Annotated in this window: 52 protein-coding genes and 2 pseudogenes (1 of these 54 running past the window's edge); 26 read left to right on the top strand and 28 right to left on the bottom strand. The window is 69.2% G+C overall.

Annotated elements, in window-relative coordinates; genetic code table 11:
* Positions 1–127, bottom strand: the beginning of a protein-coding gene (gene ybaK, locus KPB06_RS11175) for a Cys-tRNA(Pro) deacylase (protein WP_012329097.1). Its footprint begins 365 nt before the window's first position; the window shows 127 of its 492 coding nt (coding positions 1–127); its start codon is at positions 125–127; the stop codon falls past the left edge of the window.
* A gap of 235 nt (positions 128–362) precedes the next feature.
* Here ybaK and KPB06_RS11170 point away from each other — a divergent pair, with 235 nt between their 5' ends.
* Positions 363–1,925 (top strand): class I adenylate-forming enzyme family protein, encoded by a 1,563-nt coding sequence (locus KPB06_RS11170; RefSeq protein ID WP_275905587.1) that lies wholly within the window; start codon positions 363–365, stop codon positions 1,923–1,925.
* A 68-nt stretch (positions 1,926–1,993) separates the two neighbouring features.
* On the opposite strand, the gene xerD is transcribed toward KPB06_RS11170, so the two are convergent.
* The 3 genes from xerD to queG all read right to left on the bottom strand — a co-directional run bounded on the left by xerD (position 1,994) and on the right by queG (position 4,700).
* Entirely contained in the window at positions 1,994–2,944 is a 951-nt protein-coding gene (gene xerD, locus KPB06_RS11165; RefSeq protein ID WP_059644840.1) for a site-specific tyrosine recombinase XerD, read from the bottom strand.
* Positions 2,941–3,411 carry a methylated-DNA--[protein]-cysteine S-methyltransferase gene (locus KPB06_RS11160; protein ID WP_059578402.1) on the bottom strand — a complete coding sequence of 157 codons (471 nt, stop codon included), beginning with the start codon at positions 3,409–3,411 and terminating at the stop codon, positions 2,941–2,943. Before KPB06_RS11160 ends, xerD begins: the two co-directional genes overlap by 4 nt.
* A 65-nt stretch (positions 3,412–3,476) precedes the next feature.
* Positions 3,477–4,700 carry a tRNA epoxyqueuosine(34) reductase QueG gene (gene queG / locus KPB06_RS11155; protein WP_275905586.1) on the bottom strand — a complete coding sequence of 408 codons (1,224 nt, stop codon included), beginning with the start codon at positions 4,698–4,700 and terminating at the stop codon, positions 3,477–3,479.
* A 17-nt stretch (positions 4,701–4,717) separates the two neighbouring features.
* On the opposite strand from queG, the gene tsaE reads away from it, so the two are divergent.
* Entirely contained in the window at positions 4,718–5,269 is a 552-nt protein-coding gene (gene tsaE / locus KPB06_RS11150; RefSeq protein ID WP_059578407.1) for a tRNA (adenosine(37)-N6)-threonylcarbamoyltransferase complex ATPase subunit type 1 TsaE, read from the top strand.
* A complete protein-coding gene (locus tag KPB06_RS11145) occupies positions 5,251–6,777 on the top strand; it encodes an N-acetylmuramoyl-L-alanine amidase (protein ID WP_099316757.1) in 1,527 nt (508 codons plus the stop codon). Before tsaE ends, KPB06_RS11145 begins: the two co-directional genes overlap by 19 nt.
* 45 nt (positions 6,778–6,822) lie before the next feature.
* Here KPB06_RS11145 and KPB06_RS11140 read toward each other — a convergent pair whose 3' ends face one another.
* Positions 6,823–7,704 (bottom strand): EamA family transporter, encoded by an 882-nt coding sequence (locus KPB06_RS11140; RefSeq protein ID WP_275905620.1) that lies wholly within the window; start codon positions 7,702–7,704, stop codon positions 6,823–6,825.
* A gap of 43 nt (positions 7,705–7,747) precedes the next feature.
* Positions 7,748–7,963 carry a hypothetical protein gene (locus KPB06_RS11135; RefSeq protein ID WP_060313693.1) on the bottom strand — a complete coding sequence of 72 codons (216 nt, stop codon included), beginning with the start codon at positions 7,961–7,963 and terminating at the stop codon, positions 7,748–7,750.
* Here KPB06_RS11135 and KPB06_RS11130 point away from each other — a divergent pair.
* Complete coding sequence (locus KPB06_RS11130; protein ID WP_059578417.1) at positions 7,962–8,843, top strand: pirin family protein; 882 nt, start codon at positions 7,962–7,964, stop codon at positions 8,841–8,843. The two genes, KPB06_RS11135 and KPB06_RS11130, sit on opposite strands and share 2 nt — an antisense overlap.
* A gap of 52 nt (positions 8,844–8,895) precedes the next feature.
* On the top strand, positions 8,896–9,744 hold the full coding sequence (trxA, locus tag KPB06_RS11125) for a thioredoxin (protein ID WP_059578420.1): 849 nt from the start codon (positions 8,896–8,898) through the stop codon (positions 9,742–9,744).
* A gap of 108 nt (positions 9,745–9,852) precedes the next feature.
* Here the strand turns inward: trxA and KPB06_RS11120 are convergent, their stop codons facing one another.
* Positions 9,853–10,710 (bottom strand): tRNA threonylcarbamoyladenosine dehydratase, encoded by an 858-nt coding sequence (locus KPB06_RS11120; protein ID WP_059578424.1) that lies wholly within the window; start codon positions 10,708–10,710, stop codon positions 9,853–9,855.
* Positions 10,711–10,838: 128 nt separating this feature from the next.
* On the opposite strand from KPB06_RS11120, the gene pdxH reads away from it, so the two are divergent.
* The 3 genes from pdxH (at position 10,839) to KPB06_RS11105 (ending at position 14,147) form a co-directional block, all read left to right on the top strand.
* Positions 10,839–11,483, top strand: coding sequence for a pyridoxamine 5'-phosphate oxidase (gene pdxH, locus KPB06_RS11115; protein WP_059644820.1), 645 nt, complete (start codon positions 10,839–10,841; stop codon positions 11,481–11,483).
* A gap of 121 nt (positions 11,484–11,604) precedes the next feature.
* Positions 11,605–12,825 carry an SAM-dependent methyltransferase gene (locus KPB06_RS11110; RefSeq protein ID WP_124659056.1) on the top strand — a complete coding sequence of 407 codons (1,221 nt, stop codon included), beginning with the start codon at positions 11,605–11,607 and terminating at the stop codon, positions 12,823–12,825.
* 23 nt (positions 12,826–12,848) lie between these two features.
* Entirely contained in the window at positions 12,849–14,147 is a 1,299-nt protein-coding gene (locus tag KPB06_RS11105) for a DUF72 domain-containing protein (RefSeq protein ID WP_059578434.1), read from the top strand.
* A 22-nt stretch (positions 14,148–14,169) separates the two neighbouring features.
* On the opposite strand, the gene msrA is transcribed toward KPB06_RS11105, so the two are convergent.
* Together msrA and KPB06_RS11095 are read right to left on the bottom strand one after the other, a co-directional pair.
* Positions 14,170–14,730 (bottom strand): peptide-methionine (S)-S-oxide reductase MsrA, encoded by a 561-nt coding sequence (msrA, locus tag KPB06_RS11100; protein ID WP_059578436.1) that lies wholly within the window; start codon positions 14,728–14,730, stop codon positions 14,170–14,172.
* A 216-nt stretch (positions 14,731–14,946) separates the two neighbouring features.
* The gene (locus tag KPB06_RS11095) at positions 14,947–15,180 is read right to left on the bottom strand and encodes a hypothetical protein (protein WP_226094298.1); all 234 of its coding nucleotides are present in this window, start codon (positions 15,178–15,180) and stop codon (positions 14,947–14,949) included.
* A 112-nt stretch (positions 15,181–15,292) separates the two neighbouring features.
* Here KPB06_RS11095 and KPB06_RS11090 point away from each other — a divergent pair, with 112 nt between their 5' ends.
* The 3 genes from KPB06_RS11090 (at position 15,293) to KPB06_RS11080 (ending at position 18,160) form a co-directional block, all read left to right on the top strand.
* A complete protein-coding gene (locus tag KPB06_RS11090) occupies positions 15,293–16,699 on the top strand; it encodes a selenium-binding protein SBP56-related protein (protein WP_059578438.1) in 1,407 nt (468 codons plus the stop codon).
* Entirely contained in the window at positions 16,696–17,361 is a 666-nt protein-coding gene (locus KPB06_RS11085) for a hypothetical protein (protein WP_059578441.1), read from the top strand. Before KPB06_RS11090 ends, KPB06_RS11085 begins: the two co-directional genes overlap by 4 nt.
* 289 nt (positions 17,362–17,650) lie before the next feature.
* Positions 17,651–18,160, top strand: a complete 510-nt coding sequence (locus tag KPB06_RS11080) for a flavin reductase family protein (RefSeq protein WP_059578443.1) — start codon at positions 17,651–17,653, stop codon at positions 18,158–18,160.
* Here KPB06_RS11080 and KPB06_RS11075 read toward each other — a convergent pair.
* Positions 18,147–18,647, bottom strand: coding sequence for an Lrp/AsnC family transcriptional regulator (locus KPB06_RS11075; RefSeq protein WP_006477992.1), 501 nt, complete (start codon positions 18,645–18,647; stop codon positions 18,147–18,149). The two genes, KPB06_RS11080 and KPB06_RS11075, sit on opposite strands and share 14 nt — an antisense overlap.
* A gap of 129 nt (positions 18,648–18,776) precedes the next feature.
* Here KPB06_RS11075 and kynB point away from each other — a divergent pair, with 129 nt between their 5' ends.
* The 3 genes from kynB to kynA all read left to right on the top strand — a co-directional run bounded on the left by kynB (position 18,777) and on the right by kynA (position 21,726).
* Entirely contained in the window at positions 18,777–19,418 is a 642-nt protein-coding gene (kynB, locus tag KPB06_RS11070) for an arylformamidase (RefSeq protein WP_059578446.1), read from the top strand.
* Between the two features lie 28 nt (positions 19,419–19,446).
* On the top strand, positions 19,447–20,700 hold the full coding sequence (gene kynU, locus KPB06_RS11065; RefSeq protein ID WP_264160269.1) for a kynureninase: 1,254 nt from the start codon (positions 19,447–19,449) through the stop codon (positions 20,698–20,700).
* 90 nt (positions 20,701–20,790) lie between these two features.
* Entirely contained in the window at positions 20,791–21,726 is a 936-nt protein-coding gene (gene kynA, locus KPB06_RS11060; RefSeq protein WP_059578451.1) for a tryptophan 2,3-dioxygenase, read from the top strand.
* Positions 21,727–21,746: 20 nt separating this feature from the next.
* Here the strand turns inward: kynA and KPB06_RS11055 are convergent, their stop codons facing one another.
* The 4 genes from KPB06_RS11055 to mdlC form a co-directional block, all read right to left on the bottom strand.
* Complete coding sequence (locus KPB06_RS11055) at positions 21,747–23,219, bottom strand: MFS transporter (protein WP_181035376.1); 1,473 nt, start codon at positions 23,217–23,219, stop codon at positions 21,747–21,749.
* A gap of 194 nt (positions 23,220–23,413) precedes the next feature.
* Positions 23,414–24,358, bottom strand: coding sequence for a ketopantoate reductase family protein (locus tag KPB06_RS11050; RefSeq protein ID WP_060012036.1), 945 nt, complete (start codon positions 24,356–24,358; stop codon positions 23,414–23,416).
* 14 nt (positions 24,359–24,372) lie between these two features.
* Complete coding sequence (locus KPB06_RS11045) at positions 24,373–25,824, bottom strand: aldehyde dehydrogenase (protein WP_059578459.1); 1,452 nt, start codon at positions 25,822–25,824, stop codon at positions 24,373–24,375.
* 29 nt (positions 25,825–25,853) lie between these two features.
* Complete coding sequence (gene mdlC / locus KPB06_RS11040; protein WP_059578461.1) at positions 25,854–27,461, bottom strand: benzoylformate decarboxylase; 1,608 nt, start codon at positions 27,459–27,461, stop codon at positions 25,854–25,856.
* A 99-nt stretch (positions 27,462–27,560) separates the two neighbouring features.
* On the opposite strand from mdlC, the gene KPB06_RS11035 reads away from it, so the two are divergent.
* The 4 genes from KPB06_RS11035 (at position 27,561) to KPB06_RS11020 (ending at position 32,701) form a co-directional block, all read left to right on the top strand.
* Positions 27,561–28,472 (top strand): LysR family transcriptional regulator, encoded by a 912-nt coding sequence (locus tag KPB06_RS11035; RefSeq protein ID WP_059578464.1) that lies wholly within the window; start codon positions 27,561–27,563, stop codon positions 28,470–28,472.
* Positions 28,473–28,641: 169 nt separating this feature from the next.
* Positions 28,642–30,036, top strand: a complete 1,395-nt coding sequence (dalD, locus tag KPB06_RS11030; protein WP_059578466.1) for a D-arabinitol 4-dehydrogenase — start codon at positions 28,642–28,644, stop codon at positions 30,034–30,036.
* A 105-nt stretch (positions 30,037–30,141) separates the two neighbouring features.
* Positions 30,142–31,623, top strand: coding sequence for a xylulokinase (gene xylB, locus KPB06_RS11025; protein WP_059578469.1), 1,482 nt, complete (start codon positions 30,142–30,144; stop codon positions 31,621–31,623).
* Between the two features lie 121 nt (positions 31,624–31,744).
* Complete coding sequence (locus KPB06_RS11020; RefSeq protein WP_059578472.1) at positions 31,745–32,701, top strand: sugar-binding transcriptional regulator; 957 nt, start codon at positions 31,745–31,747, stop codon at positions 32,699–32,701.
* 28 nt (positions 32,702–32,729) lie between these two features.
* On the opposite strand, the pseudogene KPB06_RS11015 reads toward KPB06_RS11020, so the two are convergent.
* Positions 32,730–33,017: pseudogene (locus KPB06_RS11015) on the bottom strand (MFS transporter); the annotation flags it as partial.
* A gap of 142 nt (positions 33,018–33,159) precedes the next feature.
* On the bottom strand, positions 33,160–33,981 hold the full coding sequence (locus KPB06_RS11010) for an IclR family transcriptional regulator domain-containing protein (protein ID WP_089465100.1): 822 nt from the start codon (positions 33,979–33,981) through the stop codon (positions 33,160–33,162).
* A gap of 105 nt (positions 33,982–34,086) precedes the next feature.
* Between KPB06_RS11010 and KPB06_RS11005 the strand changes: the two genes are divergently transcribed.
* The 3 genes from KPB06_RS11005 (at position 34,087) to KPB06_RS10995 (ending at position 37,761) form a co-directional block, all read left to right on the top strand.
* Positions 34,087–35,046, top strand: a complete 960-nt coding sequence (locus KPB06_RS11005) for an NAD-dependent epimerase/dehydratase family protein (RefSeq protein WP_099316767.1) — start codon at positions 34,087–34,089, stop codon at positions 35,044–35,046.
* Between the two features lie 65 nt (positions 35,047–35,111).
* Entirely contained in the window at positions 35,112–36,395 is a 1,284-nt protein-coding gene (locus KPB06_RS11000; RefSeq protein ID WP_059578481.1) for an MFS transporter, read from the top strand.
* A 49-nt stretch (positions 36,396–36,444) separates the two neighbouring features.
* Complete coding sequence (locus KPB06_RS10995; RefSeq protein ID WP_338027092.1) at positions 36,445–37,761, top strand: D-amino acid dehydrogenase; 1,317 nt, start codon at positions 36,445–36,447, stop codon at positions 37,759–37,761.
* 47 nt (positions 37,762–37,808) lie between these two features.
* Here KPB06_RS10995 and KPB06_RS10990 read toward each other — a convergent pair whose 3' ends face one another.
* The 8 genes from KPB06_RS10990 to KPB06_RS10955 form a co-directional block, all read right to left on the bottom strand.
* Positions 37,809–38,918, bottom strand: coding sequence for an ABC transporter ATP-binding protein (locus KPB06_RS10990; RefSeq protein ID WP_275905583.1), 1,110 nt, complete (start codon positions 38,916–38,918; stop codon positions 37,809–37,811).
* A 56-nt stretch (positions 38,919–38,974) separates the two neighbouring features.
* A complete protein-coding gene (locus KPB06_RS10985; RefSeq protein WP_099316961.1) occupies positions 38,975–39,652 on the bottom strand; it encodes an HAD family hydrolase in 678 nt (225 codons plus the stop codon).
* Between the two features lie 32 nt (positions 39,653–39,684).
* Positions 39,685–40,536, bottom strand: a complete 852-nt coding sequence (locus KPB06_RS10980) for a carbohydrate ABC transporter permease (protein WP_059578484.1) — start codon at positions 40,534–40,536, stop codon at positions 39,685–39,687.
* Positions 40,533–41,486, bottom strand: coding sequence for a carbohydrate ABC transporter permease (locus tag KPB06_RS10975; RefSeq protein ID WP_099316769.1), 954 nt, complete (start codon positions 41,484–41,486; stop codon positions 40,533–40,535). The genes KPB06_RS10980 and KPB06_RS10975 overlap by 4 nt, the downstream gene beginning before the upstream one ends.
* Before the next feature lie 114 nt (positions 41,487–41,600).
* The gene (locus KPB06_RS10970; protein ID WP_059578487.1) at positions 41,601–42,926 is read right to left on the bottom strand and encodes an ABC transporter substrate-binding protein; all 1,326 of its coding nucleotides are present in this window, start codon (positions 42,924–42,926) and stop codon (positions 41,601–41,603) included.
* Between the two features lie 61 nt (positions 42,927–42,987).
* Positions 42,988–44,352, bottom strand: coding sequence for a D-tagatose-bisphosphate aldolase, class II, non-catalytic subunit (locus KPB06_RS10965; RefSeq protein WP_275905582.1), 1,365 nt, complete (start codon positions 44,350–44,352; stop codon positions 42,988–42,990).
* Entirely contained in the window at positions 44,340–45,296 is a 957-nt protein-coding gene (locus KPB06_RS10960) for a sugar kinase (RefSeq protein ID WP_275905581.1), read from the bottom strand. The genes KPB06_RS10965 and KPB06_RS10960 overlap by 13 nt, the downstream gene beginning before the upstream one ends.
* 97 nt (positions 45,297–45,393) lie before the next feature.
* The gene (locus KPB06_RS10955; RefSeq protein ID WP_060313629.1) at positions 45,394–46,170 is read right to left on the bottom strand and encodes an L-iditol 2-dehydrogenase; all 777 of its coding nucleotides are present in this window, start codon (positions 46,168–46,170) and stop codon (positions 45,394–45,396) included.
* 328 nt (positions 46,171–46,498) lie between these two features.
* Between KPB06_RS10955 and KPB06_RS10950 the strand changes: the two genes are divergently transcribed.
* From KPB06_RS10950 to KPB06_RS10935, 4 genes are read left to right on the top strand one after another with little or no spacing between them, the layout of a single operon-like run.
* Positions 46,499–46,960 carry a Fur family transcriptional regulator gene (locus KPB06_RS10950; protein ID WP_011546084.1) on the top strand — a complete coding sequence of 154 codons (462 nt, stop codon included), beginning with the start codon at positions 46,499–46,501 and terminating at the stop codon, positions 46,958–46,960.
* 46 nt (positions 46,961–47,006) lie between these two features.
* Positions 47,007–47,918 (top strand): metal ABC transporter solute-binding protein, encoded by a 912-nt coding sequence (locus KPB06_RS10945; protein WP_059578497.1) that lies wholly within the window; start codon positions 47,007–47,009, stop codon positions 47,916–47,918.
* Positions 47,919–47,935: 17 nt separating this feature from the next.
* Complete coding sequence (locus KPB06_RS10940; protein WP_059578500.1) at positions 47,936–48,820, top strand: ABC transporter ATP-binding protein; 885 nt, start codon at positions 47,936–47,938, stop codon at positions 48,818–48,820.
* Positions 48,813–49,595: a metal ABC transporter permease gene (locus KPB06_RS10935; RefSeq protein ID WP_012329133.1), complete on the top strand. Its 783-nt coding sequence runs from the start codon at positions 48,813–48,815 to the stop codon at positions 49,593–49,595. Before KPB06_RS10940 ends, KPB06_RS10935 begins: the two co-directional genes overlap by 8 nt.
* 107 nt (positions 49,596–49,702) lie before the next feature.
* On the opposite strand, the gene fghA is transcribed toward KPB06_RS10935, so the two are convergent.
* The 3 genes from fghA to KPB06_RS10920 all read right to left on the bottom strand — a co-directional run bounded on the left by fghA (position 49,703) and on the right by KPB06_RS10920 (position 53,340).
* Complete coding sequence (gene fghA, locus KPB06_RS10930) at positions 49,703–50,551, bottom strand: S-formylglutathione hydrolase (RefSeq protein WP_275905580.1); 849 nt, start codon at positions 50,549–50,551, stop codon at positions 49,703–49,705.
* Between the two features lie 16 nt (positions 50,552–50,567).
* Positions 50,568–51,674: an S-(hydroxymethyl)glutathione dehydrogenase/class III alcohol dehydrogenase gene (locus tag KPB06_RS10925; RefSeq protein WP_006483756.1), complete on the bottom strand. Its 1,107-nt coding sequence runs from the start codon at positions 51,672–51,674 to the stop codon at positions 50,568–50,570.
* A gap of 214 nt (positions 51,675–51,888) precedes the next feature.
* The gene (locus KPB06_RS10920) at positions 51,889–53,340 is read right to left on the bottom strand and encodes a xylulokinase (protein ID WP_275905579.1); all 1,452 of its coding nucleotides are present in this window, start codon (positions 53,338–53,340) and stop codon (positions 51,889–51,891) included.
* A 438-nt stretch (positions 53,341–53,778) separates the two neighbouring features.
* Between KPB06_RS10920 and KPB06_RS10915 the strand changes: the two genes are divergently transcribed.
* The gene (locus KPB06_RS10915; RefSeq protein ID WP_275905578.1) at positions 53,779–55,155 is read left to right on the top strand and encodes a nucleobase:cation symporter-2 family protein; all 1,377 of its coding nucleotides are present in this window, start codon (positions 53,779–53,781) and stop codon (positions 55,153–55,155) included.
* Between the two features lie 360 nt (positions 55,156–55,515).
* On the opposite strand, the pseudogene KPB06_RS10910 reads toward KPB06_RS10915, so the two are convergent.
* Positions 55,516–55,724 (bottom strand): annotated as a pseudogene (locus KPB06_RS10910) (multidrug transporter); the annotation flags it as partial.

Here is a 55,724-nt window from a genome sequence, read left to right as displayed (position 1 = left end):
GCTGGCGCGCCGATTCGCCGGTGCCGCCGTGCTCGACGTATTCGTACGGATGCTCGCCGAATGCGACGCCATGACGGCGCAGCAGCTGGGTCGCGGGGGTTTCGGACACGTGTCTGGATTTGCTCATGGCGGCATTTTAATGGCGAACGATCGGCGGGCGCGCAATGGCGTGCCCGCGCCGACGGTATACTCGCGGCCCGTTTTCCGCCGGCCCGCCGCATCGCCGTCGCGATCGCGCCCATCATCGTTGCGAACTTCGTGAAGCGCTATTGTCCGATTGGCCGATTGTCGCGCACGCGCCGCCATGGCACGATCGTTCGCAAATATCGTCGGCCGTCGCCGGCCCATCATCTGGAGACGCCATGTCCTCGCCCCTCCGTTCATCCGAATCGCTCGACGTCGATGCGCTGCTCGCCGCGCTGCCGCGTCGGATTGCCGACGTGCCGGCGCACCGGGCCGCCCAGTCGCCCGCGCATCCGGCGCTGATCGAGGATGCGCGCCGGCTGTCGTACGGCGAGCTGGCGCAGGCCGTCGACGCGGCGGCCGCGCGGCTGGCGGGCCTCGGCGTGCAAGGCGGCGACCGCGTGATGATCGTCGCGGAAAACTGCGTCGCGCAGATCGTGCTGCTGTTCGCGGCCGCGCGCATCGACGCCTGGGCGCTCGTGTCGAACGCGCGGCTGTCGGCCGCCGAGCTCGATGCTATCGCCGCGCACGCGCGGCCGAAGCTGATCGCGTTCACGAGCGACGCGTCGGCCGATGCGCACGCCCATGCCGAGCGGCTCGGCGCCACGCCCGCCGGCGCGTTGCCGGTCGACATCGGCGCGTGGTCGTATCGCGTCGATGCGGGCGCGCCCGCCGAACCGGTGGCCGCCGACGGCGCCGAGCAATGCGCGGCGCTGATCTACACGACCGGCACGACCGGTACGCCGAAAGGCGTGATGCTGTCGCACCGCAACCTGCTGTTCATCGCGGCGACGTCGAGCATGCTGCGCCGCGTGTCGCCCGACGACGTCGTCTACACGGTGCTGCCCGTGTCGCACGTGTACGGGCTCGCGTCGGTGTGCCTGGGCAGCCTCTACGCAGGCGCGACGCTGCGGCTCGCGCCGCGCTTCTCGCCGGAAGCCGTGCGCATCGCGCTCGCCGACGAAGGCGTCACGATCTTCCAGGGCGTGCCGGCGATGCACGCGAAGCTGCTCGAACACGTGCACACGCACGGCCATGCCTGGCGCGCGCCGCGGCTGCGCTTCGCGTATTCGGGCGGCTCACCGCTCGATGCGAATCTGAAGGCGCGCGTCGAGCGCCTGTACGGCGTGCCGCTGCACAACGGCTACGGGATGACCGAAAGCAGCCCGACGATCACGCAGACGCCGCTCGACGCGCCGCGCACGGACAGCTCGGTCGGCGTACCGATTCCGGGTGTCGACATGCGGATCGTCGCGCCGGACGGCACCGACGTGCCGCCGGGCGAAGTCGGCGAGATTCGCGTGCGCGGGCCGAACGTGATGCTCGGCTACTACCGCAACGCGGACGCGACGCGCGCGGCCGTGTCGCCGGACGGCTGGCTGAGCACCGGCGATCTCGCGCGGCAGGGCGCGGACGGCGCGGTGACGATCGTGGGCCGCAGCAAGGAGCTGATCATCCGCTCGGGCTTCAACGTGTATCCGGTCGAGGTCGAGCAGGTGCTGAACGCGCATCCGGACGTCGTGCAGGCGGCCGTGATCGGCCGGGCGATCGACGGCAACGAGGAAGTGCTCGCGTTCGTCGAGCTGGTGCCGGGCGCGGCGGCGGACGAGGCGGCATTGCATGCGTGGTGCGCGGAGCGGCTCACGGCTTACAAACGCCCCGCGCACATCCGCGTGCTCGATGCGCTGCCGGCCGCATCGACCGGCAAGGTGCTCAAGCACCGGCTGCGCGAGCTGGTCTGACGCAGCAGCCGCGCGCATCGCGGGTTCGGGTCGCAGCCCGCGCCGCGCGAATGCACGCGCGCCGCGCGTCACCCGCGCGGGTGGTGCTCCGCATGCAGCGTCTTCAGCCGCTCGCGCGCGACGTGCGTATAGATCTGCGTGGTCGAGATGTCGCTGTGGCCGAGCAGCAATTGCACGACGCGCAGGTCGGCGCCGTGATTCAGCAGGTGCGTCGCGAACGCGTGCCGCAGCGTGTGCGGCGACAGGTGCGCGCGCACGTCGGCCTGCTGCGCGTGACGCTTGATGATGTTCCAGAACTGCTGGCGCGTCATCCCGTCGCCGCGCGCGGTCACGAACAGCGCGTCGGCCGCGCGCGCGCCGAGCAATGCCGGCCGCGCGTCGCGCAGGTAGCGTTCGATCCAGCCGTGCGCGACTTCGCCGAACGGCACGAGCCGCTCCTTCGAGCCCTTGCCCATCACCCGCACGACGCCTTCGTTGAGGCCGACCTCGACCGTCTTCAGCGTCACGAGTTCGCTCACGCGCAGCCCGCTCGCGTACATCAGCTCGAGCATCGTGCGATCGCGCAGGCCGAGCGGCGTGCCGATGTCGGGCGCGCCGAGCAGCGCCTCGACCTGCGCCTCCGACAACGTCGACGGGAACCGCGCGCCCTGTTTCGCGGACGTGATCCGCAGCGTCGGGTCGGCGCTCGCGCGATGCTCGCGCACGGCCCAGCCGTAATAGCGACGAAATACGGACAGCCGCCGGTTCGACGACGTCGCCTTGCCGTCGCTGCGTGCGGCGATGTAGCCCGTCACCATCGCCTCGTCGGCCGCGTCGAGCGGCGCGTCGTGCGTCGCGGCCAGCCACTGGGAAAACAGCACCAGATCGCGCCGGTACGCGTCGAGCGTATTGCGCGCGAGCCCGTGTTCGAGCCACAGCGCATCGCAGAACACGTCGATCGACGCGCGGCTCGCGAGCAGCGCGGGCGATGCCGCGACGGCATCGTCGTCGGCCGCGGGGGAAATCATCGGTTCGCTCATCGGTATGGCACGCCCTCGTGCGCGAGCAGCCAGCGCTTCACTCGCTGGTAATAGCCGTTGTCGTCGTGGTTCGCGAACCCGCCGAGGCCGCCCGCCGCGACGACGCGATGGCACGGAATCACGAGCGGGAAGTAGTTCGCGCCGCACGCCTGGCCGACCGCGCGCGGCGCGCTGCCGATCCGCTTCGCGACCTGGCCGTAGGTCAGCACCGTCCCGGGCGGGATGTCGCTGATCACGTCCCACACGCGATGCTGGAATGCGCTGCCGACGTCGGCGAGCGGCAGGTCGAAGCGCGCGGACGCGCGCTCGAAATAACGTTCGATTTGCTGGACCGCGCGCTTCGCGAGCGCCGAATCCGGTTCGACCGCCTTCATCGACTCGGGCAGATAGACGATCTCGCGCACCACCGCGGCATCCGTGCGGATGCCGACCTTGCCGAACGGCGCGTCGATCACTGCGTTGAACATTGCCTTCTCCTGACCGGGGGATGCGCGCGGCCCTGCCCGCGCGCCGACGACACTTTACGCCGCCTTCACGCGGCTCGCAGCGCCCATTCGACATGCTCGCGCACGACCGGCGACGGATCGTCGGCGCGGGCGCGCAGCGCGGCGACGATCGCGTCGCGCGCGGGCGGCGCGAGCCGGTCCGCGCCAGCCCGCAGCGCATTGCCGAGCCCGACCGCGAGATTGCGCAGCCAGCTTTCGTAGCCGATGCGCCGGATCGCGCTGCCCTGCATCCGCGTATCGAACGTGTCCGCGTCCCACGCGAACAGCTCGACGAGCGTCGCACGGTCGAGGCCGTGCCGCACGTCGAAATCGGCGACGGGTGCGGCCTGCGCGAACTTGTTCCACGGACACACGAGCTGGCAGTCGTCGCAGCCGTACACGCGATTGCCGATCATCGGCCGCAGCGGCTCGGGAATGCTGCCTTTCAGTTCGATCGTCAGGTACGAGATGCAGCGGCGCGCATCGACGCGGTACGGCTCGACGATCGCGCCGGTCGGGCACGCGTCGATACAGCGCGTGCAACTGCCGCAGTGCGCGCCGGGCGTCTCGGGCGCGGTGTCGGGCGACGTGCGCGCGTCGGTCGGCAGCGGCAGGTCGACGTAGATCTCGCCGAGAAAGAACAGCGAGCCGGCATCGCGCTGCAGCAGCAGCGTGTGCTTGCCGCGCCAGCCGACCCCGGCCTTCTGCGCGAGTTCGACTTCGAGCACGGGCGCCGAATCGGTGAACACGCGATAGCCGAACCCGCCGATCTCGTGCTCGATGCGCTCCGCGAGCGTCTGCAGCCGGTTGCGCAGCACCTTGTGATAATCGCGGCCGCGCGCATAGATCGACACGACGGCCGCCTGCGGATCGTCGAGCCGTGCGCGTTCGCGCGCGCGCCAATCGTGCGGCACGAGCGCGCCGGGCTCGTCGTCAGCGAGCGTTTGGGCCGGTAAATAGGCGAGCCGCACGGAGATCACGCGTCGCGTACCGGCCACAAGTTCGGCCGGCCGCGCGCGTTTCATCCCATGTTTCGCCATATAATCCATTTCGCCGTGGTAACCGGCTTCCAGCCAGGCGGCGAGGCCTGCTTCGGCATCCGAGAGATCGGTGTCGCTGATGCCGATCGCCCCGAAACCCAATTCGCGCCCCCACGCCCTGATGCGAGCGGCGAGCGCAGTCAACGCCGCATCGTCGAGCGCGCACGGCGCCGCGCCTTCGGCACGAGTCGAAGGCCTGTCGGATGCGGCGCGTTCCGGTAGTCGGTTCATCGCACTATTTTACGAGAATGCCAGCCACGCCCAGCCAACCGCCTCACGCCATGCTGCCCGCCCCGCTCGCGGAGCGCGTGATCGCGCTCGCCGACGAAGCGGCAACCGAGGCCTTCGGCACCCGCTTCGCGCACGCGCTCGACGCCGCGCGCATCGCGCTCGACCGCGCCCACGCGTTCGACGGGCTGCAGATCCAGCTGGTCGGCGATCTCGGCGCGGGCAAGACGACCCTCGTGCGCGCGATCCTGCGCGGCCTCGGCCACCAGGGGCGCGTGCGCAGCCCGACCTATACGCTCGTCGAGCCGTACGCGCTCGAACGCAGCGACGGGGAACTCGAGGTCTATCACTTCGATCTGTATCGATTCAACGATCCGGCCGAATGGTCGGACGCAGGCTTTCGCGAATATTTCAATTCCAGCGCGATCTGCCTCGTCGAATGGCCGCAACAGGCGGGCGCCCTGCTCGGCGTGCCCGATCTGGTTTTCTCGCTCGACGTGGACGGCGACGGCCGCGTCCTCACCGTCCGGGCGTACAGCGCTTCAGGAAACGCATGTCTCGAAAGATGTTGATCAAACCGTTCCGCTCGATCGAATCGGCGGCCACCGCGACGCACAACTGGCGGCGCCGTCAGATCCTGCGCGCGGGGGCGTCGACGCTGGTGCTCGGTCTCGTCGCGCCGCGGCTCGCGCACGCGTCGTCGGTGCTCGGCGTGCGCGTGTGGCCCGCACGCGATTACACGCGCGTCACGATCGAATCCGACCAGCCGCTGCAGAATAGCCAACAACTGCTGCAGGGCCCCGACCGTCTCGTCGTCGACCTGAACGGCCTCGACCTCGACCAGGCGCTGCGCGACCTCGTCTCGAAGATCGCGCCGAACGATCCTCAGATCCAGTCGGTGCGCGTCGGCCAGTATCAGCCGCACGTCGTGCGGATGGTGTTCGACCTGAAAGGCTCGGTGAAGCCGCAGGTGTTCACGCTGCCGCCCGTCGGCACGTACAAGTACCGGCTCGTGTTCGACCTGTACCCGGCCGTCGCGCCCGATCCGCTGTCCGACCTGATCGCACAGACGGAACGCAAGGAACAGGCGCTCAACGACACCGCGCGCGCGCAGCAGATGCAGCCGCCGTCCACGCTGGCCGGCCCGGGCACCCCGCCGCCCGCCGCGGGCGACAACAGCGACGCATTCTTCCAGCGTTTCGCGCAGAACACGCCGGCCGCGCCGCACACGCCGCCGGCCGCCGGCACGCCGTCGACGCCCGCGAAGCCGGCCGTCAAGCCGCCGCCCGTCATCGCGCGCCGCGACGACAGCGACGACGACGGCGACACCTACAAGTTCACCGCGCCGAAATCGGGCAAGGGCGGCACCGTGCGCCTGCTGACGGTCGCGATCGACCCGGGCCACGGCGGCGAGGATCCGGGCGCGATCGGCGGCAACGGCACGTACGAGAAGCACATCGCGCTCGACATCGCGAAGAAGCTGCGCGCGAAGATCGACGCCGCCCCGAACATGCGCGCGATGATGACGCGCGACGCCGATTTCTTCGTGCCGCTGAACGTGCGCGTGCAGAAGGCGCGCCGCGTCGGCGCGGATCTGTTCGTGTCGATCCACGCGGACGCGTTCACGACGCCGTCCGCGCGCGGCTCGTCGGTGTTCGCGCTGTCCGACCACGGCGCATCGAGCGCCGCGGCGCGCTGGCTCGCGAACAAGGAAAACTCGTCCGACCTGATCGGCGGCATCAACATCAAGACCCAGGACGCGGCAGTCAGCCGCGCGCTGTTCGACATGTCGACGACCGCGCAGATCCGCGATTCGCTGCGCTACGGCAACTACGTGCTGAAGGAAGTGGGCGGCATCAACAAGCTGCACAAGGGCTCGGTCGAGCAGGCCGGGTTCGCGGTGCTGAAGGCGCCCGACATCCCGTCGATCCTCGTCGAGACCGCGTTCATCAGCAACCCGGACGAAGAGCGCCGGCTCAACGACGACAGCTATCGCGACGAGATGGCCGACGCGATCTTCCGCGGCATCAAGCGCTACTTCGCCGCGAATCCGCCGCTCGCGAAGAGCCGGATGGCCTGAGCGCCATCCGTTCCCTGCCGCCGGCACGCAGCGCGTGCCGGCGCGTCACGACGATGCCGCGAAGCGGCTCAGCAGTTTCCCGCCGAACACGTTCACCGCGAGCCCGCCCATCACGAGCGCGGCGCCGATCAGCTGCGCTTGCGTCAGATGCTCGTCGAGCAGCAGCGCCGACGACGCGAGCCCGACGATCGGCACCAGCAGCGAGAACTGCGCGACCTGCGCGGCCGGATAGCGCGACAGCAGGCGGCTCCACAGCCCGTAGCCGAGCAGCGTCGCGACGAACGCCAGATAGACGACCGCGAAGATCGACGCGCCGTCGAGCCCGGCGAGCGCGGTCGCGATCCGCCGCGGCCCCTCGAACCACAACGACAGCAGGAAGAACGGCACGGGCGGCACGAGGCTCGCCCACACGACGAGCGACACGAGGTTCGCCTTCCCGACCTTCTTCGTGACGATATTGCCGAAGGCCCACATCGCGGCCGAGCAGATCGTCAGCAGGAAGCCCGCGAGCGTCATCGCGCGGCCGCCCTGCGCGGCGATCACGACGAGCCCGCCCGCGGCGATCGCGAGCCCGACCAGGTTCTGCACGCGCAGCCGCTCGCCGAGGAACAGCATCGCGAACACCAGCGTGAAGAACGCCTGCGACTGCAGCACGAGCGACGCGAGGCCGGCCGGCATGCCGACGTACATGCCGGTGAACAGGAACACGAACTGGCCAAGCTGGATCGTCGCACCGTACAGCACCAGCAGCCGCCACGAAATCTGCGGCCGGCGCACGAAGAAGACCGCCGGCACGGCCGCGAGCGTGAAGCGCAGCGCGCCGAGCAGCATCGGCGGCATGCCATGCAGGCCGACCTTGATCACGACGAAGTTCACGCCCCACGCCAGAATCACGACCAGCGCGAGCAGCAGATCCTTCGGGGCCATCATCGGCGTCTCCTCGATTGTCGAATCGTCGTTGTGAAGCCGGTCAGTCTACCGGGTTTCGCCGCCGCGCCGGATACCCGCGCGGCGCGCATGGAATCGGCAGCGGGCGCAGCGGCTCGCGCGACGCGGTGGACACCGCACGATGCGTGCCCGCCACGGCCGCATCGCGCCGCGCGCGTTTCGCGCTGCCCGTCACGCGCGCCGCCGTGCCGCCAGTACAATGACCGGCAATCCAGCCGTTCCCCACGAGGCCCGCCATGACCGACTCGATCAAAGCCTTGCTGAAGCCGCACGTGCGCGACATCGGCAACCTGCAGGTGCGCCGCACACTGCCCGCGCTCGCCGCACGCCTCGTCGGCCCGTTCATCTTCTTCGATCACATGGGGCCCGCCATGCTGCCGGCCGGCACGGGGCTCGACGTGCGCCCGCATCCGCACATCGGGCTCGCGACGGTCACCTATCTGTTCGACGGCGCGATCCTGCACCGCGACAGCCTCGGCTCGCGGCAGGAAATCGTGCCGGGCGACGTGAACTGGATGACGGCCGGCCGCGGGATCGTCCACTCGGAGCGCACGCCCGACGCGCAGCGCGCGAGCGGCCACACTGTGCACGGGATCCAGACCTGGGTCGCGCTGCCGAAAGCGCACGAGACGACCGAGCCGTCGTTCGAGCACCACGCGGCCGACACGCTGCCCAAGCGCGACGAAGACGGCGTGGCGCTGACGGTGATCGCCGGCGACGCATTCGGGCTGCGCTCGCCCGTGACGACGTTCTCGCGCACGCTGTACGTCGCGGCCGAATTCGCGGCCGGCGGCCGGCTCGAACTCGATGCGTCGCACGAGGAGCGCGCGGTGTACGTGGTCGACGGCGAGCTCGCGATCGACGGCGCGCCGGTGCCGGCCGAGCGGATGGCCGTGCTCGCGCCGGGCGCGAGCGTCACGCTGACGAGCGGCAGCGGCGCGCGCGCGATGCTGCTCGGCGGCGACCGGATGGACGGCGAACGCTTCATCGAGTGGAATTTCGTCGCGAGCAGCCGCGACGCGATCGAACGCGCGAAAGCGGCGTGGACGCGCCAGGAGATGGGCAAGGTGCCCGGCGAGACCGAATGGATTGCGCTGCCCGAAGCGAAGCCGCGTTGAAAAAGCGGCGCACCGCCCCCACCCTGACGATATTCGAACGGAAGAGAACGCCATGGACACCACGCTTGCCACATTCGAGAAAGACGTCATCGAGGCGTCGCTGGACACGCCCGTGCTGGTCGACTTCTGGGCGCCGTGGTGCGGCCCCTGCAAGACGCTCGGCCCGCTGCTGGAAAAGCTCGAAGCCGACTACGCAGGCCGCTGGAAGCTCGTGAAGGTCAACGTCGACGAGAACCAGGAGCTCGCCGCGCACTTCCAGACGCGCAGCATCCCGCACGTGATCGCGTTCGCCGACGGGCGGCCGGTCGACCAGTTCGTCGGCGTGCTGCCCGAAGGGCAGTTGCGCGCGTTCCTCGACCGCCTGCTGCCGGCCCCCGAGGAAGCCGAACGCCGCGCCGCGCAGTACGCGATGGCCGAACAGCGCTTCGACGATGCGCGCGCGCACCTCGAAGCGGCGCTCGCGCTGAACCCCGGCTACGACGACGCGCGCCTCGACCTGATCGAGCTGCTGCTCGCGCGCAACGAAGTCGATGCCGCACGCGCGGAGACCGAGCGCCTGTCGCCGCAAACCGTGCAGAACGGCGACCCGCGCTACCAGGCGATCAAGACCCGTTTCGACGCGCTCGACGCCACGGCCGACCTGCCGCCGACCGACGCGCTCGAGGCGCGCATCGCGGCGAACCCGGCCGATCTCGACGCGCGCTTCGACCTCGCGCAGAGCCTGATCGCGCGGCGCGCGTACGAAGGGGCGCTGGAACAGTTGCTGGAAATCGTGACGCGCGATCGCGCGTACGGCGACGATCTCGGCCGCCGCACGATGATCTCCGTGTTCGAACTGGCCGGCGATCGCCCCGACCTCGTCGCCGCGTGGCGACGCAAGCTGAGCATGGCGCTCAACTGACCCGACGCACGACCGGCCGGGCCGCCACGGCCCGGCTGCATCGGCCTATCGCTCGCGGCACGTCACCCGCGCCGCGGCATCGTCGTTGCGTGCCCGCGCGCCGCGCGTTCAGCCGGCCGCCCGTGCCGCGATCGCCCGCAGCGCATGCGCGGCCGCCGCGAAACCGAAGCTCGCGGTCACGCACACGCTCGAACCGAAGCCCGCACAGTTGAGCCCCGCGACGTGCGCGGCGGCGGACGGCTCGGCGCCGTCCTCGATGTCGCAGGCCGCCGCTTCCGGATAGATCAGCGGCTCGTCCGAATACACGGCGCTGACCTTGAAGCGCGCCTTCGGCCCGCGCGGAAAGCCGTGCTGCTTGCGCAACTGCGCGCGGACCTTCGACAGCAGCGGATCCTGAATCGTCAGCGCGAGATCGTCGATGCGAATGCGCGTCGGGTCGAGCTGCCCGCCCGCGCCGCCGACGACGATCAACGGCTGCCGTTTCGCGACGCACCACGCGATCAGCGCGACCTTCGTGCGCACGCTGTCGATCGCATCGATCACGTAGTCGAAGCCGCCGCCGAGCAGCGCGTCGAAATTGTCGGGCTCGACGAAATCCTCGACGCGGTTCACGCGGCATGCGGGATCGATCAGCGCGATGCGCTCGGCCATCGCGTCGACCTTCGGCTTGCCGTAATTGCCGTCGAGCGCATGGATCTGCCGGTTCGTGTTGCTTTCCGCGACGTTGTCGAGATCGATCAGCGTCAACGTGCCGACCGCGTTGCGCGCGAGCGCCTCGGCCACCCACGACCCGACGCCGCCGATCCCGATCACCGCGACGTGCGCCCGCTCGAACGCGGCGGCCGCCGGCGCGCCGTACAGGCGCGCGACGCCGCCGAAACGCCGCGCGCGATCCACGTCAAGCTGGATTTCCGGGGTCGGGGTAAGATCGGAAGAACTGGGCGGGGCGGCGTCGGCGGCGGACATGGCAGCAAGGAAAACGTAAGTCGTGCAGCCCTCTATTCTGCCTGAACTCCCCGCTCGCACGCGCTACCGTGCACGCACGATTCTCGCGCGTTCGCTATACTGGCCCCAGATTGAAGCGTTTGCATAACATGACGACTCTCGCCGATCTTCGGATCAACTATTCGCGCGCTTCGCTCGACGAAGCCGATGCCGCCCCCGACCCCTTCGCCCAGTTCGATCGCTGGTTCAAGGAGGCGCTCGCCGCCAAGCTGCCCGAGCCGAACACGATGACGCTCGCGACCGTCGGCGCCGACGGCCGGCCGTCGGCCCGGATCGTGCTCATCAAGGGCGTCGACGAACGCGGGTTCGTCTTCTTCACCAATTACGAAAGCCGCAAGGGGCACGATCTGGCCGTGCATCCGCACGCCGCGCTGCTGTTCTACTGGATCGAGCTCGAGCGCCAGGTACGCATCGAAGGCCGGATCGAGAAAACCAGCGCGGAAGAAAGCGACCGCTATTTCGCGTCGCGCCCGCTCGGCTCGCGCATCGGCGCGTGGGCGTCGGACCAGAGCACCGTGATCGACAGCCGCGCGACGCTCGAAGCGCGCGAAAAGGCCGTCGGCGAACGCTATGGCGACAACCCGCCGCGCCCGCCGCACTGGGGCGGCTACCGCCTCGTGCCCGACGCGATCGAGTTCTGGCAGGGGCGCCCGTCGCGGCTGCACGACCGCCTGCTCTATACGCGCGACACCGCGGCGGCGTCGGGCTGGACGATCTCGCGCCTGTCGCCGTAAGCGCGGCGCCGGCGCATGCCGGTCGTGTTCCGGGTTGCATCCGGGCGCCCGCGCCGCACGCGGCGGGCGCCGGTCAAGATACTTGGCTGTATTCGATTCAACGAACAAACGGAGAATCCAAATGTTCTGGGAAAAGAAGCTGGCACAGTGGGCGGACGAAGTACGGGCGAAAGCGAACATACCGGCGCGCCTCGTGCTGTGGAACGGCGATCAACTCGATTTCGGCACCTTCAGCGCGCCGCAGGTCACGCTGAAGGTGAACAGCGCGTCGGCGCTGCCGCTGCTGCTCGAACCGAGCCTCGACAACCTCGGCGAGGCATACGTGAAGGGCAAGATCGACATCGAAGGCAAGCTGTCGGACATCATCAACATCGGCTACTCGCTCGCGCGCAGCACCGTGACGAGCGCGAGCAAGCTCGCACGCGTGAAGCGCTACTTCAATCACACGAAGAGCACCGACAAGAAAGCGATCCAGTACCACTACGACGTCTCGAACGAGTTCTACAAGCTGTGGCTCGACGAGAACATGGTGTACTCGTGCGCGTACTTCGAGAACGGCGACGAGGATCTCGCCACCGCGCAGATCAAGAAGATCGACCACATCCTGACGAAGATCCAGCTGCAGCCCGGCCAGCGCCTGCTCGACATCGGCTGCGGCTGGGGCGCGCTCGTGCTGCGCGCCGCGCAGAAGTTCGGCGCGACGTGTCTCGGCGTGACGCTGTCGCAGAACCAGTTCGACCTCGCGACCGCGCGCGTGAAGGCGGCGGGGCTGGAAGACAGGATCGAGATTCGTCTGCAGGATTACCGCGAGATCGAAGGCCAGTTCGACCGCATCACGAGCGTCGGGATGTTCGAGCACGTCGGGCGCAAGAACCTGCCGCTCTATTTCTCGCGCGTCCGCGAGCTGCTGACCGACGACGGCATCGCGATGAACCACGGGATCACGTCGACCGACGCGGAAAGCGGCGAAACCGCGCTCGGCGGCGGCGAATTCATCGACCGCTACGTGTTCCCCGACGGCGAGCTCCCGCACATCAGCCTCGCGCTCGAAGCGGCGCAGCGCGGCGGGCTCGAGGCGGTTGACGTCGAAAGCCTGCGCCGGCACTATGCGCGCACGCTCGACATCTGGACGGAAAACTTCGAGGCGAAAGCCGAGGAAGCGCGAAAGCTCGTCGACGACGAAAAATTCCGCATCTGGCGCGTGTATCTCGCCGGCTGCGCGTATGCGTTCGAGCACGACGACGTGTCGATCTTCCAGATCGTGTGCCGCAAGGCCGGGCGCAGCGCGAAAACGCTGCCGTGGTCGCGGCGCTATATGTACGAACACGCGCTGCCGCGCTAGGCGGCGCATCACGCTGGGCATGCATGGGTGACGGCAGGACGCGGCGCAAGGCGCCGCCACAACGACAGCGGCACGACGACACCGACGAGTCGCACGCCGACGGGCAGTTCGACCTGTTCGGCGTGCCGACGGACACTGCACGCACGTCGCCAGCGGACGGTGACCGCTCCGCCAGCCCCGATGAGCCCGTGACGCCGGACGCAGCGAAGGACCCGCGACCGGCGCCGCCCGCCCGTACGATCTCCCGCCCCGCCGCCGAAGACGCACCCGCCCCGTCGTCCGGCCTGCTGTGGGACGAACCGCCGTCGGCGGCCGCCCCGCCGAAGAAAGGCCGCCGCAAGCGCGGCGTGCTGCCCGCGCCGATCTCGGCGGACGTCGCCGAAGTCGCGGCCGGCCTGCCGCCGAACGTGCGGCTCGGCACGTCGTCGTGGTATTTCCCCGGCTGGAACGGCATCGTCTACGACGGCGACTTCGCGCAGACGAAGCTGTCGCGCGAAGGGCTCGAAGCGTATGGCGCGCATCCGCTGCTGAAAAGCGTGAGCCTCGACCGGTCGTTCTACGGCCCGCTGTCGGTGGCCGACTACCTGCGCTACGCGCAGCAGGTGCCCGACGATTTCCGCTTCGTCGTGAAGGCGCCGGCCGCGGTGACCGACGCGGTGATCCGCGGCCGGCGCGGCGAGCCGTCCGGGCCGAACCCGACGTTTCTCGATGCGCCGCTCGCGACCCGCGAATTCGTCCAGCCGTGCCTCGACGGGCTCGGCCGGAAAGCCGGCGTGCTCGTGTTCCAGTTCTCGCCGCTGCCCGATCAACTGCTCGCGCAGCCGGCCGCGCTGATCGACCGGCTCGCCGCGTTCTTCGCGGCGCTGCCGCCGTTGCCGCCGGACGCCGACGGCACGCGCTATGCGATCGAGATCCGCGACGCGAGCCTGCTCACGCCGCGCTTCATCCGCGCACTGGCCGCGCTCGGCGTGCGCTACTGCGTCGGCCTGCACGCGCGGATGCCCGACCCGCTGCGCCAGGCCGCCGCGCTCGCGCTGCTCGACGGCGACGCGCCGGGCCCGCTGATCGTGCGCTGGAGCCTGCACGGCGGCTTCAAGTACGAGCAGGCGAAAGCGAAATACGAGCCGTTCGACAAGCTCGTCGACGAGGATCCGGCCACGCGTTCGGCGCTCGCCGAACTGGCCGCGCGCTACGCGCTGGCCGGCCAGCCGGTGATCATCACGATCAACAACAAGGCGGAAGGCTCGGCGCCGCTGTCGTGCCTTGCACTCGCACGCGAAATCGCCGCCGCGTGCGCGCAGTGGCGCAACGAGGCGGCGTGACGCCGGTTGCCGCGGCCGACGCTCAGGCGCCGCGCAGCGACTTCAGCCGGTGCGAGAACTTCTGCCGGAATTTCGCGAGCTTCGGCCCGATCACGACCGAGCAATAGCCCTGCCCCGGGTTGCGCGCGTAATAGTTCTGATGATAGTCCTCGGCCGGCCAGTAGTTGCCGTCGAGCGGCACGACCTGCGTGACGATCGGCTGGCCGAACACCTGTTCGCGCTCGAGCTCGCGGATCACGTCGAGCGCCGTATCGCGTTGCGCATCCGAGTGCGTGAACACGACCGACCGGTATTGCGTGCCGACGTCGTTGCCCTGCCGGTTCAACTGGGTCGGATCGTGCGTCGCGAAGAAAATCTCGAGGATCTCGCGATAACCGATGCGCGCCGGGTCGAACGTCACGTTGACGACTTCCGCGTGGCCCGTGTCGCCTTCGCAGATGTCGCGATAGCCCGGATTGCGCGTATGACCGCCCGCGTAACCCGACTGGACGGCCGTCACGCCGTCGACGTCGAGAAACACGGCCTCCGTGCACCAGAAACACCCGCCTCCGAGCGTCGCGGTTTCAAGCATTTCGTTCCCCATGAAATCAGCCTCTCGTGGATGATGGCAGCCGGCACACGCGTGCCGGCTGCCACGGTTTCGCATCGCCGCTGCCGGCCCGCGGTGCGGGACGCGGCGGCACTCCGGCAAGTATCTCACTCGCGCGCGAAACTGGCAGATCGGCCAGGCGTCGCACGCGACCGGCAGCGTATTTCTCGTCTACACTAGGCACGCGCACGCGGCGGTCACCCCGCCGCGTCAACCCAGCGTCCGATGCATGCCCGACCCCGATGCCAACACCATCTGCCGGAACATCGATATGCACGCCTTAACAGACATCGCCTGCGTCGCGGCCCCGCTCGCCGCTACGTCAATCGCACCGTCGCGGTGGCGCGTGCCCGTTTCACGGAGCGCGCCGCGTGGCAACCCGTCGCCTTTTCCCGCTTTCACGACCTGATGCACGGCATCGCGCGCATCGCCGACGCGTTGCATTCGCCTGCCGCTCGCTCCGCCGGCATGATGCGCGCCGCGCGGCCACCGCAGTCCGCACGTCCGCAACGAACGGCCGTGCGTCCACGATCCGACACCTTCGAGAGACACCACCATGAGCATGCGGCCTGACCCGACGTTTCACGCTTCGCCCGAGCTTGCGATGCAGGCGCCGGCGGAAGAGTTTGCCTATACGTTGTTGCTGAGCCCCGATTTTTCCAGACCCGACGCGCTCGCCGTGATCGACGTGAAGCCCGGTTCGTCGACGTACGGCAAGATCGTGCATACGGTGACGATGCCGAACACCGGCGACGAGTTTCACCATTTCGGCTGGAATGCGTGCTCGTCGTCGCTGTCGCCGCTCACCGGCCATGCGTTCCTCGAGCGCCGCTTCCTGATCATCCCCGGCCTGCGCTCGTCGCGCATCTACGTGATCGACACGAAGCCGCATCCGACGCAGGCGCGCATCCACAAGATCATCGAGCCCGACGAGATCTTCGCGAAAACCGGCTATTCGCGGCCGCACACCGTGCATTGCGGCCCCGAGGGCATCTACGTGAGCACGCTCGGAGGGGCGGGCAAGGACGGCACCGACGGCGCGCCCGGCATCTTCATCATGGATTGCGAAACCTTCGACGTGCTCGGCCGTTGGGAAATCGACCGCGGCCCGCAGGACAAGCACTACGACTTCTGGTGGAACCTGCCGCGCGACTACATGGTGTCGAGCGAATGGGCGCTGCCGCCGCAATTCGAGAACGGGATCGTCCCCGAGGATCTGCTCGCGAACAAGTACGGGCACCGGCTGCATTTCTGGGATCTGCGCGCGCGACGCAACGTGCAGACGATCGATCTCGGCGCGCAGCACCAGATGGCGCTCGAGGTGCGGCCCGCGCACGACCCGGTGCGCGAGTACGGATTCGTCGGCGTCGTGGTCGATACGACCAATCTCGAAGGTTCGATCTGGACCTGGTGGCGCGAAGGCGGCAAGTTCCATGTGAAGAAGACCGCGACGATCCCCGCCGAGCCGGCGCCGGCCGACGAGTTGCCGCCGCTGCTGCAAGGATTCGGCGCGGTGCCGCCGCTCGTGACCGACATCGACCTGTCGCTCGACGACCGCTTCCTGTACGTGTCGTGCTGGGGCACCGGCGAGATGCGCCAGTACGACGTGTCGGACCCGCACCACCCGGTGCTCGCCGGGTCGGTGCGCATCGGCGGCATCGCGCGCCGTGCGCCGCACTCGAACGGCCGCACGTTCGCGGGCGGCCCGCAGATGGTCGAGATCAGCCGCGACGGCCGGCGCGTGTACTGGACCAACTCGCTCTATTCGACGTGGGACGACCAGTTCTATCCGGACGGCGTGCCGGCCGCGCAGGTGCTCGCGCACGCGGGGCCGGACGGCGGGCTGACGCTCGCCGACGACTACTGGGTCGAATTCCCCGACGGCTATCGCGCGCACCAGATCCGGCTCGAAGGCGGCGACTGCTCGACCGACTCGTTCTGCTATCCGTCGGTCAAGCGTTGAGCGCCGGGCTTCATGCGCCGTTCGCGCTGTGGGCGGCCGTGCTCGCGAGCGGCGTCTATCACGGGCTCAACCCGGCGATGGGCTGGCCGCTCGCGGTGTCGAACGCGCTGATGACGCGCCGCGGCGGCGCGCTCGTCGCGGCGCTCGGCTATCTCGCGCTCGGTCATGCGCTCGCCGTCTTCACGGTGATGCTGCCGTTCGGGCTGCTCGCCGCGCTGCTCGCGTGGCAGACGGCGATCCGCGTCGGCGCGAGCGCGCTCGTGATCGGCTTCGGCGCGGTGCTGCTGATCCGGCGCCGGCATCCGCGGGCGCTCGCGCGGATTCCGCCGGCGCGGCTCGGCCTGTGGTCGTTCGCGGTCGCGCTCGCGCACGGCGCGGGGCTGATGCTCGTGCCGATCTACCTCGGCCTCTGCGGGCTCGACCGCGATGCCGGCCACCGCGCGGCGGCGATGCTCGTCGATGCGCATCTCGGGATGGCGCTCGTCGTCGCGGCCGTGCACGCGGCCGCGATGATCGCCGCCGGCGGCGGGCTCGCATGGCTCGTGTACCGCTATCTCGGGCTGAAGTTCGTGTCGCGGAGCTGGTTCAATCTCGACACGGTGTGGGCGTCGAGCCTGATCGTGACGGGGGCGCTGTCGCTCGGGCTGGCGGCGGCGCGATAGCGCGGGTCGCGCTGCGATGCAATGCCCTGCAGCGCAATCCGGCGTCGGGACGAACGGCCGCACCGTCAAAAAGCGTGACGGAACCGCGATGCCGGCCGCGCGCCGCACTGTTCGCTACGTCACCCTGCCGTCACGACGCGCCGCCCGACCGGGCCCGGCGGCCCCGATTCCGCTAAAATCGGGCCATGCGCACCCCTTCCTCATCGACCGCCTTGTCGTCTTTCGTCCGCCGCGCCCGTCGCACCCGCGCCGTGCCGCGCCCGCCCGTCCCGTTCCGGATGGCTGCCCGATGAGCCACGCCAATCCGCCGGATTTCGACTCGGCCGCCTTCCGGCAGGCGCTCGGCCAGTTCGCGACGGGCGTGACGGTGATCACGACGCAGGCGCCGTCCGGCCAGTTGATCGGCATCACCGCCAGCTCGTTCAATTCGGTTTCGCTCGATCCGCCGCTCGTGCTGTGGAGCCTCGCGCACAAATCGGCGTCGACGCCGGTGTTCCGCGGCAACAGCCATTACGTGGTGAACGTGCTCGCGGCGTCGCAGCTCGACCTGTGCAAGCGCTTTTCCACCTACAAGGGCGACCGCTTCGAAGGGATCGCGCACGCGGCCGGCAACTCGGGGATGCCCGTGCTCGACGGCGCGCTCGCGTGGTTCGAATGCCACAACCGCAGCCGCTACGACGAAGGCGACCACGTGATCTTCGTCGGCGAAGTGGAGCGCTGCGGCGTGCGCGCCGTATCGGACGCCGCCCCGCCGCTCGTGTTCCACGGCGGCGGCTTCCACGGCCTCACACCGCTTTGATCGCCCCCGTGCGCGCGAGGCCGACCGGCGCGCCGGCTTCGTCCTTCAGCGTCTGCAGCACGATGTTCGAACGGATGTCCATCACGCCCGGCGCCTTGTACAGGCGGTTCAGCACGAAATCCGAATAGTGCTTGAGGTTGTGCGCGAGCACGCGCAGCAGATAGTGGCTCTCGCCCGTCACGACGAACGCGCCGACCACCTCCGGCCATTCGCGCAGCGCTTCCGCGAAGCGCTCGTGCCATTGATTCTCTTCGTTGCGCATCGACACCTGCACGAACGCCTCGAGCTCGAAGCCGAGCTTCTCGCGGCTCAGGCACGCGCGATAGTGCTCGATCACGCCCTGCTCCTCGAGCAGGCGCATGCGGCGCAGGCAGGCGGATGGCGAAAGCGAAATGCGTTCGGCCAGGTCGAGATTGCTGATTCTGCCCTCCTCCTGCAATACCGCCAGAATCCGGCAGTCGGTGGCATCGAGCGTGATCGCGTGCATTTTTGGTCCCCGTTTTCCCTCTGAGTCGAATTATCTGCCAATCCGGCGGATTGTCCATGTTTATTTCGCAAGCACTTTCTGCGAGCGTCCACCTATCATTCGATGCATCGATTCACGATTCGTCATGCCATGGACACACTCTGGGACATCTCGCCGCCCGTCAGCCCCGCCACCCCCGTGTGGCCGGGCGATACGCCGGTTTCCGTCGAGCGCGTGTGGCGGATGGAGGCCGGTTCGCCGGTCAACGTCGCGCGCCTGACGCTGTCGCCGCACACGGGCGCGCACTGCGACGCGCCGCTGCACTACGACGCCGACGGCGCGCCGATCGGCGCGGTGCCGCTCGACACCTATCTCGGCCCGTGCCGCGTGATCCATTGCATCGGCGCGGCGCCCGTCGTGCGGCCGGCCGATATCGCGGCCGCGCTCGACGGCGTGCCGCCGCGCGTGCTGCTGCGCACGTATGCGCGCGCCGCGGTCGAACGATGGGACAGCCATTTCTGCGCGGTCGCGCCCGACACCGTCGATCTGCTCGCCGCGCATGGCGTCAAGCTGATCGGCATCGACACGCCGTCGCTCGACCCGCAGGAATCGAAGACGATGGATGCGCACCATCGCGTGCGCGCGCACCGGATGGCGATCCTCGAAGGCATCGTGCTCGACGACGTGCCGCCCGGCGACTACGAATTGATCGCGCTGCCGCTGAAATTCGCGACGCTCGACGCGAGCCCCGTGCGCGCGGTGCTGCGCGCGCTGCCCGCACGCGCCGCCTGACTACCCCGACCCACGACCCCACATCATGATGATCAAGACCCGTGAAGACGCGCTCGCGCTCGACCGCGACGACCCGCTGGCGCCGCTGCGCGACCAGTTCTCGCTGCCCGACGGCGTGATCTACCTCGACGGCAATTCGCTCGGCGCGCAGCCGCGCGCGTCGGCCGCCCGCGCGCAGCAGGTGATCGGCGCCGAATGGGGCGAAGGCCTGATCCGCAGCTGGAACACGGCCGGCTGGTTCGCGCTGCCGCGCCGCCTCGGCGACAAGCTCGCGACGCTGATCGGCGGCGCGCCCGGCGAAACGGTCGTGACCGACACCATCTCGATCAACCTGTTCAAGCTGCTGTCGGCGATGCTGCGCCACCAGGCCGAGCGCGCGCCCGAGCGCCGCGTGATCGTGTCGGAGCGCTCGAACTTCCCGACCGATCTGTATATCGCGCAGGGGCTGATCGAACAGCTCGGCGGCGGCTACGAGCTGCGCCTGATCGACGATCCGGCCGACCTGCCCGGCGCGCTCGGCGCGGACACGGCCGTCGCGATGATCACGCACGTGAACTACCGCACCGGCTACATGCACGACATGCCGGCCGTCACGCAGCTCGTGCACGACGCGGGCGCGCTGATGCTGTGGGATCTCGCGCACTCGGCCGGCGCGGTGCCGGTCGACCTGAACGGCGCACGCGCGGACGGCGCGGTCGGCTGCACGTACAAGTACCTGAACGGCGGCCCCGGCTCACCCGCGTTCGTGTGGGTGCCGCAGCGTCACCTCGCGCATTTCTCGCAGCCGCTGTCGGGCTGGTGGGGCCATCGCGCGCCGTTCGCGATGCAGCCGGGCTTCGCGCCGGATCCGGGCATCGCGCGCTTCCTGTGCGGCACGCAGCCGATCGTGTCGATGTCGATGGTCGAATGCGGGCTCGACGTGTTCCTGCAGACCGACATGGATGCGATCCGCCGCAAGTCGCTCGCGCTGACCGACGCGTTCATCGCGCTCGTCGAAGCGCGCTGCGCGGGCCTGTCGCTGAAGCTCGTCACGCCGCGCGCGCATCACCAGCGCGGCTCGCAGGCGAGCTTCGAGCATCCGCACGGCTACGAAGTGATGCAGGCGCTGATCGCGCGCGGCGTGATCGGCGACTACCGCGAGCCGTACGTGCTGCGCTTCGGCTTCACGCCGCTCTATACGCGCTTCGTCGACGTGTGGGATGCGGTCGAGACGCTGCGCGACATCCTCGCCACCGATGCGTGGAAGGCGCCCGAATTCGCCGAACGCGGCGCGGTGACCTGAGCGGTCTTGCGCGGCGCGCCGCCGTTGCAGGCGGCGCATGCGCCGCGCGTTCGTCATTCAAATCTGGAGAAAGTCGTGAATTCTGGTCATATGCAGCCGCCCGGCGGCGACGCGCCGGCAGGCTGCCCGTTCTCGGGCGCACGCGCCGCACAACCGGCGCAAGCCGCGCATGAAGCGCCGCACGTGCCGGGCGAGGCCGACACGCAAGCCGGCTGGCACAACGCGCAACTCGATTTCTCGAAGTCGATGAGCTACGGCGACTACCTGTCGCTGAATTCGATCCTCGACGCGCAGCATCCGCTGTCGCCCGATCACAACGAGATGCTGTTCATCATCCAGCATCAGACGAGCGAGCTGTGGATGAAGCTCGCGCTGTTCGAGCTGCGCGGCGCGCTCGACGCGGTGCGCACCGACGCGCTGCCGCCCGCGTTCAAGATGCTTGCGCGCGTGTCGCGCATCCTCGAGCAACTGGTGCAGGCGTGGAACGTGCTGTCGACGATGACGCCGTCCGAGTATTCGGCGATGCGGCCGTATCTCGGCCAGTCGTCGGGCTTCCAGTCGTACCAGTATCGCCAGCTCGAATTCCTGCTCGGCAACAAGAACGCGCAGATGCTGCAGCCGCATGCGCACCGGCCGGACATCCTCGAACAGGTGCGCGCGACACTCGAGGCGCCGTCGTTCTACGACGAGGTCGTGCGCCTGCTGGCGCGGCGCGGGTTCGCGATCGCGCCGGAGCGGCTCGAGCGCGACTGGACGCAGCCGATGCGGCACGACGAGACGGTCGAGGCTGCATGGCTCGAGGTCTATCGTCATCCGCAGCAGCACTGGGAGCTGTACGAGATGGCCGAGGAACTGGTCGATCTCGAAGATGCGTTCCGCCAGTGGCGCTTCCGTCACGTGACGACAGTCGAACGCATCATCGGCTTCAAGCAGGGCACGGGCGGCACGAGCGGCGCGCCGTACCTGCGCAAGATGCTCGACGTCGTGCTGTTCCCCGAGCTCTGGCACGTGCGCACCACGCTGTAACGCCCGTCACGCGCCCGCCGTCACGACGACGTGCGGGCGAGTTCCTCCCCTTCGCGCGGCTGAGCCGGCGCGCGCGACAGCCGCGGAATGTGCCGCCGCACCGCGAGCAGCGCGACGCACACCACGCCCATCGCGACGGCCAGCATCGTCAGGTACGCGCCCGCGCCGCCCGACGTGATCACGATCGCGCCCGCGAACGCACTGAGGATCGCGCCGAGCCGGCCGAACGCGAGCGCGCTCGCGGTGCCCGTCGCGCGCACGGCCGTCGGGTAGATGTACGCGCAGAGCGCATACATCGTCGACTGCACCGCGTTGACGAACAGCCCGTGCAGGCCGAGCCCGACGATCAGCCAGCCCGTGTGGCGGCTCGCATCGACACCCATCAGCCACACCGCGCTCGCCGCGCCGCCGATGCTGCACAGCGCGAGCGGCCAGCGCGAGCCCGCATGCGCGATCGCCCATGCGCACAGCAGCGCGCCGATCACGCCGCCGAGGTTGTACGCGGTGAGCCCCGAGCCCGCGACCGACACGCTCAATCCGCTCGCCGCGAGCATCGTCGGCAGCCAGCTGAACGCCGCATACACGGCGAGCAGGCACATGAAGAACGCGCACCACAGCGCGATCGTGTCGCGCGCCTGCCCGCTCGCGAACAGCGCGCCGAAGCCGCCGCGGCCGCCCGGCGCGCGAGCGTCCTTCATATCGGTGAACACCGTGCCCGGCGCGACCGGCCGCCGCATCCGCGCGAGCAGCGCGCCGAGTTCCGGCCAGCGTGCGGGACGCCGCGCCAGATAACGCGGCGATTCCGGCAACGCGCGCACGAGCACGAAGCCGAGCACGAGCGGCAACGCGCCGCCCGCGAAGAACAGCCCGCGCCAGCCGTAGCGCGGCAGCACCTCGTGCGCGAACAGGCCGGCCAGCATCCCGCCGAGCGGCACGCAGACGATCGTCGCGGTCACCATCATCGTGCGGCGCCGCGCGGGCGTGTATTCGGCGGTCATCGTCGTGGCCGTCGGCAGCGCGCCGCCGATCCCGAGCCCCGCGCAAAAGCGCAGTATCGCGATCGTCGCGACGTCGGGCGCGAACCCGATCGCGCAGGTCGCGAGGCCGAACAGGAATACGCTGCCGATCACGGCCCGGCGGCGACCGAAGCGGTCCGCGACGATCCCCGCGCACGCGCTGCCGATCCCCATGCCGACCAGCCCCGCCGCGACGGCCGGCGCGAACGCGCCGCGCGCGATGCCCCATTCGCGGATCAGCACGGGAATCGCGAAACCGATCAACTGGCCGTCGAAGCCGTCGAGCACGATCGCGAGCGCGGCGAGCAGCACGACGCAGCGCTGCATCGCCGTGAACGGCCCGTCGTCGAGCGTCGTGCCGATGTCGACCGACGGCGGCAGCCGTTCAGTCAGTGCGTCGGTCGTGCTCATGCGGCCTCCGATGCACCGCGCGCCGGCGGCAAGATGCGCGGACGGCGCGCGACGAGACAACGGCATTCGATGGTTTTCATGGCGTCTCCGGTTGTCCGGGCTGGCGCACGCAAGCGTGCCCGGATCTCATGCTGTGCAGTCGACCGGCGCCCATCGAGCGGCGCCGGTGTGTCGTCCCACCCTTCACGATCCATTGCCGTCGCTTCGCGGGCGCGGCATCCGTATCGTCACGCGGCGCCAGCCGGCCGCCGGCCTGTTACTCAGTTCGCCCGTGCGTCGATCAACCGGACCAGCGCGAGCAGCGTCTCCGCATGCGGCACCGCGACGCCCGTTTCGCGCGCGGCCGCGACGACCTTGCCGCTGATCGCGTCGATTTCGGTGCGGCGGCCCGCGAGCACGTCCTGCAGCATCGACGGGCGATGGCCGCGATGGTCGCGGATCGCATGCTCGACGTTGCGCGCGATCCGCGCGCCGTCGACCGCGATGCCCTTCGCGCGCGCGACGGCCGCGGTCTCGGCCGCAATCGCGAGCGCGAGCCGCGGCCCGTCGTGATGATGGCCGAGCTGGTCGACGGTGCAGCCCGTCGCCGCGCACACCGTGTTGAGCGCCGCGTTGAACGCGACCTTCTCCCAGATCGCGGCCCACACGTCGGCGTCGAGCGTGCAGGCGAGCCCCGCGCGCGACAGCGCGTCGGCCACGGCCGCCGCGAACGGGCGCGCCGCGCCGTCGGCCGTCATCATGCGGACCGTGCCGGCGCCGTGCGAGCGCACGTGCGCGGGCCCGGCCGCATCGGCCGGCCACGTCGTCACGCCGACCAGGATGCGCTCGATCGGCACGAACGCATTCACCGTCTCGACGTTGCCGAGCCCGTTCTGCAGCGTCAGCACGAACGTGTCCGGCGTCAGCAGCGCGCGCACGCCGTCGAGCGCCGCCCGCGTGTGCAGCGATTTCGTGAAAACGATCAGCAGGTCGAACGGCGTGTCGGGCGCGGCGGCCGCGTCCGCATTCGCGGCTTCCGGCCGCATGGCGTGGAGCGTGCGAATGCGCCGTTCGCCGCGGTCGTCGTCGATGCGCAGCCCGTCGCGGCGGATCGCTTCGAGATGCGCGTCGTTCACGTCGATCAGCGTGACGGCTTCGCCGCTTTCGGCGAGCCGCCCGCCGAACAGCGAGCCCATCGCGCCCGCGCCCAGAATCGCAATCTTCATCGTCGGCGGCCTCGTCAGAACGGATAGTGGCGCGGCGCCGTCTGCACCGTGATCCAGCGCAGGTCCGTGAACGCGGCGATGCCGGCCTTGCCGCCGAAGTGGCCGAAGCCGCTGTCCTTCACGCCGCCGAACGGCATCTGCGCCTCGTCGTGCACGGTCGGGCCGTTCACGTGACAGATGCCCGATTCGATGCGTGCGGCGACGCGCAGCGCCCGCGCGACGTCGCGGCTGAACACGGCCGACGCCAGCCCGAACGCGTTGTCGTTCGCGCAGCGGATCGCGGCCTCCTCGCCGTCGACGCGCACGATGCCCTTCACCGGGCCGAACGATTCCTCCGCATAGATACGCATCGCCGGCGTCACGTGGTCGAGCAGCGTGGCCGGGAACAGCGTGCTGTCGGCCTTGCCGCCGCACACGAGCGTCGCGCCGTGCGCGAGCGCATCGTCGATCAGCGCGTTGCAGCGCTCGACGGCCTTCATGTCGATCAGCGACCCGAGCACGACCGGCCCGTTGCGCGGGTCGCCGAGCGGCAGCGACGCGGCCTTGTCGGCGAGCTTCGCGACGAACGCATCGGCGATCGATGCGTCGACGACGATGCGCTCGGTCGACATGCAGATCTGGCCGGAATTCGCGAATGCGCCGAATGCGGCCGCGGCGACCGCCGCGTCGAGATCGGCATCGTCCAGCACGACGAACGGCGCCTTGCCGCCGAGCTCCAGCACCGACGGTTTCAGGTGGCGCGCGCACGCTTCGGCGACGATCCGGCCGACCCGCGTCGAGCCCGTGAAATTCACGCGGCGCACGGCCGGGTGTGCGATCAGTGCGTCGACGACGGCGCCCGCATCGTCGGGCGCGTTCGTCACGAAGTTGACGACGCCCGGCGGCAGCCCGGCCTCCTGCATGGCCTCGACGACCAGCCCGTGCGTGACGGGGCACAGCTCCGAGCCTTTCAGCACGATCGTGTTGCCGCACGCGAGCGGCAGCGCGAGCGCGCGCGTCGCGAGAATCACCGGCGCATTCCACGGCGCGATGCCGAGCACGACGCCGGCCGGCTGCCGCACGCCCATCGCGAGCGAGCCCGGCACGTCGGACGGAATCAGCTCGCCGCCGACCTGCGTGGTCAGCGACGCGGCCTCGACGAGCCCGCTCGCCGCGAGCTGCACGTTGAAGCCGGCCCACAGCGCGGACGCGCCCGTCTCGGCCGCCATCGCGGCGACGAACTGCTCGTGCTTCGCTTCGAGCGCGGCGGCCGCTTTCAGCAGCCATGCGCGCCGCGCGCCGGGGCCGAGCGCGGCCCAGCCGGGCAACGCGCGGGCGGCCGCGTCGGCCGCCGCGCGCGCATCGTCGGCGGTGGCCGCGGGCGCGGCCGACGCGATTTCGCCGTCGAGCGGGTTGCGGCGCACGAAGGTCGCGCCGCTGGACGAGTGCCGGCGTTCGCCGCCGATCAGCATCGCTACGGTTTGCATGGAATCTCCGGAAAGACGCGCGCGGCGCATCAGGCAATCTCGACTTCGACGACGACCGGCGTCGCCGCACGCAGCGCGTCGGCCAGCGTATCGCGCAGGAGCGCTGCATCGGCCACGCGTACGCCGCGGCAGCCCATCCCTTGCGCGAGCGCGACGAAATCCAGGTCGGGCAGATCGGTGCCCTGCACGGGGTCGCCGGGGCCGAAGCCGAACACGGGCGCGAAATCCTGCAGCGCCGCATACCGCCGGTTGTTCAGGATCACGAACGTGATCGGCAGCTTCAGCTGCGCGGCGCTCCACAGCGCCTGGATCGAATACAGGCTCGAGCCGTCGCCGATCAGCCCGATCACGCGCCGGCCCGGCCGCGCGAGTGCGACACCGACGGCGGCCGGCATCCCGTAGCCGAGCCCGCCGCTGTCCATCGTGTAGAACGTGCCGCTGCGCGTGAACGGCAGATGTTCCTGCATCACCGGCCGCGCGCTCGGCGCCTCCTCGACGACGATGTCCTGTGCGTCGCGCACGTCCGCGAGCGTCTGCAGCGCGAACGCGACCGACATGCGCGCGCCGGCGGCAGGCGCGTCGACGCGGACACGCGGCGCGCGCGGCGCGGGCATCGGCCGCTGGGGCGGCGCGGGCCGCGCCAGCAGATCGCGCGCGGCGAGCCGCAGGTTGCCGACGACCGCATCGCCCGACGGCGTCCACGCGGCGACGCCCGGATCGTCGACGAGCTGCACGAGCGTCGCGCCCGGCGGCACGTGCGGGCCGGAGCCTTCGATGTGATAGGTGAACGCGGGCGCGCCGAACGCGAACACGAGATCGTGCCCGTCGAGCCGCGCGACGATCTTCTCGCGGATCGCGGGCAGGAAGCCGGCGAACAGCGGATGGTCCTCCGGAAAACTGCAGCGCCCCGACATCGGCGCGACGTACACGCGCGCACGGTGCCGCTCGGCAAGGCGCACGGCGTCATCCCACGCGCCCGCGCGATCGACGGCCGCGCCGACCACGAACGCCGGGCGCCGCGCGGCGTCGAGCGCGTCGCCGAGCCGCGCGAGCGCGTCGGGATCGGGCCGCACGATGCTGCTGACGTCACGGCGCGGCAGCCGTTCGGCCGGCTGGTCCCAGTCGTCGACGGGAATCGACACGAACACGGGGCCGCGCGGCTCCTGCATCGCGATCCGGTACGCACGCGCGATCGCGGCCGGCACGTCTTGCGCGCGCGCGGGCTCGATGCTCCATTTCACATACGGCTTCGGCAGCTCGGCGGCCTGCGTCGCGCCGAGGAACGGATCGAACGGCAGAATCGCGCGCGCCTGCTGGCCCGCGGTGACGATCAGCGGCGTGCGGTTCCTGAACGCGGTGAAGAGATTGCCCATCGCGTTGCCGACGCCCGCCGCCGAATGCAGGTTCACGACGGCCGCATGGCCGGTGGCCTGCGCGTGGCCGTCCGCCATGCCGACCACGACGGCCTCCTGCAGGCCGAGCACGTAGCGGAAATCGTCGGGAAAATCGCGGAACATCGGCAGCTCGGTCGAGCCGGGGTTGCCGAACACGCGGTCGATGCCGAACTGGCGAAACAGATCGATGACGGCGTCGCGGACGGTGATCGGCGCGGCGGATTGGGACGGGGTGCCGGACATGCTCGGGCGTCTCCTCGATGGCTTGGCGGTTTCCACAGTATCGAAGCGCAGGCCATTCACGGATACTGTATTTTTTGCCAAAAGCCATTACGTCCCGGCATGACTTTCGATCTCCGACAATTGCACGCGTTCACGACCATCGTCGCGTGCGGCAGCCTGGGCCGCGCGGCCGACGCGCTGCATGTCACGCAGCCGGCGCTGAGCCGGATCCTGAAGCGGCTCGAGGCGCAGGTCGGCGCGCCGCTGTTCGAACGCCATTCGAAGGGCGTTCAGCTCACCGCGTTCGGCGAAGCGTTGCTGCCGCACGCGACGCTGCTGCAGCACGAGGCCGAGCATGCGCGCGAGGAACTCGACGCGATGCGCGGGTTCGCGAAGGGAACGATCAAGGTCGGCACGGTGGGCAGCATCGCGAGCCTCGTGCTGCCGGTCGCGGTCGGCCGTGTGCTCGACCGCTGGCCGAACCTGCGCGTCGAAATCATCGAAGGCGTGTGGGACCGGCTCGCGCAAGGGCTGGTCAAGCACGAGATCGACCTCGCGCTGTCCGCGCACGGGCCCGACACCGACGAGATCGTCGCGATTCCCGAATGCCGCTGGGAAGATCGCAGCCATATCGTTGCCGCGCCGCACCATCCGCTGCGCGCGCTCGGCCGGCCGCCGACGCTCGCCGATACGCTGCACGCGCGCTGGGCGATTCCGCCGCGCGGCACCGCGCCGTTCGACCACATGCGCGCGACCTTCGACGCGCACGGGTTGCCGTTGCCCGACATCGCGGTCGAGACGCGTTCGGTCATCACGCTGAAAAGCCTGGTCGCGCATGCGGGATTCCTCAGCTGGATGGCCGAGCCGATGGTCGGCGCCGAACGGCGCGCCGGCACGATCGACACGCTGCCGGTGCGCGAGGTCGTCGCGGTGCGCACGCTCACCGCGTTCCGGCGCCGCCACGGGATCCTGCCGGGGCCGGCCGGCAAGCTGCTCGACGAACTCGTCGCACTCACGCGCGAAGGACGCTGACGCCTTTTTCCGCCGCGTCCGCCCTGCCCCGCACGCCGCCGCCGCAGCGCACCATCGAAATGCCGTTTCCGCGCCTTGACTTTCGTTCGCCCGAATACGATCATTCGCTCACACAAAGAGCAAAAGATCGTATTCGACGAAACAGACAGGCAGGAACAGGAGACACCGGATGAGCGAATCGCCCGCCGCCCACGCGCCCGTGCTGCTGCACATCGGCGCGGGCTCGTTTCACCGCGCGCATCAGGCGTGGTATCTGCATCGCGTGAACGCGGCCGTGCCGGCCGACGAACGGTGGTCGCTGACCGTCGGCAACATCCGCGACGACATGCGCGCGACGATGGACGCGCTGGCCGCCCAGCACGGTGCTTACACGCTCGAAACCGTCACGCCGCAAGGCGAACGCGCGTACGAGACGATTCGCGCGATCACCCGCGTGCTGCCGTGGTCGATCGACCTCGCCGCGCTGATCGACGCCGGCGCCGATCCGGCCTGCCGGATCGTGTCGTTCACCGTCACCGAAGGCGGCTACTACCTCGACGAACACAACCGGCTCGACGTCGCGAACGCCGATCTCGCCGCCGACCTGCAGGGCGCGCGCACGACGCTGTACGGTGCGCTCGCGGCGCTGCTCGCCGAACGCGTGAAACGCGGCGCGGGCCCGCTCACGCTGCAAAGCTGCGACAACCTGCGCAACAACGGCGCGCGCTTTCGTGCGGGCATGCGCGAATTCCTCGAACGGCGCGGCGAAGGCGGACTGCTCGCGTGGTTCGATGCGAACGTCGCGACGCCCAGCGCGATGGTCGACCGCATCACGCCGCGCCCGACCGCCGACGTGCGCGAACGCGTGCGTGCGGCGACCGGCGTCGACGACGCGTGCCCGGTGATGGGCGAATCGTTCATCCAGTGGGTGATCGAGGACCGCTTCGCGGCCGGCCGGCCGCGCTGGGAGCTGGCCGGCGCGGAACTCGTCGACGACGTCCATCCGTATGAGGAAGCGAAGATCCGCATCCTCAACGCGACGCACAGCTGCATCGCATGGGCCGGCACGCTCGCGGGCTACACCTACATCCACGAAGGCACGCACGACGCGGCGATCCGCCGCTTCGCGCACGACTACGTGACGCAGGACGTGATCCCGTGCCTGACACCGAGCCCGCTCGATCTCGCGCGCTACCGCGACGTCGTGCTCGAGCGCTTCGGCAATCCGTACGTGCTCGACACGAACCAGCGCGTCGCGGCCGACGGCTTCTCGAAGATCCCCGGCTTCATCGCGCCGACGCTCGTCGAATCGTTCGCGCGCGGCGCCGCGCCGGTCGCCACCGCCGTGCTGCCCGCGCTGTTCCTGCGCTTTCTCGAACGCTGGGCGCGCGGCACGCTGCCGTATGCGTACCAGGACGGCGTGATGGACGACGGCGCCGCACGCGCGATCGTCGAAGCCGACGACCCCGTCGTCGCGCTGTGCGCGAGCCGCGCCTTGTGGGGCTCGCTCGCCGGCAACGCGGCGCTGTTCGACGCGTTGCGCGCCGGGCTCGCGCGCGTCGATGCCTGGCTCGCGGCGCGCTGACGACCCGCGCGCCGATGCCCGGCCGCGCGGCCGGGCGAACCCGCTTGGCACAGGCCGTGCGGCCCGGCTAAAGTAGCGGCTCCTCACCGACCGAACGGATCGCTCATGTATCTCGGTATCGACCTCGGCACCTCGGAAGTGAAGGTGCTGCTGCTGGCCCCGGACGGCACGGTGGTCGGCACCGCGGGCTCGCCGTTCACCGTATCGCGCCCGCACCCGCGCTGGGCGGAACAGCATCCGGACGACTGGTGGCGAGGCACGCTCGCCGCGCTTGCGGCGCTGCGCGAACGGCATCCCCAGGCGTTCGCGCAGGTGCGCGGCATCGGCCTGTCGGGCCAGATGCACGGCGCCGTGCTGCTCGGCCGCGACGACCGCGTGCTGCGCCCCGCGATCCTGTGGAACGACATGCGCAGCGCCGACGAATGCGCGCTGCTCACCGAACGCGCGCCCGATCTCCACGCGCTGGCCGGCAACCTCGCGATGCCCGGCTTCACCGCGCCGAAGCTGCTGTGGGTCGCGAAGCACGAACCCGACGTGTTCGCGGCGACCGCGTGCGTGCTGATGCCGAAGGACTACCTGCGGTTCCGGCTGACCGGCGCGAAAGTGTCCGATCCGTCGGACGCGGCCGGCACGCTGTGGCTCGACGTCGCACGCCGCGACTGGTCCGATGCGCTGCTCGCCGCGTGCGGGATGACGCGCGAACAGATGCCGCGCATCGTCGAAGGCAACGCGCCGTCCGGCACGCTGCGCGCGGACGTCGCGCGCGAGCTCGGGCTGTCCGAGGCCGTGCTGGTCGCGGGCGGCGGCGGCGACAACGCGACGAGCGCGCTCGGCATCGGCGCGATCCACGCGGGCGACGGCTTCGTGTCGCTCGGCACGTCGGGCGTGCTGAGCGTGGTCGGCGACCGCTTCATGCCGAATCCCGCGTCGGCCGTGCATGCGTTCTGCCATGCGATTCCGGATCGCTGGCAACTGATGAGCGTCGTGCTGTCGGCCGCGAGCTGCCTGCGCTGGGTGTGCAAGCTGACCGGCACCGACGAACCCGCGCTGCTCGCCGAAGTCGAGGCGCTCGACCCCGACGCGCTCGCGGCGGCCCCGCTGTTCCTGCCCTACCTGTCCGGCGAACGCACGCCGCACAACGATCCGTACGCGCAGGGCGTGTTCTTCGGGATGACGCACGCGACCGAGCGCGCGCATCTCGGGTACGCGGTGCTCGAAGGCGTGACGCTCGGCCTCGCCGACGGCCTCGACGCGCTGCACGCGGCCGGCGTCGAAACCGACCAGTTGTCGCTGATCGGCGGCGGCGCGCGCAGCGCGTTCTGGGCGCAACTGATCGCGGACGCGCTGAACGTGCGCACGCGCCAGATCGGCGGCGGCGAAACGGGCGCGGCGCTCGGCGCGGCACGGCTCGGCTGGCTGGCCGCCGGCGGCGATCCGCATACGGTGCTGACCAAGCCGCCGGTGCGCGCCGAATACGCACCGGACGCCGCCCGCCATGCGCGGCTGCGCGAACGCCTCGATGCGTTCCGCACGCTGTACCGCCACGTGCGGCCGCTGTACGAGCCGTCGCGCGCACGGCTCGCGTAGGCGCCGCGCTCGCGCGGGCCGCCGCTGGCCGCGCGCGCGACATGCGTTACAGTGGATGCCGTCATGCAGCCCGCCGGCCGGCCCGCGGGGCGGCCCCCCCGATCCGAACCGAATCGCTATCGTGTCCAAGTCCTCAGAAAAACTCGATCTCGCCACGCGCGCCGCGTGGCTCTATTACGTCGCGGGCGACACGCAGAACGAAATCGCCGAAAAGCTGCAGGTGTCGCGCCCCGTCGCGCAGCGCCTCGTCGCGTTCGCGGTCGAGAAGAACCTGATCCGCGTACGCGTCGACCATCGGCTCGCCGATTGTCTCGACCTCGGCGCGCAACTGTCGAAACGCTACGGCCTCGCGATGTGCGAAGTCGTGCCCGTCGACGCCGATGCGCCCGACGCGATCGACCGCAAGCTCGCGGTCGCCGGCGCGCAGGTGATGGAGCGCTACCTGAGCGAAACGCGGCCGATGGTGATCGCGGTCAGCAGCGGCCGGACGCTGAAGGCCGCGGTCGCGCAGATCGCGCAGATCGATCGCCCGCAGCACCGGCTCGTGTCGATGGTCGGCGCGATCGCGGCCGACGGTTCGTCGAACCGCTACGACGTCGCGCAGTACATCTCCGAGAAAACCGGCAGCAAGCATTTCCTGCTGCCCGCGCCGCTGTTCGCCGACAGCGACGCCGAGCGCGCGCAGTGGTGCAATCATCGGCTGTATCGGATCGTCGAGGCGCTGTCGGGCGAGGCCGACGTCGCGTTCGTCGGGATCGGCAACATCGGCCCGCACTGTCCGCTCTACGAGGACGGCTTCATCACCGAACAGGAGCGCGACGAGATGACCGCGCTCGGCGCGGTGGCCGAGCTGCTCGGCGTGCCGATCGACGCGCAGGGCACGCGGATCACCGTGTCGACGAGCGCGCGCGTGACGAGCGTCGCGCTCGCCACGCCGCCGAAGCGGCCGACGATCGCGTTCGCCGGCGGCCCGAGGAAACACGACGCGGTGATCGCCGCACTGCGCGGCGGCTGGCTGTCGGGCCTCGTCACCGACGAAGCGTGCGCGCGCGCCGCGCTCGCCGCGAAGGCGGCCTGACGCCGCCGTCGCCATCGCACACGCCGGCTCAAGCCGCGCGCGGCGTCGGAAACGCATGGCGGCGGGCACGCCACGCGCCGACCCACGCCGCCGCCAGCAGCGCGACGAGCACCCATGGAATCGCGCCGGCGCCCGTCGCGCCCAGCAGCATCGCGCCCGCGATGCCGCCGCCGGCGACCGCGAGATTCCACACCGTCACGAGCATCGACTGCGCGACGTCGGCCGATTCGCCCGCGGCGTTCGCGGCGGCCGTCTGGAACAGCGTCGGCGCGCCGCAGAACGCGAGCCCCCACGGCACGACGCCTGCATAGACGATCGTCATTCCGGAACGACGCCGAAGCTGCGCGCGTTCGTCGACTACATGGCCGAGCACCTGCGCCTCTGCGCGGCGCGCGAAGCGAAGGCAGTCGGACTACCGACGAACGCGGGATTCCGAACGCTCACGCGCGGCATCCTCTTCACGCACGATCAGGCGCCCAGCCCGCTCGTCGAATTTTCTCGCCGAGCGCGTCGGCCGCGTCCCGCAACGGCGCCAGGTAGTTGTGCACTATCTGTTCTTCGGTCGCGATCGCGGGAATCCATACGACGCAAATGCAAGCCACCGCGTGGTCGCCGCGCAGGACCGGCACCGCGAGCGCGCCGAAACGCTCGGGCGAATCCACGCTGGCATGCGCCGCACTTCTGGTGGCATAACCCTGATGGCGGACCATCGCGATCATGCGCCTCAGTTCATCGGGATGTAGCCCCGCGCGATCGGCCTCGACGCGAGAGCGGGCAAGCGCGGCGAGAATGTCCTTGCGATCGTCCTCGGAACAGAACGACAGGTAGCAACGCCCCAGCGAGGATCGGAGCATCGACGGCCGCGAGCCGAGCACGCTGAAGTTCGCGCTCATGCCGTTGCCGGCGTAGGGCCCGTCGACGCTGAGCATGGCCGCGCCGTCGCGTATCCCCAGATCCGTCGGCCACGGTATCCGACGCTGCAGCGTGACGCGGATGTCGGCCGAGAGCCCGGAAAGACGCGCGTGCGACGCAGTCGACGACGAAGGTACCGACGCGCCCGGCACCAACGAATAACGGCCCGTTCGTGCATGATGCCGAATCCAGCCCGCCTCACCGAGCGTCTTCAGCACGCGGGCCAACGTCGCTTTGGGAAGCACGGTCTGCATCTGGAGTTCCGAAAACGTGCCGGCGCAAGCTCGATCGATTGCCCGAAGCACTTCGAGCCCGCGCTTCAACGAGGCGATCGACTTGACGCCTGACGCAGATTCCAGCCGTGACATATCGAATATTGGACCGCAGGTTCACCTGGTGAAACTATACCTGACGGACATCCGGCGCATTTCGCACACTCCCTCCTGTTCGCCCGGCACGGGCAAGGAGGCAAGATGACGACGTTGATTACCGGGGCCGGCTTGATTGGCCGAATGACGGCGCGCCGATTGCGCGCGCACGGCGAGCGCGTTCTGCTGGCGGACATCCGGCAGCCGCTTCCTGATGACCTGGGCGACCTGCCGCTGGTGCAACTGGACGTGACTGACTGGCAAAGCCTGAGCAATCTGATCCGCGCGCATCGGGTGCATTCGATCGCACACACGGCGGCAATGCTCACGCCCGCTGTCCGTCGAGATCCATTGACGGGTGTCCGGGTGAATGTGATGGGAACGACGAACGTTCTCGAAGCTGCCCGGCAATTCGAACTTCGAAGAGTAGTCATCGCCAGTTCGACAACCGTCATGTACTCCGCCTTCGGATCATTGCCCGGCACGCCGCTTCCGGAGGATTTCTCGTACCGGATCGTCAGCGAACGCCCCGCGAGCATCTACGCCTGCACCAAGGTCGCCAACGAGCATCTGGCACTTGCCTATGCGCAGCAGTACGCGGTGGATGCCGTCGTGCTGCGTTACGGCGCCGTGCTGGGAACGGGCTCGGAGGCCGCGTCCAGCGTTCCCGGCCAGATGCTCGACTGCCTGTTGCGCGCGGTGCGAAGCGGCGAGCCCGCCCGATTCGAGGATGACAAGCTGCTGTGGGGCGGTCGGGAAGAGTTCATCGACGTGCGCGACTGTGCAACCGCCACTGTCGCGGCGTTACACGCGAAACAGCCTGCACAGCGGGTCTACAACGTCGCTACCGGCGAGTGCTTTACGTTCGCCGAGTTCGTCGAAGCCGTGCGACGCCGCTTCGGCACGTTGCAGGTCGCCGATGTCCGCCTTCCTTCCGGCGGCCTGTCGGGATTCCCGTTCCAGCGACCGGCGCCGTCGGACGTCGAAGCTGCGTGGAGGGAGCTGGCGTTTCGTGCCCGCTACTCGCTTGACGACACTCTCGCGAATATCGTCGGCATCGTCTGAAGACGCTCGGCCGCCCGAGCTGCGCGGCATGCTTCCCAATATCGAAGAGCCCCAGGAGCAGAGGCATGAAATCCAGATCGTTACGCTGGTTCGGCATCCTCACCTTGTTCATCGTCGCCGCGATCTCATACATCGATCGCATCAACATCTCCGTCCTGGTGATGGATCATGCGTTCCTGGACCATCTGGGGATCGAGGCCGGCGATCGGATCCGGCAGGGTTCGTTCGCCACCGTGTTTCTCGTCGGCTACGGCTTGTCGTCGATTCTTCTCACGCCATTCTGCTCGGCGGCGCTCGGGGTGCGCCGGAGTCTCGTCTACGGCCTGGCATGCTGGGGAACCCTCACGTTGGCGACGACGGTGGTGCACGGATACGGGCTGATCCTGACGTCCCGGCTCTTGCTCGGCCTGTCCGAAGGGCCGCTGTATTCGCTCGCCGCGGCCTACATCAAGGCGCATTTCGCCAATCACGAAAGCGGCAAGCCGAACGCGTTCGTCAACATGGGCACGGGAATCGGTTTGGCAATCGGCTATCCGCTGGTGAGCTACCTCGTCGCGAGCTTCGACTGGCAGACGTCGTTCCTTGCGATCGGCCTGCTCAACCTTGCGCTGGGCATTCCGCTCGTCATCGCCTTCGTCCGCATGCCGGGCGATGAGCCGTCCGGCGCCTCCTCGAGCCCTTCGCATCCCGCCCTCGCGGTCAGACAGGTCGTCGCCGGCGCGCTGCAAACGCGCCATCTTGCCCTGATCACCATACTGACCTCGGCCGCATTGGCCTATCTTTGGGGCAGCAGCAACTGGTTGCCGGCGTATCTCAGCTTATCCCGCGGTTTCTCGCTGCGTGAAATGGGCTGGCTGGCGTCGCTTCCTCAGTACGCGATGGTGCTCGGCGTCCTGACCGGCGGCGTCGTGCTCGACAAGCTGCAACCGAGACAGGTGTCCGGCATGTTCATGGCCGGCAGCCTGTGCGTCGCGCTGTCCGTGTGGCTCACCATCCGGACCGCCGATCGCTACTGGGCCGTAGCCGGAATGGTCGCCGCCAATTTCTTCTGGGGTCTCCAGGCGCCCGCCATTCCAGGCACCGTGCAGGACAATACGCGCGCCGAATACACCGCCAGCGCCTTCGGCGTGGTGAACGGCATCGGAAGCCTCATCGCAGGCCTCATGCCGCTGGCGATGGGCGGCTTCATGCGGTCGATGTCGACCGGCTCGGGTGGGACAGCCTCGGGCTTCCACGCAGGGTTCGCGCTGCTGATCGGCACGCAGGCGATCGTATTCGCATGCGGCATGGCGCTATGGGGCCGCTCCCGCATCTCGGTCGATCCTGTCACGGCGAAGCCGACATCCTGACCGCGAATCCATCCGGCCGAAACGATGGCAATCGTCACGGACGCCATCCGTGTGTCGGTCGGCCATTATTCACAACGCGATCCACAAGGAACTGAAATTCATGCGAGTCATCATCGTCGGCGCAGGGGTGATAGGCGTCACGACAGCCTATTTTTTGCAGCAGCACGGGTGCGAGGTGCAGATTATCGATCGCGCATCAGCACCGGGCATGGCATGCAGCTATGCCAACGGTGGCTTCTATTCGGCCGGACTTGCGGCGCCCTGGTCGGCACCCGGCGCAGTCCGGATGGCGTTCGCCGCTCAATTCGACAAGTCGGCCGCCTTCAAGTGGCGCCCTGACTTCACATGGCGGCAAATCGCCTGGATGATGCAATCGCTCAAGGAATGTCGACCTCACCGGTTTACCATCAATCGGGCCCGGCTCACCAGGCTCGCCACGTATGCGCAGGCGTGCCTGCAGCGCATCGAGTCCGATCTCTCCATCGACTATCAGCGCAGCGCGGACGGAATTCTGCAGGTTTATCGGGAACCCGTGCCGCGAGCGCTGATCGACACCCAGTTGCGCTATCTGGAAACCATGGGCATTGCGGCGGACTTTCTGCCTCGCGAACAGGTCTTCACGCTGGAACCGGCGCTCGCGCACTCCACGCCGCACCTGCTTGGCGGCCTCCGGATACGCGAGGACATATCGGGTGATTGCCACGTGTTCACCCGTAAACTGGCGGAAGTGATACAGGCTCAGGGTGGAACGTTCACATGGAATACGACCGTGGAATCGCTCCGCACCGATGGTTCCGGAACCACGGGAAAAAGGATTCGTGCACTCGTTTCGCAAGACACGGAATTCCAGGCAGACGCCTATGTCGTTGCCGCTGGAGCCGATACGCCCATGCTACTGAAGTCGCTCGTCGACATACCCGTCTATCCCATCAAAGGCTACTCGATCTCCGCGCCGATCGTGGCGAACGAATGTGCCCCGCGGCACTCTGTCTTCGATTTCGCGACCAAAACCGGCATGGCTCGTCTCGGCAACGAGATGAGGATCTCGGGCATTGCAGAAATCACAGGCTATGACCGCAGCGTGAATGCCACCCGTTGCGCGCAACTGGTCTCGGCCTTCGAGCGCGCATTCCCCGGCGCAATCGATGGTCAATGCGCCAGCCACTGGGCCGGCCTGCGACCGGCCACTCCGGACGGCGTGCCGCTCGTCGGCCGCACGGCTTGCGAAAACCTGTACGTCAACACCGGCCACGGCGGGTTCGGCTGGTCGACATCCTGCGGGTCAGGAAAATTGATCGCGGACATTGTCATGGGGCGCCCTGCCGATATCGACGCCGCCGACTACGCTCTGGCCCGCTCGCATTGAAACGTCGATGCGAGCCGTACGCGCAGTCACGGCGGCTCGCTGGACGCTCACGCCGCCTTCGCGTGCACGCTCAACCGCCGGAACGCCTGCCCGTTTTCGTCGAACAGATGGCAGTGCTCGGCCTGCGCATGCACGCGCAACGCGTCGCCGGTGCGATACGTATCGAGCGGCGGAATCCGCGCGACCAGCCCATCCGGCGCGACGGCCGACTCCGCATACAGATACGCGGCGTCGCCGAGCGACTCGACGGCCATCGTCCGCGCGGCGACGCCCGGCGCCGCCGCATCGACCAGCAGGTGCTCGGGCCGCACGCCGACCGTCACCGCCGCGCCGCGCTGCAGCCCCGCAGCGTCCACCGCGACACGCTGCGTCTCGCCGCTGTCGAACCGCACGAGCACGCCGCCCGCATCGGCCGATTCGACCGTGCCCTTCAGGAAGTTCATCTTCGGCGAGCCGATGAAGCCCGCGACGAACTGGTTCGCCGGCGCGTGATACAGCGCGTTCGGCGTGCCGACCTGCTGCACCGCGCCGCCCGACAGCACGACGATCTTGTCGGCGAGCGTCATCGCCTCGACCTGGTCGTGCGTCACGTAGATCATCGTCGTCTTCAGCTCGTCGTGCAGCCGCGCGAATTCCAGCCGCATCTTCACGCGCAGCGCGGCGTCGAGGTTCGACAGCGGCTCGTCGAACAGGAACACCTTCGGCTTGCGCGTGATCGCGCGGCCGATCGCGACGCGCTGCCGCTGGCCGCCCGACAGCTGCTTCGGCTTGCGGTCGAGCAGGTGGTCGATGTGGAGGATCTTCGCGGCCTGCTTCACGGCCTGGTCGATCTCGGGCTTCTTCGCGCCCGCGAGCTTCAGGCCGAACGCCATGTTGTCGTACAGCGTCATGTGCGGGTACAGCGCATACGACTGGAACACCATCGCGATGCCGCGCTTCGCGCTCGGCACGTCGTTGACCTTCGCGCCGTCGATCAGCAGGTCGCCGTTCGAGATGTCCTCGAGCCCGGCGATCATCCGCATCAGCGTGGATTTGCCGCAGCCGCTCGGGCCGACGAACACGACGAATTCGCCGTCGGCGATGTCGAGGTTCACGTTGCGCAGCACTTCGGTGTCGTCGTAGCGCTTCGCGATGTTGCGCAGGAGCACGCTTGCCATGATCTGTCTCCGTTCGTTCGTGATGCGCCGCATCGAGCGGCGCGCATTCGTTCCTGCTAGTTCGGCAGCACCGCGCCCGTCGCCTGCCAGCGCGCGACGTAGCCGGGCAGCTCGTGCATGTCGTCGAATACGTGACGCGCGCCGATCCCGCGCAGTGCGTCGATCTGGGCCGCCGATGCGTGCCCGCCGCCGATGAAGCCGAGCACGGTCATGCCGGCCGCGGCCGCGGCGGTGATGCCGGTCACGCTGTCCTCGACGACGAGGCATTGCGCGGGCACCGCGCCGAGCGTGCGCGCGGCCGCGAGATACACGTCCGGCGCCGGCTTCGGCCGCGCGACCGAATCCGCGCAGAACAGCCGGTCGCCGAAGAAGCGCGCGAGGCCGGTGCGCGCGAGCGCCGCCTCGACGTATGCGCGATAGCTGTTGCTCGCGCAGGCCGTCGTCAGGTCGATCGCGGCCAGCGCCGCATCGATGCCATCGACCATCGGCGCATTCACGGCCGCGGCCTCGACCGCGCGGCGGATCGCGTCGATATCGTCGTTCGTCAGCGTCCGGCCGACCGCCTCGGACGCACCGGCCAGCACGCGCTCGATGCGCAGCCCGAGCAGCGGCATCACGGCCGGCCGCGCATCGACGCCCGGCCAGCGCGCATCGAGTTCGCGCACGATCACGTCGGCGGCGACGGCCTCGCTGTCGATCAGCACGCCGTCGCAATCGCAGATCAGCACGTTCATGCCGTGACCGACCGCGCCTTTGCTTGCGCCGCTCACTTGACCGCCCCGAACGTGAGCCCGCGCACCAACTGCTTCTGCGACAGCCAGCCGACGATCAGGATCGGCGCGACCGCGAGCAGCGACGCGGCGGACAGCTTCGCCCAGAACAAGCCTTCGGGGCTCGAATACGACGCGATGAACACGGTCAGCGGCGCGGCGTTCGAGCTCGACAGGTTGATGCTCCAGAACGCCTCGTTCCACGACAGGATCACGAGCAGCAGCGCGGTGGACGCGAGCCCCGGCAGCGCCATCGGCATCAGCAGGTAGACGATCTCCTGCCACGTCGACGCGCCGTCGATGCGCCCGGCCTCCAGGATGTCCTTCGGGATCTCGTTGAAGTACGTGAAGGTCATCCACACCGCGATCGGCAGGTTGATCAGCGTGTAGACGATCACGAGCCCCGACACCGTATCGAGCAGCCCCGCGTTCTTCCACAGCAGGTAGATCGGCACCAGCACGCCGACCGACGGCATCATCTTCGTCGACAGCATCCACAGCAGCACCTTCTGCGTGCGGTGGTTCGGGAAGAACGCCATCGCGTATGCGGCCGGCACCGCGAACAGCAGCGAGATCAGCGTGACGCCGGCCGAGATCAGCACCGAATTCCACGCGAACGCGAAGTAGTTGCTGCGCGCGAACACCTCGCGGAAGCTGTCGAGCGTCGGCATGAACAACAGCGACGACGCGTACGCCTGCTGCTCGGTCTTGAACGCGGTGATCGCCATCCAGAAGATCGGGAAGAACAGCAAGAGCGCGATCAGCCATGCGAGCGCGCCGGGCAGCGCGCGCCGCACGAGGTCGAACACGGCCGGCGTGCGCCGGCCTGCCAGGGTCAGGTCGCTCATTTTTCGTACTCCCCCTTCAGGTTGCGCGCGAGCATCCGCACGAGGAAGAACGACACGACGTTCGCGACCACGACGGCGATGATGCCGCCCGCGGACGCGAGGCCGACGTCGAACTGCTGCAGGCCGAGCGCGTAGATCAGGTAAGACAGGTTGGTCGTCGCATCGCCGGGGCCGCCGCCCGTCGTCGTGTAGATTTCCGCGAAGATCGACAGCAGGAAGATCGTCTCCATCATCACGACCACGGCGATCGCGCGCTTCAGGTGCGGCAGCGTGATGTAGAAGAACATCGCGATCGGGCCCGCGCCATCGATGCGCGCGGCTTCCTTCTGTTCCTGGTCGAGCGACTGGATCGCGGTGAACAGGATCAAAAACGCGAACGGCAGCCACTGCCACGCGACGATGATGATCACCGCGGTCAACGGGTAATCGGCGAACCAGTCGATCGGCGTCATCCCGAGCGCGCGCATCGCGTTCGCGACGAGCCCGTACACCGGATGCAGGATCATGTTCTTCCAGATCAGCGCGGAGACCGTCGGCATCACGAAGAACGGCGCGATCGCGAGCAGGCGCGCGATGCCCTGCCCGTAGAACTTGCGGTCGAACAGCACGGCCATCAGCACGCCGCCGACCACCGTGATCGCGAGCACCGCGCCGATCAGCACGAGCGTGTGCCAGATCGCGGGCAGGAACGACGGATCGGTCGCGAGGAAGCGATAGTTGTCGAACCCGGCGAAGCCCTTCACGTCCGGGTTCAGCAGGTTGTAGCGCGAGAACGAATACCAGATCGTCATCGCGAGCGGAATCGACATCCACAGCAGCAGCACCGCGACGGACGGCGACACGAGCCAGCTCGCGCCGCCGCGCGCACGGCGCGGCGCGCCGGGCGGCGACGACGCGTCGCCGACCGACGGCGCGTGAGCGTGACTCAGGGGAAGACGCAGGTGACGCATGATCGGAGTCCCTCCGGTTGATGCGCGGGCGCGAACGGCGTGCCCGCCTGTCAGCGTCGCCGGCCCGCGCCGCGTGCCACGGCGCACGATGCGGGCCGCGCGACGACTTGCGCGTTACTTCTTGTAGCCGGCCTGCCGCACCGCGCGATCGGCCGCGGCCTGGCCGGCGGCGAGCGCCTGGTCGACCGACATCTGGCCCGCGACCGCACCCGCGATCGACTGGCCGACCACCGTGCCGAACGACTGGAATTCAGGAATCCCGACGTACTGCACGCCCGTGTACGGCACCTTCTTCAGCGACGGGTCGTTCGGGTCGGCCGTCTCGATCGCCTTCAGCACGAAGTCCGAGAACGGCGCGGCGGCCTTGTACTCCGCGCGCTGATACGTCGACGTACGCGTGCCCGGCGGCACCGACGCCCAGCCTTCGTCCTTGCCGACCATCTCGATGTACTGCTTCGACGTCGCCCACGCGATGAACTTGCGCGCGGCGTCCTGCTGCTTCGACGTCTTCGGCACGGCCAGCGCCCACGCCCACAGCCAGTGCGAGCCCTTCGGCGTCGCGGCGACCGGCGCGGCCGCGAAGCCGATCTTGTCGGCCACCTGCGACTGCTGCTTGTTGTAGAGCATCCCGGCCGCGACCGTCGCGTCGATCCACATCGCGCACTTGCCGGACGCGGTCAGCGTCAGGTTCTCGTTGAAGCCGTTCGAGCTCGCGCCCGGCGGGCCGTTCTTCTTCAGCAGGTTCACGTAGAAATTGATCGCCTTCTTCCACTCGGGCGACGTGAGCTGCGCGTTCCAGTTCTCGTCGAACCAGCGTCCGCCGAACGTGTTCACGACCGTCGACACGTACGCCATGTTCTCGCCCCAGCCGGCCTTGCCGCGCAGGCAGATCCCGTAGGTGCCCTTCGACTTGTCGGTCAGCTTGTCCGCGAATTCGGCGATCTGGTCGTAGGTCGGCTGGTCGGGCATCTTCAGCCCCTTCGCCGCGAACAGGTCCTTGCGGTAGAACGTCATCGAGCTTTCGACGTAGAACGGCAGCGCGTAGAGCTGGCCGTTGTACGACAGGCTGTCGCGCGCGGTCTTGACGATGTCGTTCAGGTCGTAGTCGGCGGGCAGGCCCGTGATCGGCGCGAGCCAGCCGCGCTTGCCCCACTGCGGCGTTTCATAGGTGCCGATCGCCATCACGTCGAACTGGCCGCTGCCGGTCGTGATGTCGGTCGTCGCGCGCTGGCGCAGCACGTTCTCCTCGAGGATCACCCAGTTCAGCTTGATGTCCGGGTTCGCCTTCTCGAACGCCGGCGACAGCTTCTTCAACTCGATCATGTCGGGGTTGTTCAGCGTCGCGATCGTCAGCGTGCCGGCGGACGCCGCGCACGCCGCCGTCGCGAGCGCGGCAGAGGCGAAACAGCGTGCGGCGGCGTCGAGCATCTTTCGTTGCATGGCATGTCTCCTGTGATTGTTCGAAATGTGGTCGGTGTTGCGTCGTTTCCTTCGCGGCCCGTCATGCCGGCCGCTGCATCCCGCACGCGCGCGCATAGTGCGCGATCACGTCGCGTATCCGGTGGCGCACCCAAGCGCGCGGCTCCTTCGCGAGGCCGCCCGCGCGGCACGCCGCGTAGACGTCCGGCAGCCATTGCGCGACGAGCGTTTCCGGCACCGGCTGCCGCGCGAGGTTGCCGAACAGCTGCTCGACCGCGGCCGCGACGGCCGGCTGCAGCCAGTAATAGCGGATGCGGTCGCTGTAGCTGAACTGGCGCGCGAGCCGCTGCGCGGTCTCGTCGCCGCGGTAGTACGGCGCCCAGTGTTCGGGCTGCGCGCGCATCGCCGCATCGACGACGTCGCGCAACCGCGAGCGCTGCGCGACGTCGTCGATCAGCGCGTCCTCGATGAACGTCAGCGCGAACAGCGCCTCGCGCAGCGCGAACGTCAGCGCGGGGCCGACCTTCAGCACCGCGAAGTGGTCGCGCACGAGCGCGGCGAGCGCGTCTTCGGTCTGATAATCGGTCGAATGCGCTTCGAACACGAGGCGCGGTGTCTGCAGGATACTCGCGCCGAGCGACGCCGCCTTGGCGCTGTCGTAATCGAGCACGTGGCGATCGTCGAAGTCGACGCCCGGCTGCGCGACGATCGCGACGACGCGCGTCCATGCGTCGTCGAGCCCGGCCGCCGTGAAGGCGCGGCGGTGCGCGTCGAGCGTCGCCGCGATGCTGTCGCTGCGCGTGACCTCGATCCGCGCGATCGCGTCGTCGCCGGCGTCGTTGCCGGCCTCGCCGCTCACCTCGCCGCCCGGCGTCGGTACCTCGGTGCCGATCACGTAGACGGGCGCGATTCCGGCGCGCGCCGCCGCGTCTTCCGCGACGCGGCACAGCTCGGCCGCGCGCGCGGCGATCGTGCGATCGTCGAGCCGCGCCGGATCGTCCGCGCACGCCATGCTCGCGTCGAGATGGATCTTTTCGAAACCGGCTTCGACGTAGGCCGCGACCATCGCACCGGCCTCGCGCATCGCATCGGCCGCGCGGCGGTGCCGCCACGGGTTCGGGCCGAGATGGTCGCCGCCGAGCACGAGCGCCGACGGCGCGAGCCCGCAGCGCGCGGCGATCGCATCGACGTCGCGGCGAAAATCCGCCGGCGTCATGCCCGTATAGCCGCCGAGATGGTTCACCTGGTTGCAGGTCGCCTCGATCAGCAGCGGCGAGCCGTCCGCGCGCGCGGCTTCGCACGCGGCCTCCAGCACGAGCCGGTGCGCGCTGCAGATCGAATAGATGCCGCGCTGCGCGTCCGCGCGGTTCGCGTCGAAGATCATCCGCAGCACGGTGCCTGCATGCGCGGTGCGCGTGCGCTCGGCAACGGTCGTCAGGCCGGACATGCGATACCTCGTTCGGTCAGGAAGCGGTCGATCTCGGCCGCGCTGCTGTTGCCTTCCATCGGGCCGCGCCGCGTGACCGCGATCGCGCCGGCCGCGTTCGCGCGACGCAACGCGACGTCGATCGCCATGCCCGCGACGAGGCTCGCGACCAGCGTGCCGCCGAAGCAGTCGCCGGCGCCGGTCGGATCGGCTTCGTCGACCGGATAAGCCTGCGCGTCGACGCGGCTCGCACGATCGAATGCGACGCTGCCTTGCGCACCGCGTTTGAGCACGACACGCTCGAGCAGCGGATGCGTCGCGAGCAGGCCGGCGATCGTGCGCTCGGCCGACTGCGGCCCGCAGAAGAACGGCAGGTCGGCTTCGCTCGGCAGGAACAGGTGGCACGCGGCGAGCATCTCGTCGAGGGCCGCGCGCATCGGGCGGAAACTCAGCATTTCGGGCCGCACGTTCGGATCGAACGACACCTTGGCTCCCGCGCGCGCGGCCTCGATCACGCCGCGCTGCACGGCCGCGATCGCCGATTCGCTCGTCAGCGACGAGCCCATCACGTGAAAATAGCGACAGCCGTCGAACATCGCGGTGTCGACGTCGGACGCATCGACGCATGCCGCGGCACTGGTCGACAGCGTGAAGACGAAACTGCGCGAGCCGTCGTCGCGATACGCGACGAACGCGGTGCCGGTCGGCCGTGCGACGCGGCGAATGCGCGCGACGTCCACGCCGTCGCGGGCGAGCCGCGCGACGATCGCATCGCCGAACGCGTCTCGGCCGACGCAGCCCGCATATGCGACGCGCGCGCCGAGCCGCGCGGCCTGGTCGGCGAAGATCGCCGGCGCGCCGCTCGGGAACGGGCCGGCGAAGAGTCCCGGCACATCGAAGCCCTGGCCGCGCTCGGCGGCGACGAATTCGGCCAGCAGTTCGCCGGCGACGACGATCTCGGCCATCAGGCGAGCCCTCCTCGTTCGACGGCGGCCGCGGCGTGCGGCGCTGCCGCCGCGTAGCGGGCCGGCTCGCGAACGGCGCGTGCGAGCGGCGGCATTTTCAGCTCATCCAGTTGCCGCCGTCGACGTTCAGCGTCTGGGCGGTGATGTAGTCGGCGTCGGCCGATGCGAGGAACAGCGCGGCGCCCGTCAGGTCGCCCGGCACGCCCATGCGGCCGAGCGGCACGGCTTCGCCCACGAGCCGCTTCTTCTCGCCGAGCGGCCGGTTCTCGTAGCGCGCGAACAGCGCATCGACCTGTTCCCACATCGGCGTGTCGACCACGCCCGGCGCGATGCCGTTCACGTTGATCCGGTGCGGCGCGAGCGCGAGCGCGGCCGACTGCGTATAGCTGATCACCGCGGCCTTGGTCGCGCAGTAGTGCGAAACGAGCGCCTCGCCGCGACGGCCGGCCTGCGACGACATGTTGACGATCTTGCCGCCGCGCCCCTGCTCGACCATGCGTTGCGCGACCGCCTGCATCAGGAAGAACAGCCCTTTCACGTTGACCGAGAACAGCCGGTCGAACACGTCCCACGATTCGTCGAGGAGCGGGCGCATGTCGAACAGCGCCGCGTTGTTGAACAGGATGTCGACGCCGCCGAAGCGCTCGACCGCCGTCGCGACGATCCGATCGATGTCGTCGCGGCGCGTGACGTCGGCGGTGACGGCCACCGCGCGGCCGGGGTTGGCCTCGATCAGCCGCGCGAGCGAGCCGCCCGCCGGCTTCACGTCGACGAGCACGCAGCGCGCGCCCTCGTCCAGATAGCGTTGCGCGACCGCCTCGCCGATGCCGCTTGCGGCGCCCGTCAGGATCGCGACCTTGTCTTCCAGTCTCACTGGCTGTCTCCGGTTCGTTCTGTTGCATGCCGGTCGCGAAGTGAGCGAACGCTCGGCGACCGATCAATTGCTCTGTTAGTGATCGAATGATCGGATACGCGATACGTGCTGTCAAGACGACGTGACGGCTTTCTATGACGCGCTGCGGCACGGCGGCGGACGACGACGCCCCGCCGCGCCCGCACGGCAAGGCGCGGCGCGTACGGTGCGACGCAGTGGCATCGGCGGCGACGGGGACGGAGCGAGGACGGAAAACGGAATTCGCGCTGCACGGCGCGGCGATACGTTATATCATCGCGATACTGTGTTTCATCGCCTGCTTCACGCCATGGCTACCTCATCGTCCATTGACGCCCGGCTGTCCCGGGCCGACGCATTCGCCGCCGAGCACGGGCTCGCGTGGACGCCGCTGCGCCGCCAGGTCTACGAACGCGTGCTGGCCGCGCAGCGCCCGATCGGCGCGTACGACCTGCTCGCCGAACTCGAACCGCAACGCGGCCGCGTGCCGCCGACCACCGTCTACCGCGCGCTGGATTTCCTCGTCGAGCACGGCTTCATCCACCGGATCGAATCGAAGAACGCGTTCTTCGCGTGCTGCGAGATCGGCGTGCCGCACGAAGGCCAGTTCCTGATCTGCGATTCGTGCGGCGACACCGTCGAGATTCCCGGCGGCGACCTCGCGAAGCAGTTGTCCGCGAGCGAGCCCGCGCATGGGTTCGAAGTCCACCATCAGGTCGTCGAGCTGAGCGGCCTGTGCGGGCACTGCAAGCGCAAGCCCGCGCAGCGCTGACGCCGAATCGCGCGGCGTACGCGCCGCCCTTCCAACGAGGAGTTCCATGTCCATTGCCCTGAAGCGCGCGCCGCGGCGCGCCCTGTCGCCTGTCCGCTGGCTGGCCGCCGCCGTCGCCGCGCTGTCGTTCGCCGCGCCCGTGGTCGCGCTGGCCGCGCCCGTCAACGTCGTCGCCGCGGAGAATTTCTACGGCGACGTCGCGTCGCAGATCGGCGGCCGCCACGTCGCGGTCACCAGCATCCTCAGCAATCCGGATCAGGATCCGCACCTGTTCGAAGCGAGCCCGAAGACGGCTCGCGCGCTCCAGCACGCGCAGGTCGTGATCTACAACGGCGCCGATTACGATCCATGGATGGGCAAGCTGCTCGGCGCGTCGAAACAGGCGAAGCGCGCGACGATCGTCGTCGCCGATCTCGTCGGCAAGAAGGCCGGCGACAACCCGCACCTCTGGTACGACCCGGCGACGATGCCGGCGGCCGCACGCGCGATCGCGGCCGAGCTCGGCCGCGCCGACCCAGCGAACAAGGCCGAGTACGACGCGAACCTGCAGAAATTCGTCGCGTCGCTGAAACCCGTCGACGACAAGGTCGCCGCACTGCGCGCGAAGTACAAGGGCGTGCCCGTGACGGCCACCGAGCCCGTATTCGGCTATATGTCCGACGCGATCGGCCTCGACATGCGCAACCAGCGCTTCCAGCTCGCGACGATGAACGACACCGAGGCAAGCGCGCAGGACGTCGCCGCGTTCGAGAACGACCTGCGCAAGAAGCAGGTACGCGCGCTGATCTACAACAGCCAGGCCGAGGAACCGATGACCAGGCGCATGCTGAAGATCGCGCGCGACGGCGGCGTGCCGACCGTCAGCGTCACCGAGACGCAGCCGGCCGGCAAGACCTTCCAGCAATGGATGACCAGCCAGCTCGACGCGCTCGGCAACGCGCTTTCGGCCGGCAAGTAACCGACAACCGTCACGACATGACCGCCACTCCCCACGCCCTCGCAGTCGATCGCGTCACGCTCGAACTGGGCGGCCGCACGATCCTGCGCGACGTCAGCTTCTCGATCGAGCCCGGCGAATTCGTCGGCGTGCTCGGGCCGAACGGCGCGGGCAAGACGACGCTGATGCGCGCGGTGCTCGGCCTCGTCCCCGTGTCGGCCGGCACGCTGTCGGTCGGCGGCGTGCCGGTCGCGCGCGGCAACGCGTCGATCGGCTACATGCCGCAGATCAGGAGCGGCCTCGCGAACCGCCGGATGCGCGGCTACGATTTCGTCGCGATGGCCGCCGACGGCCATCGCTGGGGCCTGCCGCACACGAATGCGGCCACGCGCCGCGACGTCGATCGCGTGCTCGATCTCGTCGGCGGCCCGTCGCTCGCGCGCCGGCCGCTGTCCGAACTGTCCGGCGGCGAACGGCAGCGCCTGCTGCTCGCGCAATGCCTGCTCGGCAACCCCAAGCTGCTGCTGCTCGACGAGCCGCTGATCAGCCTCGACCCGAACCATCAGCGCGGCGTCGTCGAACTCGTGCGCAACGTGCAGCGCGAACTCGGCATCACCGTGCTGTTCTCCGCGCACGAACTGAATCCGCTGCTGAACGCGCTCGACCGCGTGCTGTATCTCGGCAACGGCGTGGCCGCGCTCGGCACCGTCGACGAGGTGATCACGAAGCCCGTGCTGTCGCGGCTCTATGGATCGCCGATCGACGTGATGCGCGTGAACGGCAAGATCTTCGTGATGTCGGGCGACGTCGAAATCGAGAAGCACGATCACGAACACGAGGACGACGACGGCCACTCGCACGGCGGCAGCCACGGCCATCACCACCACGGACACGCTCATCCCGGGCATTCGCACGATGTTTGAATACGACTTCATGATCAACGCCTTCGCGGCGTCGGGAATCGTCGCGGTGCTCGCGGGCATCGTCGGCTACTTCCTGGTGCTGCGCGGGCAGACCTTCGCGGGCCACGCGCTGTCGCACGTCGGCTTCACCGGCGCGACGGGCGCGGTGCTGCTCGGCATCTCGCCGATCTGGGGGATGGTCGGCTTCACGCTCGCGGCCGGGATCGGGATGGGCGCGCTCGGCGAAAGGCTCGCGGGCCGCGACGTCGCGATCGGCGTGATCCTGTCCGGCGCGCTCGGCTTCGGCCTGCTGTTCCTGCATTTCTATACGTCGTTCGCGACGCAGGTCACCGCGCTGCTGTTCGGCAACGTGCTCGCGGTCAGCCACGACACGCTCGCGGTGCTCGCCGGCATCGGCGCGGTGAGCCTCGCCGCGCTCGCGCTGATCGCGCGGCCGCTGCTGTTCGCATCGCTGCAGCCGGAACTGGCCGAAGCCAAGGGCGTGTCGCTGCGCACGGTGTCGATGCTGTTCCTCGCGGTGTGCGCGCTCGCGGTGGCCGCGGCGACGCAGATCGTCGGCGTGCTGCTCGTGTTCACGCTGCTCGTCGGGCCGGCGGCGGCCGCGCAGAATGTGTCGACGCGGCTGTCGACGGGCGTGCTGCTCGCCGCGCTGTTCGCGCTGTTCGAAGCGTGGGCCGGCATCGTGCTCGCGTATCACACCGATTGGCCGACGAGCTTCTGGATCACCGCGCTGTCGGCGCTCGTGTATGGGGCGAGCCTGCTGCGACGCAACTGATCGGCGCGACGGGCGCCGCCCGATGCCAATCAAAACGCCGGCGTGCCCGAGGGCAGCGCCGGCGTTTTTTCATGCGCACCGGATGCGTTACCTGCTTGCGCCGCTACTCACCGCGCAAGTGCACGCGCATGATGCGCGAGGTGATCGGCGATGAACGTCGAGATGAAGTAGTACCCGTGGTCGTAGCCCGGATGGCGGCGCAGCGTCAGCGGTTGGCCGGCCTTCGCGCATGCGGCTTCGAATACGTCGGGGTTCAACTGGTTCGCGAGGAACTGATCGGCCAGCCCCTGATCGACGAGGATGCCGTCCGCGAACTTCGGCGCATCGGCGCGCGCGACCAGCTCGCTCGCGTCATGCGCCTTCCACGCCTCGCGATCGGCGCCGAGGTAGCCCGAGAATGCCTTCTCGCCCCACGGGCAGCGCGTCGGCGCGGCGATCGGCGCGAACGCCGACACCGACCGGTACAGGCCCGGATGACGCAACGCGAGCGTCAGCGCACCGTGCCCGCCCATCGAGTGGCCGAAGATGCCGAGCCGCGCGCCGTCGATCGGCAACTCGGCCACGACGAGCTCGCGCAGCTCACCCGTCACGTACGACTCCATCCGGTAATGCGTCGACCACGGCGCCTCGGTCGCATCGACGTAGAAACCCGCGCCGACGCCGAAATCCCACGCATCCGTCTCGCCCGGCACGCCGGCGCCGCGCGGGCTCGTATCGGGCATCACGAGCGCGATTCCGTGCTGCGCCGCGTATTGCTGCGCGCCGGCCTTGACCGCGAACGTCTCGTCGGTGCACGTGAGCCCCGCGAGATAGAACAGCGCCGGCACGCGCTTCTGCGCGGCCTGCGGCGGCAGGTACACCGAGAACTTCATCGGCAGGCCGATGGCCGCCGAATCGTGACGGTAGAAACGCTGCTCGCCGCCGTGGCACGCATGCGAGGAAACGAGTTCGAGCATGGCGGTGCGCCCCCGGTCAGTACAGCACGACCGAGCGGATCGACTCGCCGGCCTTCATCAGGTCGAAGCCTTCGTTGATCCGCTCGAGCGGCAGCGTGTGCGTGATCAGGTCGTCGATGTTGATCTTGCCTTCCATGTACCAGTCGACGATCTTCGGCACGTCGGTGCGCCCGCGCGCGCCGCCGAACGCCGAGCCCTTCCATTCACGGCCCGTGACGAGCTGGAACGGACGCGTGCTGATTTCCTCGCCCGCTGCCGCCACGCCGATGATGAACGACTGGCCCCAGCCCTTGTGCGTGCACTCGAGCGCCTGGCGCATCAGCTTCACGTTGCCGACGCATTCGAACGAATAGTCGGCGCCGCCGTCGGTCAATTGCACGATGTGGTCGACGACGTTCTCGACTTCGTTCGGGTTGATGAAGTGCGTCATCCCGAACTTCTTCGCGAGCTCGACGCGCTTCGGATTGATGTCGACGCCGATGATCTTGTCCGCGCCGACCATCTTCGCGCCCTGGATCACGTTCAGGCCGATCCCGCCGAGGCCGAACACGACCACGTTCGCGCCGGCCTCGACCTTCGCCGAGTACACGACCGCGCCCACGCCCGTCGTCACGCCGCAGCCGATGTAGCAGATCTTGTCGAACGGCGCGTCCTCGCGCACCTTGGCCACCGCGATTTCCGGCACGACGATGTAGTTCGAGAACGTCGACGTACCCATGTAGTGGAACAGCGGCTTGCCGTCGAGCGAGAAGCGCGACGTCGCGTCGGGCATCAGGCCCTTGCCCTGCGTCGCGCGGATCTTCTGGCACAGGTTGGTCTTGCGCGACAGGCAGAACTTGCACTCGCGGCATTCGGGCGTGTAGAGCGGAATCACGTGGTCGCCCTTGCGTACGGTGCCGACGCCGGGGCCGACGTCGACCACCACGCCCGCGCCTTCATGGCCGAGGATCGCCGGGAAGATCCCTTCCGGATCGGCGCCCGACAGCGTGTAGTAGTCGGTGTGGCAGATGCCCGTCGCCTTCACTTCGATCAGCACTTCGCCGGCGCGCGGCCCTTCGAGATCGACTTCCTCGATCGTCAGCGGCGCACCCGCCTTCCATGCAATCGCGGCTTTCGTTTTCATCGTGTCACTCCTGTGTGTCGGTGAGATCGGCCCGGGCCGGCGTGTCGGTGCCGGCCCGGGACTCATGCAAAGCGGTCGAAGCCGTGCCGCGCGGCACGGCGCAAGAATCTCGTGCTCGCCATGATGGCCGCTCCCGGCGCGCATCGCGTGCGGGAAACGGCCACCGGCTTGCCAGGATGCGTCATCGCTGACGCAAAAGAACAAGTGTCCGAGTTTAAACGCCCGTCGTGAACCATGCATCCGTGCGGGCGTACAGATCGACGAAGCGCGCGTAACGTGCGGCCAGCGGGCGGTCGTCTTGCGGTGCGGCGACGGGCGACGCCGTCGGCGCCAGCGCGTGCAACGCCTCTTCACGCCAATGCCCGATCGCGACGCCCGCGAGCAGTGCGGCGCCCCGCGTCGCGGCGTTCGGGCAATCGATCGCGTGCAGCGACGCGCCGAGCGCGTCGGCGAGCAACTGGCGCCAGCGCGGATCGACCGAGCCGCCGCCCGCGAGGCGCAGCGTCGCCACCGCGTCGCCGGGGTCGGCGTCGCGGATCGCATCGAGCCCCGCGCGCAACGCGAACGCGACGCCTTCGAACGCGGCGCGCATCATCGCGCCGCGCGTGTCGCCGAGCCCGAGGCCGAGCCAGCCGCCGCGCGCATCGGGGTTCATCCACGGCGAACGCTCACCGCTCAGGTACGGCAGGAAGCACAGCCGCTCGGACGCCGGCTGCGCGAACGCATCGTCGTACGCATCGGCCCATCGCGCATAGCCGAGCCAACCGCGCACGGCTTCGAGCGCGAGCCCGACGTTCTGCATCGCCGCCATCGTGTAATAGCCGCCGCCGGCCGCCGCACGATAGCGATGCAGTCCGCGTCGCGCGGGCGGCAGCGTATCCGCGAGCACGACGATCTGGCCGCCGCTGCCGGTCGTCAGCAGCGCGTCGCCTGCCGCGGCCAGCCCGCTGCCGAGCGCCGCGCAGGCGGTGTCGGCCGCGCCTGTCGCGAGCGGCACGCCAGCCGGCAGGCCGAGCGCGGCGGCGGCCTGCGCGCCGAGCACGCCGCAGCGCGCGGTGGACGCACGCACCGGCGCAAAGCGGTCGCCCGGCAGGCCGAGCGCCTCGATCAATGCGCTGTCCCACGCGCCGTCGGGCGTCGCGAGCGCCGTTGCGCACGCGTCGCTCGGATCGGCCGCGACGTCGCCGCCGAGCACGATGCGCAGCCAGTCCTTCGGCTGCACGGCCCAGCGTGCGGCGCGCAGCGCGTCGGGTTCGTGCGTGGCGAGCCAACGCAACAGCGGGCCGGCCATGCCGGGCGCGACGGGATTCGGAGCGACGGGCAATCCGGCGGCGTGCCGGTCGGCCGCGTCGGCCTCGCGCACCGCGCGTGTGTCCGGCCACAGCAGCGCAGGCCGCACCGGCTCGCCGGCCGCGTCGATCAGCACGACGCCATGCATCTGGCCCGAAAAACCGATCGCCGCGACCTGCGCGCGCTCGTCGGCCGGCAGCCGCGCGGCGGCGCGCACGAGCGCCTGCCACCACGTGGCGGGCGCGATTTCCGCCCAGCCGGGCTGCAGCGACGACAACCCGTAAGGTTCGCTCGCGACGGCCCGCTCGACGCCGTCGGCATCGAGCGTGACGAGTTTGACGGAGCCGGTGCCGAGGTCGATTCCGAGCAGGCGCATGACGTGAAGGGAGATTCGGATGAACGGATGTCGATGATAACGGGATCGCGATGCGCGCTCCGGTTTTTGCCGCCGCGCCGACACATCGAACGTGCTGCCGGCCGGGAGATTGACGAGGCCGCACCTTGCACGCAAAAGCGGCCGCTCGCGGGTTAACCCGGCACGTTTTCCGTACGCCCTTTTTTGCCACTATGCGGCCCGCGCGATACACACCATAAAGCACCCCATATTTGACAGGGGGGCCGGCGCTATTTTGAAGCGCTATAAAACCGGTACGCGTCACTCCCGCGGCAGTTTCCCGATGATCGCCCCCCCGTTCCATACCGACATGGCATATCGAACCAGCAAAGAACGGAATAGAACCCAGTGCTCTTGTTGCATGGATTCATTCCGAATAACTTCGTATCACCCCGAAAACAAGATCATGGAGTGAGACAGATGCAATCGAACACGGTCCATCCGTGCGATGAGGTGCTGCCGACCGGCAAGCTGGTAACGCTTGGCCTGCAGCACGTCCTCGTCATGTACGCCGGCGCCGTCGCCGTGCCGCTCATCGTCGGCGCGGCGCTCAAGCTGCCGAAAGACCAGATCGCGTTCCTGATCAGCGCCGATCTGTTTTCGTGCGGCATCGCCACGCTGATCCAGACGCTGGGCCTGTGGATCTTCGGGATCCGCCTGCCCGTCATCATGGGCTGCACGTTCGCGGCCGTCGGTCCGATGATCGCGATCGGCACGAACCCCGGCCTCGGCATTCTCGACATCTTCGGCTCGACCATCGCGGCCGGCATCATCGGCATCGTGCTCGCGCCGATGATCGGCAAGCTGCTGCGGTTCTTCCCGCCGGTGGTGGTCGGCACGGTGATCGCCGTGATCGGGCTGTCGCTGATGGAAGTCGGCATCAACTGGGCGGCCGGCGGCGTCGGCAACCCCGAGTACGGCAGCCCCGTCTATCTCGGCCTGTCGCTGCTCGTGCTCACGCTGATCCTGCTGATCAACAAGTACGGCCGCGGCTTCATCGCGAACATCTCGGTGCTGCTCGGCATCGTCGCCGGCTTCGTGATCGCATTCGCGCTCGGCCGCGTGAACACCGACGGCGTGGCGCATGCGCCGTGGGTCGGCTTCGTGATGCCGTTCCACTTCGGCCTGCCGCACTTCGACCCGCTGTCGATCGTGACGATGGTCACGGTGATGTTCGTCACGTTCATCGAATCGACCGGGATGTTCCTCGCGGTCGGCGACATGGTCGATCGCCCGGTCAACCAGGAGCGCCTCGTGCGCGGCCTGCGCGTCGACGGCCTCGGCACGCTGATCGGCGGCATCTTCAACTCGTTCCCGCATACGTCGTTCTCGCAGAACGTCGGCCTGATCGGCGTGACGGGCGTGAAGAGCCGTTTCGTGTGTGCGACGGGCGGCGTGATCCTCGTGCTGCTCGGCCTGTTTCCGAAGATGGCGCAGGTCGTCGCGTCGGTGCCGCCGTTCGTGCTCGGCGGCGCAGGCATCGTGATGTTCGGGATGGTCGCCGCGAACGGCATCAAGGTGCTGTCGAAGGTCGACTTCGTGAACCACTCGCACAACCTGTTCATCGTCGCCGTGAGCGTCGGCATGGGCCTCGTGCCGGTCGTGTCGCCGCACTTCTTCTCGAAGCTGCCGCCCGCGCTTGCACCGATCCTGCACAGCGGCATCCTGCTGGCGTCGGCCACGGCCGTGATCCTGAACATCGTGTTCAACGGCGTGAAGGGGGAAAAGGAGGCGAAGTGCGAGATCCGTCGCGCGGGGCATGATTTCGACGGGCGGCCTGTCGATCTGCATCACTGATCGCGCCGCGCCGGATGATGGCGCGAAGCGGTAACGACGAACGCCACGGCATGCCGTGGCGTTTTGCTTTGAGGATGCGGGGCCACGCGTGATGCTCGCGCGAGCCTGCATCGCGCGGGAAGGCGGTCGCCGGCGGCACGATGCGCCATGTCGACCGACCGCGGATCGGCACAGATTGATGTGATTGGCGTAATTGGTACAAGCGCAACGCGGCGCACGCATCGGCACGACAACGCCTTGTCCGCGCTCGATCCGTCAGCGCAAAAAAACGCCACGGACTTTCGTCCGTGGCGTTCTCGTTTCCGCATACAGCCGGTTCGACACGCAAGCGCGGCAAACCGCGCCTGTCCCGCTCTGCGCTTACCCGTTCGTCGCCGCTGCCGACGCAGGCGCCGGCGCGGCCGCCTTGTCGTAGTCGACCGGCGCATCCGGCGCGCGCGGCGCTTCGCCGGCACGCTGGATCCACCCGCCGCCGAGCGCGCGGTACAGGTCGACCAGGTTCGTCCAGCGGGCCAGACGCGCGCTGATCAGCGACTGCTGCGCCGAGTACAGATCCGTCTGCGCGGTCA

Origin of the sequence: Burkholderia semiarida (genome assembly GCF_029268935.1) — a bacterium.
Lineage (GTDB): Bacteria > Pseudomonadota > Gammaproteobacteria > Burkholderiales > Burkholderiaceae > Burkholderia > Burkholderia semiarida.
This window is presented reverse-complemented; position numbering and strand designations above follow the sequence as displayed.

What these genes read in the sequence shown, in the direction of transcription:
- KPB06_RS11170 (WP_275905587.1), top strand. Translation starts at nt 363, where the DNA reads ATGTCCTCGCCCCTCCGTTCATCCGAATCGCTCGACGTCGATGCGCTG.
- xerD (WP_059644840.1), bottom strand. Translation starts at nt 2,944, where the DNA reads ATGAGCGAACCGATGATTTCCCCCGCGGCCGACGACGATGCCGTCGCG.
- KPB06_RS11160 (WP_059578402.1), bottom strand. Translation starts at nt 3,411, where the DNA reads ATGTTCAACGCAGTGATCGACGCGCCGTTCGGCAAGGTCGGCATCCGC.
- queG (WP_275905586.1), bottom strand. Translation starts at nt 4,700, where the DNA reads ATGAACCGACTACCGGAACGCGCCGCATCCGACAGGCCTTCGACTCGT.
- tsaE (WP_059578407.1), top strand. Translation starts at nt 4,718, where the DNA reads ATGCCAGCCACGCCCAGCCAACCGCCTCACGCCATGCTGCCCGCCCCG.
- KPB06_RS11145 (WP_099316757.1), top strand. Translation starts at nt 5,251, where the DNA reads ATGTCTCGAAAGATGTTGATCAAACCGTTCCGCTCGATCGAATCGGCG.
- KPB06_RS11140 (WP_275905620.1), bottom strand. Translation starts at nt 7,704, where the DNA reads ATGGCCCCGAAGGATCTGCTGCTCGCGCTGGTCGTGATTCTGGCGTGG.
- KPB06_RS11130 (WP_059578417.1), top strand. Translation starts at nt 7,962, where the DNA reads ATGACCGACTCGATCAAAGCCTTGCTGAAGCCGCACGTGCGCGACATC.
- KPB06_RS11135 (WP_060313693.1), bottom strand. Translation starts at nt 7,963, where the DNA reads ATGGCGGGCCTCGTGGGGAACGGCTGGATTGCCGGTCATTGTACTGGC.
- trxA (WP_059578420.1), top strand. Translation starts at nt 8,896, where the DNA reads ATGGACACCACGCTTGCCACATTCGAGAAAGACGTCATCGAGGCGTCG.
- KPB06_RS11120 (WP_059578424.1), bottom strand. Translation starts at nt 10,710, where the DNA reads ATGTCCGCCGCCGACGCCGCCCCGCCCAGTTCTTCCGATCTTACCCCG.
- pdxH (WP_059644820.1), top strand. Translation starts at nt 10,839, where the DNA reads ATGACGACTCTCGCCGATCTTCGGATCAACTATTCGCGCGCTTCGCTC.
- KPB06_RS11110 (WP_124659056.1), top strand. Translation starts at nt 11,605, where the DNA reads ATGTTCTGGGAAAAGAAGCTGGCACAGTGGGCGGACGAAGTACGGGCG.
- KPB06_RS11105 (WP_059578434.1), top strand. Translation starts at nt 12,849, where the DNA reads ATGGGTGACGGCAGGACGCGGCGCAAGGCGCCGCCACAACGACAGCGG.
- msrA (WP_059578436.1), bottom strand. Translation starts at nt 14,730, where the DNA reads ATGGGGAACGAAATGCTTGAAACCGCGACGCTCGGAGGCGGGTGTTTC.
- KPB06_RS11095 (WP_226094298.1), bottom strand. Translation starts at nt 15,180, where the DNA reads ATGCAACGCGTCGGCGATGCGCGCGATGCCGTGCATCAGGTCGTGAAA.
- KPB06_RS11090 (WP_059578438.1), top strand. Translation starts at nt 15,293, where the DNA reads ATGAGCATGCGGCCTGACCCGACGTTTCACGCTTCGCCCGAGCTTGCG.
- KPB06_RS11080 (WP_059578443.1), top strand. Translation starts at nt 17,651, where the DNA reads ATGAGCCACGCCAATCCGCCGGATTTCGACTCGGCCGCCTTCCGGCAG.
- KPB06_RS11075 (WP_006477992.1), bottom strand. Translation starts at nt 18,647, where the DNA reads ATGCACGCGATCACGCTCGATGCCACCGACTGCCGGATTCTGGCGGTA.
- kynB (WP_059578446.1), top strand. Translation starts at nt 18,777, where the DNA reads ATGGACACACTCTGGGACATCTCGCCGCCCGTCAGCCCCGCCACCCCC.
- kynU (WP_264160269.1), top strand. Translation starts at nt 19,447, where the DNA reads ATGATCAAGACCCGTGAAGACGCGCTCGCGCTCGACCGCGACGACCCG.
- kynA (WP_059578451.1), top strand. Translation starts at nt 20,791, where the DNA reads ATGCAGCCGCCCGGCGGCGACGCGCCGGCAGGCTGCCCGTTCTCGGGC.
- KPB06_RS11055 (WP_181035376.1), bottom strand. Translation starts at nt 23,219, where the DNA reads ATGCCGTTGTCTCGTCGCGCGCCGTCCGCGCATCTTGCCGCCGGCGCG.
- KPB06_RS11050 (WP_060012036.1), bottom strand. Translation starts at nt 24,358, where the DNA reads ATGAAGATTGCGATTCTGGGCGCGGGCGCGATGGGCTCGCTGTTCGGC.
- KPB06_RS11045 (WP_059578459.1), bottom strand. Translation starts at nt 25,824, where the DNA reads ATGCAAACCGTAGCGATGCTGATCGGCGGCGAACGCCGGCACTCGTCC.
- mdlC (WP_059578461.1), bottom strand. Translation starts at nt 27,461, where the DNA reads ATGTCCGGCACCCCGTCCCAATCCGCCGCGCCGATCACCGTCCGCGAC.
- KPB06_RS11035 (WP_059578464.1), top strand. Translation starts at nt 27,561, where the DNA reads ATGACTTTCGATCTCCGACAATTGCACGCGTTCACGACCATCGTCGCG.
- dalD (WP_059578466.1), top strand. Translation starts at nt 28,642, where the DNA reads ATGAGCGAATCGCCCGCCGCCCACGCGCCCGTGCTGCTGCACATCGGC.
- xylB (WP_059578469.1), top strand. Translation starts at nt 30,142, where the DNA reads ATGTATCTCGGTATCGACCTCGGCACCTCGGAAGTGAAGGTGCTGCTG.
- KPB06_RS11010 (WP_089465100.1), bottom strand. Translation starts at nt 33,981, where the DNA reads ATGTCACGGCTGGAATCTGCGTCAGGCGTCAAGTCGATCGCCTCGTTG.
- KPB06_RS11005 (WP_099316767.1), top strand. Translation starts at nt 34,087, where the DNA reads ATGACGACGTTGATTACCGGGGCCGGCTTGATTGGCCGAATGACGGCG.
- KPB06_RS11000 (WP_059578481.1), top strand. Translation starts at nt 35,112, where the DNA reads ATGAAATCCAGATCGTTACGCTGGTTCGGCATCCTCACCTTGTTCATC.
- KPB06_RS10990 (WP_275905583.1), bottom strand. Translation starts at nt 38,918, where the DNA reads ATGGCAAGCGTGCTCCTGCGCAACATCGCGAAGCGCTACGACGACACC.
- KPB06_RS10985 (WP_099316961.1), bottom strand. Translation starts at nt 39,652, where the DNA reads ATGAACGTGCTGATCTGCGATTGCGACGGCGTGCTGATCGACAGCGAG.
- KPB06_RS10980 (WP_059578484.1), bottom strand. Translation starts at nt 40,536, where the DNA reads ATGAGCGACCTGACCCTGGCAGGCCGGCGCACGCCGGCCGTGTTCGAC.
- KPB06_RS10975 (WP_099316769.1), bottom strand. Translation starts at nt 41,486, where the DNA reads ATGCGTCACCTGCGTCTTCCCCTGAGTCACGCTCACGCGCCGTCGGTC.
- KPB06_RS10970 (WP_059578487.1), bottom strand. Translation starts at nt 42,926, where the DNA reads ATGCAACGAAAGATGCTCGACGCCGCCGCACGCTGTTTCGCCTCTGCC.
- KPB06_RS10965 (WP_275905582.1), bottom strand. Translation starts at nt 44,352, where the DNA reads ATGTCCGGCCTGACGACCGTTGCCGAGCGCACGCGCACCGCGCATGCA.
- KPB06_RS10960 (WP_275905581.1), bottom strand. Translation starts at nt 45,296, where the DNA reads ATGGCCGAGATCGTCGTCGCCGGCGAACTGCTGGCCGAATTCGTCGCC.
- KPB06_RS10950 (WP_011546084.1), top strand. Translation starts at nt 46,499, where the DNA reads ATGGCTACCTCATCGTCCATTGACGCCCGGCTGTCCCGGGCCGACGCA.
- KPB06_RS10945 (WP_059578497.1), top strand. Translation starts at nt 47,007, where the DNA reads ATGTCCATTGCCCTGAAGCGCGCGCCGCGGCGCGCCCTGTCGCCTGTC.
- KPB06_RS10940 (WP_059578500.1), top strand. Translation starts at nt 47,936, where the DNA reads ATGACCGCCACTCCCCACGCCCTCGCAGTCGATCGCGTCACGCTCGAA.
- KPB06_RS10935 (WP_012329133.1), top strand. Translation starts at nt 48,813, where the DNA reads ATGTTTGAATACGACTTCATGATCAACGCCTTCGCGGCGTCGGGAATC.
- fghA (WP_275905580.1), bottom strand. Translation starts at nt 50,551, where the DNA reads ATGCTCGAACTCGTTTCCTCGCATGCGTGCCACGGCGGCGAGCAGCGT.
- KPB06_RS10925 (WP_006483756.1), bottom strand. Translation starts at nt 51,674, where the DNA reads ATGAAAACGAAAGCCGCGATTGCATGGAAGGCGGGTGCGCCGCTGACG.
- KPB06_RS10920 (WP_275905579.1), bottom strand. Translation starts at nt 53,340, where the DNA reads ATGCGCCTGCTCGGAATCGACCTCGGCACCGGCTCCGTCAAACTCGTC.
- KPB06_RS10915 (WP_275905578.1), top strand. Translation starts at nt 53,779, where the DNA reads ATGCAATCGAACACGGTCCATCCGTGCGATGAGGTGCTGCCGACCGGC.